General features: G+C 56.4%; 58 protein-coding genes (2 of these 58 only partly in view). 14 read left to right on the forward strand and 44 right to left on the reverse strand.

Going from position 1 to position 56305, the window contains the following annotated elements:
- Window positions 1–762, reverse strand: partial view of an elongation factor P maturation arginine rhamnosyltransferase EarP gene (gene earP / locus J3Q04_RS17020; RefSeq protein ID WP_434610414.1) — the 5' portion only. 372 nt of this gene lie to the left of the window's left edge; the window shows 762 of its 1134 coding nt (coding positions 1–762); it begins with the start codon at window positions 760–762; its stop codon lies beyond the left edge, outside the window.
- 121 nt (window positions 763–883) lie between these two features.
- Here earP and J3Q04_RS17025 point away from each other — a divergent pair, with 121 nt between their 5' ends.
- Window positions 884–1270 carry a cytochrome b/b6 domain-containing protein gene (locus tag J3Q04_RS17025; RefSeq protein ID WP_420764803.1) on the forward strand — a complete coding sequence of 129 codons (387 nt, stop codon included), beginning with the start codon at window positions 884–886 and terminating at the stop codon, window positions 1268–1270.
- A gap of 2 nt (window positions 1271–1272) precedes the next feature.
- Window positions 1273–1755: a GreA/GreB family elongation factor gene (locus tag J3Q04_RS17030; RefSeq protein ID WP_420764804.1), complete on the forward strand. Its 483-nt coding sequence runs from the start codon at window positions 1273–1275 to the stop codon at window positions 1753–1755.
- A gap of 6 nt (window positions 1756–1761) precedes the next feature.
- Here the strand turns inward: J3Q04_RS17030 and cysB are convergent, their stop codons facing one another.
- The 4 genes from cysB to J3Q04_RS17050 form a co-directional block, all read right to left on the reverse strand.
- Window positions 1762–2736, reverse strand: coding sequence for an HTH-type transcriptional regulator CysB (cysB, locus tag J3Q04_RS17035; RefSeq protein WP_003183769.1), 975 nt, complete (start codon window positions 2734–2736; stop codon window positions 1762–1764).
- Between the two features lie 110 nt (window positions 2737–2846).
- The gene (locus J3Q04_RS17040; protein ID WP_420764805.1) at window positions 2847–3347 is read right to left on the reverse strand and encodes a universal stress protein; all 501 of its coding nucleotides are present in this window, start codon (window positions 3345–3347) and stop codon (window positions 2847–2849) included.
- A 96-nt stretch (window positions 3348–3443) separates the two neighbouring features.
- Window positions 3444–4349: a 5'-nucleotidase gene (locus tag J3Q04_RS17045; protein ID WP_420764806.1), complete on the reverse strand. Its 906-nt coding sequence runs from the start codon at window positions 4347–4349 to the stop codon at window positions 3444–3446.
- An 18-nt stretch (window positions 4350–4367) separates the two neighbouring features.
- Window positions 4368–5333, reverse strand: coding sequence for a putative 2-dehydropantoate 2-reductase (locus J3Q04_RS17050; RefSeq protein WP_434610410.1), 966 nt, complete (start codon window positions 5331–5333; stop codon window positions 4368–4370).
- A 214-nt stretch (window positions 5334–5547) separates the two neighbouring features.
- Here J3Q04_RS17050 and J3Q04_RS17055 point away from each other — a divergent pair, with 214 nt between their 5' ends.
- The gene (locus J3Q04_RS17055; protein WP_420764808.1) at window positions 5548–6624 is read left to right on the forward strand and encodes a 3-deoxy-7-phosphoheptulonate synthase; all 1077 of its coding nucleotides are present in this window, start codon (window positions 5548–5550) and stop codon (window positions 6622–6624) included.
- 82 nt (window positions 6625–6706) lie between these two features.
- Here the strand turns inward: J3Q04_RS17055 and J3Q04_RS17060 are convergent, their stop codons facing one another.
- Window positions 6707–6988: a GNAT family N-acetyltransferase gene (locus J3Q04_RS17060; protein WP_420764809.1), complete on the reverse strand. Its 282-nt coding sequence runs from the start codon at window positions 6986–6988 to the stop codon at window positions 6707–6709.
- 635 nt (window positions 6989–7623) lie between these two features.
- On the opposite strand from J3Q04_RS17060, the gene oprI reads away from it, so the two are divergent.
- Window positions 7624–7875, forward strand: a complete 252-nt coding sequence (gene oprI / locus J3Q04_RS17065; protein WP_011335311.1) for an outer membrane lipoprotei OprI — start codon at window positions 7624–7626, stop codon at window positions 7873–7875.
- Between the two features lie 123 nt (window positions 7876–7998).
- Here oprI and J3Q04_RS17070 read toward each other — a convergent pair whose 3' ends face one another.
- The 3 genes from J3Q04_RS17070 to J3Q04_RS17080 all read right to left on the reverse strand — a co-directional run bounded on the left by J3Q04_RS17070 (window position 7999) and on the right by J3Q04_RS17080 (window position 10184).
- Window positions 7999–8970 carry a L,D-transpeptidase family protein gene (locus tag J3Q04_RS17070; protein WP_434563123.1) on the reverse strand — a complete coding sequence of 324 codons (972 nt, stop codon included), beginning with the start codon at window positions 8968–8970 and terminating at the stop codon, window positions 7999–8001.
- 258 nt (window positions 8971–9228) lie between these two features.
- Window positions 9229–9522: a hypothetical protein gene (locus J3Q04_RS17075; RefSeq protein WP_041020059.1), complete on the reverse strand. Its 294-nt coding sequence runs from the start codon at window positions 9520–9522 to the stop codon at window positions 9229–9231.
- Between the two features lie 56 nt (window positions 9523–9578).
- Window positions 9579–10184 carry an arylesterase gene (locus J3Q04_RS17080; RefSeq protein ID WP_434563121.1) on the reverse strand — a complete coding sequence of 202 codons (606 nt, stop codon included), beginning with the start codon at window positions 10182–10184 and terminating at the stop codon, window positions 9579–9581.
- Between the two features lie 10 nt (window positions 10185–10194).
- On the opposite strand from J3Q04_RS17080, the gene J3Q04_RS17085 reads away from it, so the two are divergent.
- The 4 genes from J3Q04_RS17085 (at window position 10195) to J3Q04_RS17100 (ending at window position 14922) form a co-directional block, all read left to right on the forward strand.
- A complete protein-coding gene (locus J3Q04_RS17085) occupies window positions 10195–10878 on the forward strand; it encodes an ABC transporter ATP-binding protein (protein WP_039588896.1) in 684 nt (227 codons plus the stop codon).
- Window positions 10878–13382, forward strand: a complete 2505-nt coding sequence (locus J3Q04_RS17090; protein ID WP_434610405.1) for an ABC transporter permease — start codon at window positions 10878–10880, stop codon at window positions 13380–13382. Before J3Q04_RS17085 ends, J3Q04_RS17090 begins: the two co-directional genes overlap by 1 nt.
- 34 nt (window positions 13383–13416) lie before the next feature.
- Window positions 13417–13914 (forward strand): transcription elongation factor GreB, encoded by a 498-nt coding sequence (gene greB, locus J3Q04_RS17095; RefSeq protein ID WP_420764813.1) that lies wholly within the window; start codon window positions 13417–13419, stop codon window positions 13912–13914.
- A gap of 144 nt (window positions 13915–14058) precedes the next feature.
- Window positions 14059–14922 (forward strand): hypothetical protein, encoded by an 864-nt coding sequence (locus tag J3Q04_RS17100; protein ID WP_434610404.1) that lies wholly within the window; start codon window positions 14059–14061, stop codon window positions 14920–14922.
- Here the strand turns inward: J3Q04_RS17100 and J3Q04_RS17105 are convergent.
- The 3 genes from J3Q04_RS17105 to J3Q04_RS17115 all read right to left on the reverse strand — a co-directional run bounded on the left by J3Q04_RS17105 (window position 14909) and on the right by J3Q04_RS17115 (window position 17420).
- Window positions 14909–15217 (reverse strand): class I SAM-dependent methyltransferase, encoded by a 309-nt coding sequence (locus J3Q04_RS17105; RefSeq protein ID WP_420764815.1) that lies wholly within the window; start codon window positions 15215–15217, stop codon window positions 14909–14911. The genes J3Q04_RS17100 and J3Q04_RS17105 overlap by 14 nt on opposite strands.
- Before the next feature lie 249 nt (window positions 15218–15466).
- Complete coding sequence (locus J3Q04_RS17110; RefSeq protein ID WP_434563116.1) at window positions 15467–15901, reverse strand: DoxX family protein; 435 nt, start codon at window positions 15899–15901, stop codon at window positions 15467–15469.
- A 97-nt stretch (window positions 15902–15998) separates the two neighbouring features.
- On the reverse strand, window positions 15999–17420 hold the full coding sequence (locus J3Q04_RS17115; RefSeq protein WP_420764817.1) for a transglycosylase SLT domain-containing protein: 1422 nt from the start codon (window positions 17418–17420) through the stop codon (window positions 15999–16001).
- Window positions 17421–17650: 230 nt separating this feature from the next.
- Between J3Q04_RS17115 and J3Q04_RS17120 the strand changes: the two genes are divergently transcribed.
- From J3Q04_RS17120 to J3Q04_RS17130, 3 genes are all read left to right on the forward strand, one after another.
- Entirely contained in the window at window positions 17651–18460 is an 810-nt protein-coding gene (locus J3Q04_RS17120) for a TatD family hydrolase (protein ID WP_434610401.1), read from the forward strand.
- 157 nt (window positions 18461–18617) lie between these two features.
- Window positions 18618–19835 (forward strand): methyl-accepting chemotaxis protein, encoded by a 1218-nt coding sequence (locus J3Q04_RS17125; protein ID WP_434610398.1) that lies wholly within the window; start codon window positions 18618–18620, stop codon window positions 19833–19835.
- A gap of 127 nt (window positions 19836–19962) precedes the next feature.
- Window positions 19963–20325, forward strand: a complete 363-nt coding sequence (locus J3Q04_RS17130) for a terminase (RefSeq protein WP_434610396.1) — start codon at window positions 19963–19965, stop codon at window positions 20323–20325.
- A gap of 14 nt (window positions 20326–20339) precedes the next feature.
- On the opposite strand, the gene J3Q04_RS17135 is transcribed toward J3Q04_RS17130, so the two are convergent.
- The 3 genes from J3Q04_RS17135 to J3Q04_RS17145 all read right to left on the reverse strand — a co-directional run bounded on the left by J3Q04_RS17135 (window position 20340) and on the right by J3Q04_RS17145 (window position 22437).
- A complete protein-coding gene (locus tag J3Q04_RS17135; RefSeq protein WP_420764821.1) occupies window positions 20340–21137 on the reverse strand; it encodes an acyl-CoA thioesterase in 798 nt (265 codons plus the stop codon).
- Window positions 21138–21282: 145 nt separating this feature from the next.
- Complete coding sequence (locus tag J3Q04_RS17140) at window positions 21283–22044, reverse strand: CHAD domain-containing protein (protein WP_434610394.1); 762 nt, start codon at window positions 22042–22044, stop codon at window positions 21283–21285.
- A gap of 102 nt (window positions 22045–22146) precedes the next feature.
- A complete protein-coding gene (locus J3Q04_RS17145) occupies window positions 22147–22437 on the reverse strand; it encodes a hypothetical protein (RefSeq protein ID WP_420764823.1) in 291 nt (96 codons plus the stop codon).
- 208 nt (window positions 22438–22645) lie between these two features.
- Between J3Q04_RS17145 and J3Q04_RS17150 the strand changes: the two genes are divergently transcribed.
- Complete coding sequence (locus J3Q04_RS17150; RefSeq protein ID WP_420764824.1) at window positions 22646–23683, forward strand: patatin-like phospholipase family protein; 1038 nt, start codon at window positions 22646–22648, stop codon at window positions 23681–23683.
- A 172-nt stretch (window positions 23684–23855) separates the two neighbouring features.
- On the opposite strand, the gene J3Q04_RS17155 is transcribed toward J3Q04_RS17150, so the two are convergent.
- From J3Q04_RS17155 to kdpF, 6 genes are all read right to left on the reverse strand, one after another.
- Window positions 23856–24560 carry a response regulator gene (locus J3Q04_RS17155; RefSeq protein ID WP_420764825.1) on the reverse strand — a complete coding sequence of 235 codons (705 nt, stop codon included), beginning with the start codon at window positions 24558–24560 and terminating at the stop codon, window positions 23856–23858.
- Between the two features lie 47 nt (window positions 24561–24607).
- Complete coding sequence (locus J3Q04_RS17160) at window positions 24608–27259, reverse strand: DUF4118 domain-containing protein (RefSeq protein WP_434610391.1); 2652 nt, start codon at window positions 27257–27259, stop codon at window positions 24608–24610.
- A gap of 131 nt (window positions 27260–27390) precedes the next feature.
- Window positions 27391–27936, reverse strand: coding sequence for a potassium-transporting ATPase subunit KdpC (kdpC, locus tag J3Q04_RS17165; RefSeq protein WP_434610389.1), 546 nt, complete (start codon window positions 27934–27936; stop codon window positions 27391–27393).
- Between the two features lie 33 nt (window positions 27937–27969).
- Window positions 27970–30024, reverse strand: a complete 2055-nt coding sequence (gene kdpB, locus J3Q04_RS17170; RefSeq protein WP_434610386.1) for a potassium-transporting ATPase subunit KdpB — start codon at window positions 30022–30024, stop codon at window positions 27970–27972.
- A gap of 9 nt (window positions 30025–30033) precedes the next feature.
- Complete coding sequence (gene kdpA / locus J3Q04_RS17175; RefSeq protein ID WP_434563099.1) at window positions 30034–31728, reverse strand: potassium-transporting ATPase subunit KdpA; 1695 nt, start codon at window positions 31726–31728, stop codon at window positions 30034–30036.
- Window positions 31729–31736: 8 nt separating this feature from the next.
- A complete protein-coding gene (gene kdpF, locus J3Q04_RS17180) occupies window positions 31737–31826 on the reverse strand; it encodes a K(+)-transporting ATPase subunit F (protein ID WP_032863112.1) in 90 nt (29 codons plus the stop codon).
- Window positions 31827–32230: 404 nt separating this feature from the next.
- On the opposite strand from kdpF, the gene eat reads away from it, so the two are divergent.
- Window positions 32231–33595 carry an ethanolamine permease gene (gene eat, locus J3Q04_RS17185; RefSeq protein ID WP_420767821.1) on the forward strand — a complete coding sequence of 455 codons (1365 nt, stop codon included), beginning with the start codon at window positions 32231–32233 and terminating at the stop codon, window positions 33593–33595.
- A gap of 119 nt (window positions 33596–33714) precedes the next feature.
- Window positions 33715–33882 carry a DUF2897 family protein gene (locus tag J3Q04_RS17190; RefSeq protein WP_003183831.1) on the forward strand — a complete coding sequence of 56 codons (168 nt, stop codon included), beginning with the start codon at window positions 33715–33717 and terminating at the stop codon, window positions 33880–33882.
- Between the two features lie 167 nt (window positions 33883–34049).
- Here J3Q04_RS17190 and J3Q04_RS17195 read toward each other — a convergent pair whose 3' ends face one another.
- The 23 genes from J3Q04_RS17195 to cmk all read right to left on the reverse strand — a co-directional run.
- Window positions 34050–34901, reverse strand: a complete 852-nt coding sequence (locus J3Q04_RS17195; protein WP_434563097.1) for an urea carboxylase-associated family protein — start codon at window positions 34899–34901, stop codon at window positions 34050–34052.
- A 16-nt stretch (window positions 34902–34917) separates the two neighbouring features.
- Window positions 34918–35571, reverse strand: coding sequence for a GntR family transcriptional regulator (locus J3Q04_RS17200; protein ID WP_434610382.1), 654 nt, complete (start codon window positions 35569–35571; stop codon window positions 34918–34920).
- A gap of 149 nt (window positions 35572–35720) precedes the next feature.
- Window positions 35721–36056, reverse strand: a complete 336-nt coding sequence (locus J3Q04_RS17205) for a ComEA family DNA-binding protein (RefSeq protein WP_420767818.1) — start codon at window positions 36054–36056, stop codon at window positions 35721–35723.
- Between the two features lie 112 nt (window positions 36057–36168).
- Window positions 36169–38163 carry a polysaccharide biosynthesis protein gene (locus tag J3Q04_RS17210; RefSeq protein ID WP_434610380.1) on the reverse strand — a complete coding sequence of 665 codons (1995 nt, stop codon included), beginning with the start codon at window positions 38161–38163 and terminating at the stop codon, window positions 36169–36171.
- A 106-nt stretch (window positions 38164–38269) separates the two neighbouring features.
- Window positions 38270–39286: an MraY family glycosyltransferase gene (locus J3Q04_RS17215; RefSeq protein WP_434610377.1), complete on the reverse strand. Its 1017-nt coding sequence runs from the start codon at window positions 39284–39286 to the stop codon at window positions 38270–38272.
- 19 nt (window positions 39287–39305) lie between these two features.
- A complete protein-coding gene (locus J3Q04_RS17220; RefSeq protein ID WP_434610375.1) occupies window positions 39306–40271 on the reverse strand; it encodes an NAD-dependent epimerase/dehydratase family protein in 966 nt (321 codons plus the stop codon).
- Entirely contained in the window at window positions 40268–41404 is a 1137-nt protein-coding gene (locus tag J3Q04_RS17225; RefSeq protein ID WP_434610373.1) for a glycosyltransferase family 4 protein, read from the reverse strand. The genes J3Q04_RS17220 and J3Q04_RS17225 overlap by 4 nt, the downstream gene beginning before the upstream one ends.
- 26 nt (window positions 41405–41430) lie before the next feature.
- Window positions 41431–42510 carry a glycosyltransferase family 4 protein gene (locus J3Q04_RS17230; RefSeq protein ID WP_434610371.1) on the reverse strand — a complete coding sequence of 360 codons (1080 nt, stop codon included), beginning with the start codon at window positions 42508–42510 and terminating at the stop codon, window positions 41431–41433.
- Between the two features lie 7 nt (window positions 42511–42517).
- On the reverse strand, window positions 42518–43645 hold the full coding sequence (locus tag J3Q04_RS17235) for an oligosaccharide repeat unit polymerase (protein ID WP_434610369.1): 1128 nt from the start codon (window positions 43643–43645) through the stop codon (window positions 42518–42520).
- Window positions 43646–43680: 35 nt separating this feature from the next.
- Window positions 43681–44589 (reverse strand): glycosyltransferase family 2 protein, encoded by a 909-nt coding sequence (locus J3Q04_RS17240; protein ID WP_434610367.1) that lies wholly within the window; start codon window positions 44587–44589, stop codon window positions 43681–43683.
- Window positions 44590–45861 (reverse strand): O-antigen translocase, encoded by a 1272-nt coding sequence (locus J3Q04_RS17245; protein WP_434610364.1) that lies wholly within the window; start codon window positions 45859–45861, stop codon window positions 44590–44592.
- The gene (locus tag J3Q04_RS17250; protein ID WP_434610362.1) at window positions 45861–46988 is read right to left on the reverse strand and encodes a DegT/DnrJ/EryC1/StrS family aminotransferase; all 1128 of its coding nucleotides are present in this window, start codon (window positions 46986–46988) and stop codon (window positions 45861–45863) included. Before J3Q04_RS17250 ends, J3Q04_RS17245 begins: the two co-directional genes overlap by 1 nt.
- Complete coding sequence (locus J3Q04_RS17255) at window positions 46985–47449, reverse strand: acyltransferase (RefSeq protein ID WP_434610360.1); 465 nt, start codon at window positions 47447–47449, stop codon at window positions 46985–46987. Before J3Q04_RS17255 ends, J3Q04_RS17250 begins: the two co-directional genes overlap by 4 nt.
- Entirely contained in the window at window positions 47442–47846 is a 405-nt protein-coding gene (locus tag J3Q04_RS17260) for a sugar 3,4-ketoisomerase (protein WP_434610358.1), read from the reverse strand. The genes J3Q04_RS17255 and J3Q04_RS17260 overlap by 8 nt, the downstream gene beginning before the upstream one ends.
- Window positions 47847–47909: 63 nt before the next feature.
- On the reverse strand, window positions 47910–48935 hold the full coding sequence (locus J3Q04_RS17265) for an NAD-dependent epimerase/dehydratase family protein (RefSeq protein ID WP_434610355.1): 1026 nt from the start codon (window positions 48933–48935) through the stop codon (window positions 47910–47912).
- A 51-nt stretch (window positions 48936–48986) separates the two neighbouring features.
- Window positions 48987–50264: a Vi polysaccharide biosynthesis UDP-N-acetylglucosamine C-6 dehydrogenase TviB gene (gene tviB / locus J3Q04_RS17270; RefSeq protein ID WP_434610353.1), complete on the reverse strand. Its 1278-nt coding sequence runs from the start codon at window positions 50262–50264 to the stop codon at window positions 48987–48989.
- A 36-nt stretch (window positions 50265–50300) separates the two neighbouring features.
- Window positions 50301–51194 carry a glucose-1-phosphate thymidylyltransferase RfbA gene (gene rfbA / locus J3Q04_RS17275; protein ID WP_434610351.1) on the reverse strand — a complete coding sequence of 298 codons (894 nt, stop codon included), beginning with the start codon at window positions 51192–51194 and terminating at the stop codon, window positions 50301–50303.
- A gap of 674 nt (window positions 51195–51868) precedes the next feature.
- Window positions 51869–52927, reverse strand: coding sequence for an LPS O-antigen chain length determinant protein WzzB (locus J3Q04_RS17280; RefSeq protein WP_434610349.1), 1059 nt, complete (start codon window positions 52925–52927; stop codon window positions 51869–51871).
- 187 nt (window positions 52928–53114) lie between these two features.
- Window positions 53115–53339: a LapA family protein gene (locus J3Q04_RS17285; RefSeq protein WP_434610347.1), complete on the reverse strand. Its 225-nt coding sequence runs from the start codon at window positions 53337–53339 to the stop codon at window positions 53115–53117.
- Between the two features lie 26 nt (window positions 53340–53365).
- Complete coding sequence (gene ihfB, locus J3Q04_RS17290) at window positions 53366–53662, reverse strand: integration host factor subunit beta (protein ID WP_420767791.1); 297 nt, start codon at window positions 53660–53662, stop codon at window positions 53366–53368.
- Window positions 53663–53807: 145 nt separating this feature from the next.
- The gene (locus J3Q04_RS17295; RefSeq protein ID WP_420767790.1) at window positions 53808–54086 is read right to left on the reverse strand and encodes a hypothetical protein; all 279 of its coding nucleotides are present in this window, start codon (window positions 54084–54086) and stop codon (window positions 53808–53810) included.
- 201 nt (window positions 54087–54287) lie between these two features.
- Window positions 54288–55979 carry a 30S ribosomal protein S1 gene (gene rpsA / locus J3Q04_RS17300; RefSeq protein WP_030141013.1) on the reverse strand — a complete coding sequence of 564 codons (1692 nt, stop codon included), beginning with the start codon at window positions 55977–55979 and terminating at the stop codon, window positions 54288–54290.
- 120 nt (window positions 55980–56099) lie between these two features.
- Window positions 56100–56305, reverse strand: partial view of a (d)CMP kinase gene (gene cmk, locus J3Q04_RS17305; RefSeq protein ID WP_030141014.1) — the final stretch only. It continues 484 nt past the right edge of the window; only the last 206 of its 690 coding nucleotides appear in the window; the start codon falls outside the window, past its right edge — the gene reads right to left on this strand; its stop codon occupies window positions 56100–56102.

Here is a 56305-nt window from a genome sequence, read left to right on the forward strand (position 1 = left end):
CCTAATAAAGGGCAGCACCTGCACCGTCAGGGCGCCGCGGCGATGCAGCGCGCCGGACTCCAAGCCATCCACGCCCAGCCAGCGCGCCACATCGCCCAGGACCCGACCTTCGGGAACCAATACATGGGATGCGCGCGCATCGGTCGCCATCGCCTCGAACCAGCTCGCCAGTCCGGCGTTCTCATAGGCGAACAGCGAGATCAGGCGCGCCCCGGGTTCCCGCACGACGCCCAATCCATGCAGGAAATTTCGCTGCGCCACGTCATCCTGTTGAAACAGCCGACGATGCTCCAGCAGGCCGGCCTCACGCAGCAAGCCCCCCGTTCCCTCTTGGAAACCAGGAAAAAAGAAATATTTCTGCACATGCTTGTACTTGACCGACGGCAGGCCATGGCAACCGATGACCCAGTCTTCGGCGCTCAAGTAGTCGAGGTTCATCCATAACGGCGTCACCTCGCGTTCGGCCATCGCGTCCATATAGGCACTGGGCAATTGGCAGGCGAAGGCTGCTATCACAACGTCCGCCGCGTCGGTGTCGCACCATTGCGTGGGCCAGTGTCGGACCTGTACACCCTGCTGCCATTGTTCACAAAGGCCGACGTCGATCTCGGGGCACAGCCGCTCGAAAGCACGCAGGTCATCGACCCAAAGCCGCACCGCGCATCGATGCTCGGCCACCAATTGCCGGGCCAGGCGCCACGTGACGCCGATGTCGCCAAAGTTATCCACGACGGTGCAAAAAATATCCCAGCGCACGGTCATTCCCGACTCCCTGTGGCAAAGCCTGATTGTCCCGCATTGGCCCCGTATTGCAGAAGGGCCGACGGCGATTAATCTTCATGCGACAATCAGCGCCTATCCATGCCCCTGCCAGGAAGCAGTCATGCCTGATCATCCCCCCGCCCCGCGCCTCACAGCCCTGCGATTGACCGTCAGTATTGCCCTGGGCCTGTGGCTGGGGTTTGTCGCCATCGTTCTGACGGGCTGGTTGCTGTCCAGGTTCCTGTTCGATGAACAACTGGCCCCGGTGGCCGCCGCGGTCCATCAACTGGCGCAACCGCCAGCGGTGCAACCGGCGCCCGAGCCGCCCACCCCGATGTTCGAGCAGTACCAGCAAAATCTGCAGAAGAACGAGCAGCGCCAGGCGTTGGAACAGGTGCGCAACAATCCTCGCAACCTGTCCAACCCCAAATGCCAGTTCTGGCTGCAACAGGACCAGAACGCGCCCAGCGAGAAAAGCCGCGCCAATGTCCTGCAATTTTGCGAGTGATCATGAACAAGCAGACCGTTCACCAATTGATCCTCGACAAGCTCAAGGTTGACCTCGACGTCGCCGAGCGAGCCGCGCAAACCGCTTATGAAACCGCGACGCACGAGGAAAACATCGCCGAAAACAAGTACGACACCCTTGGTCTCGAAGCGTCCTACCTTGCCGCGGGGCAGGCCAGGCGCGTAGAGGAAATCCGCCAGGCCCTCGCCCTCTGCCAGAACCTGGCGCTAAGGCCTTACGATGGGCAACGCGGCATCCAGGTCGGCACCTTGATCGGACTGGAAGATGAAGATGGCCGCCAACAGTGGCTGTTCCTGGGGCCGGATGCGGCGGGGCTGAAGGTGTCGCTGGTGGGTCAGCCGATCACCGTCATCACCCCTCGCTCGCCGCTGGGCCGAGGCCTGCTGGGCAAATTCGAAGGGGATGAAGTGGAGATCGTCGTGGCGGGCGCCCGGCAACAGTTCGCTGTCACCGAGGCGATTTAATCCAGCTTAGTGCACCGGCAATTCGACGCCGTCGAACAGCTCTTCGAGTTCCTGCTTGTTGTGGCACTGAATGGCCTTCGCCATCACCTCCCGAGTGAGGTGCGGCGCGAATTTCTCGATGAAATCGCACATGAAGCCACGCAGGAAGGTGCCACGACGGAAGCCGATCTTGGTCACGCTGGATTCGAACAGCTCGCTGGCATCCAACACCACCAGGTCATTGTCGAGCTTGGTATCGACGGCCATCTTCGCCACGATTCCCACACCCAGGCCGAGGCGTACATAAGTCTTGATTACGTCGGCGTCGGCGGCGGTGAACACCACCTTCGGCGTCAGGCCACGATGGCTGAAGGCTTCGTCGAGTTTCGAACGGCCGGTGAAGCCGAACACGTAGGTCACGATCGGGTATTCGGCCAAGGCCTCGAGGGTCAGCTTCGGCAGCTTGGTCAACGGATGGCCCTGGGGCACCACCACGCAGCGGTTCCAGCGATAGCACGGCATCATCACCAGGTCGCCGAACAACTCCAGGGCTTCGGTGGCGATGGCGAAGTCCACGGTGCCGTCGGCGGCCATTTCGGCGATCTGCATCGGCGAACCCTGGTGCATGTGCAGCGCCACGTCCGGATATTGCTTGATGAAATTGCTGATCACCGGCGGCAGCGCATAACGGGCCTGGGTGTGCGTGGTCGCGATGGACAGGGTGCCTTTCTTCTCGTTGGAAAATTCCTGGGCGATCTGCTTGATGCTTTCGACCTTGCGCAGGATCTCGCCAGCCGTGGTGATGATGCGCTCACCGGCCGGGGTGACACGGGTCAGGTGCTTGCCGCTGCGGGCGAAGACTTCGACGCCCAGTTCGTCTTCCAACAGGCGGATCTGCTTGCTGATGCCAGGTTGCGACGTGTAGAGGCTTTGGGCGGTAGCGGAAACGTTGAGGTCGTGGTGCGCCACTTCCCAGATGTAGCGCAATTGTTGAAGCTTCATATGTATCCCTCAAAGCAGTTGGATGCGACGGGCATCAGCGACGGCATATAACTATATGAATGGATGTATTAATAAATCTAGAACTTTTTATAAAAAGCCATCATTTAGCCTTAGGTCTCCCCGTGGCGCCGGCGCTGCACCAGCGGCACCAGGTAGACCGGCACCCGGGATAACTGCAATACCCGTGCGGCGGTCCTCCCCAAAGGGGTCTCGCCATTCGCCCCTTGGCAATGACTGCCTACGATCAACAAATCGACGGAGAGTTTCGCGGCCTGCTCGAGAATGACCTGGGAAGGATCACCCTGGAATACCCTCACCGACTTGATCAGCTTCAAGTCCTGCTGCCCCTCCCCCAGTTCCTCGCGAAAATTGTCGAGTACCCGCTGCTCGATATTGGCCATCACCGTATTCAGACCCTGGCGATGAAATTCGTTCAGCGCGTGCTCGTCGAGGTAGCTTTGCAACACCGACTCGGCGAACAGCCCCATCGGTTCCACCGCATGCACTACATACAACTCGGCTTCAAACGTCCGTGCCAACGCCAAGGCATGCTGCATCACATAAGGGGCATAAAGGCCCAGGTCTGTGGCGTACAGCATCGAACGAATCATGTGACCTCCTCGAATGCCTGAATGGCGGAGATTGATTCAGCTTAGCAGCGCCCCGACGAGTGCGACGTGCGGCGTGACGCTCCCCGCAACGGGTGGTCAGAGCTTCACTTCGTTACTGATGCCATGGGGCACGTGCCCGGTGGCGACCACTTCCCGGGCAAGCTCGCAATGTCCGGTCTGGTCGTCGAAAAACACGTCGGCGGCAAAAGCCTCGAGAAAGGCCGACTTGGTCAAGCCGCCCAGGAACAGCGACTCGTCGAGGCGGATATCCCATTCGCGCAACGTGCGAATGACCCGTTCGTGGGCCGGCGCCGAACGGGCCGTCACCAATGCCGTGCGGATCGGGCAAGCATCCTCGGGAAACTCGCGTTGCAGCGCATTGAGCGCCGCCAGGAAGCCCTTGAATGGCCCCCCTCGCAGCGGCTCGCGCGCGGCCTGGCGTTCACTGGCCTGGAAGGCTTCCAGGCCACCGCTCTGATAGACGCGTTCCGACTCGTCGGAAAACAGCACCGCATCACCGTCGAAAGCAATGCGCAATTCCTCGCTGGCGGCACGGCTGGCGCCGCCCGACAGAATTGTCGCGGCCGCAAATCCCGCGTCCAGGGCGCTGCGCACGTCTTCGGCATGGGTGGACAAAAACAGGTCGCAGCCGAAGGCCTTCAGATAAGGGTATGGACTGCGGCCGCCAACGAAGGCGGCGCGGGAAATCGCCAAGCCATAATGGTGGATCGAGTTGAATACCCGCAGGCCGGTATCGGCGCTGTTTCGCGAGACCAGGATGACTTCGACACGGGCGCGCCCAAGGTGCTCGTTGAGGTTGAGCAGTTTCTGCACCAGGGCGAAGGCGTCCCCCGGCTCCAGGACCTCGTCTTCATGCTCGATCTGGTATTGCCGATAGGCCTCGACGCCACTCGACAGATAGACCTTGTGGCTTTCGCGCAAATCGAACAAGGCCCGCGATGAAATCGCCAGCACCAGCTTGTCATCGATGTTATTTGCCATGTTGCCCCCTTTCGCCTGTCAACGGTTGCGGCGATCCAGGAACGCCAGCGCCTGATGCAACGCTTCGATCTTCGGCAGCTCGCAGCCTGCCGCCTTGGCCGCCGCCAATGGCCGGGCGTAGATTGCCTCCAGCTCCAGCGGCCGTTTATGGGCGTAATCGTGATACATGCTCGGCCAATAGTCGGGCATTTTTTCGGTCATCGTGAACAGATAATCCGCATACCCAGGCGCGATCTGATGGCCGCAGGCCTGCGCACCGCGTACCACCTCGCCCATGAGCGCCTGGATCAGCCCGCGACTGTGATCATTCGCCATCAACGGCGAGGTGCTGGCGCCCAGCAGCACCGACAGACCGTTATACGGTACGTTCCACACCAGCTTCTGCCAACGAGCCTGTTGCAGGTCGGGCATCGCCTGGGAGTCGATGCCGGCGCCACGGAACAGACCCGCCGCCTCTTCGACGATCGCCATGCGCTCAGCCTGGTCCTGGCAGGGACCACTGTGATAGCCGATGTTGACCGCACCGAGCGCCTGGTGAGCGATGACGCCCGGGCCGACACGATTCACGCAGATCAGGCACAGGCCACCCAACAGGTGCAGCGAATCGGGCAACAACGGCCGCAGATCGTCTTCGACATCGAGGCCGTTCTGCAGCAACAGGATTTTCGCCCCATCGGCCGCCGCCTGGATGATCGCCGGTGCCAGGTCGGCATTGCTGGTGGTCTTGGCGCCCACCAGCAGCCACTCGCAAGGCGGCATCTGCTCAGCCGAGCGGTACGCCTGGACCGGGTCGAGGCTCAGCGTGCCATGGACATCGCTGTCGATCCGCAGGCCGCCCTCGGCGACGGCGGCAAATTCGCTGCGCAACAAGAAGTGAACGTCGTGACCGGCCCGGGCCAGCATCACACCGTAAAACCCACCGATCGCCCCGGTGCCGATCATGCCGATCCTGCCGCTCCCGGGTCTAGCGCCTGCCTGCGTCATGCAACTCCCCCTCTCTGACAATCCCCGCGCATCATTACACAGGACCCACGCTTCGTGGCGAGGACCCTGCCCGCCGCAATTAAAGCGGCCCCTGCCCATTGTCGAGCCACCTCCGAACGCGCTAAGGTTCGGCTCCCCGACGCGCTTAACTTCGCTGTGCACCGCCGCGCGGGGATCGCTGGCGGCCGGCACCCGTGACCTGACGAGTAACACGATGGCTGATTTACCGATCAATGACCTAAACGTCGCCTCCAACGAGACCCTCATCACGCCTGACCAGCTCAAGCGCGATATCCCCCTGAGCGACGCTGCCCTGCGCACCGTGACCAAGGGCCGGGAAGTCATCCGCAACATTCTCGACGGCACCGACCATCGCCTGTTCGTGGTCATCGGGCCTTGCTCGATCCACGACATCAAGGCTGCCCACGAATACGCCGAGCGCCTGAAGGTACTCGCCGCGGAAGTTTCCGACACCTTGTACCTGGTGATGCGGGTGTATTTCGAGAAGCCTCGTACGACCGTTGGCTGGAAGGGCCTGATCAACGACCCGTACCTGGACGACTCCTTCAAGATCCAGGACGGCCTGCACATCGGTCGCCAATTGCTGCTGGACCTGGCCGAAATGGGCCTGCCCACCGCCACCGAAGCCCTGGACCCGATCTCTCCGCAATATTTGCAGGACCTGATCAGCTGGTCGGCCATCGGCGCACGCACCACCGAATCCCAGACCCACCGGGAAATGGCCTCCGGCCTGTCCTCGGCGGTCGGCTTCAAGAACGGCACCGACGGCGGCCTGACCGTGGCGATCAACGCCTTGCAGTCGGTTTCCAGCCCGCACCGTTTCCTGGGCATCAACCAGGAAGGTGGCGTCTCGATCGTCACCACCAAGGGCAACGCCTACGGCCACGTGGTATTGCGCGGCGGCAACGGCAAGCCGAACTATGATTCGGTCAGTGTCGCCCTGTGTGAGCAGGCGCTGGACAAGGCCAAGGTCAAGCCGAACATCATGGTCGATTGCAGCCACGCCAACTCCAACAAGGACCCGGCGCTGCAGCCGCTGGTGATGGAAAACGTTGCCAACCAGATCTTGGAAGGCAACCAATCAATCATCGGCCTGATGGTGGAAAGTCATTTGAACTGGGGCTGCCAGGCGATCCCGAAAGACCTCGCCGATTTGCAGTACGGCGTCTCCATCACCGACGCCTGCATCGACTGGGGCACGACCGAGAAAACCTTGCGCAGCATGCACGCCAAGCTCAAGGACGTGCTGCCAAAGCGTCAGCGCAGCTGATCGATCGCTTCGACAGATAAAAACCAGCATAAAAAAACGCCGGGCTTTTCAGCCCGGCGTTTTTTTGGGGAACCGTTGGGTGTCAGAGCTTCGCCGCGTGCCGCTGGTGACGTTCCATGTATCGCTCCACATAGGAGCAGGACGGGATCACCGTGTAGCCCATTTCCTCGGCGTACTGCAGGGCCGCTTCAGTCAGCTTCGCCGCGATTCCCCTGCCACGCAACGCGTTGGGCACGAACGTGCGATAGATATCCAGGGTCTGCTTGCCCAGGTCCATGTAGGTCAGATAGGCACGATGACCGTCCACAATGGTCTCGAACTGATGACCAGCCTGGTCATGGTGGATGGTAACCGCCTCGCTCATCACTACTCCTCGCGGGTCTGAATGCCGACCCCTACCTTACCGATGTTTTTCCGGCGAAGGAACATCTACGCCACCCCGTGCCTGCTTGGTCACCGAGCGCAAAAAATCAATCGCTCAAACCCGAGCACGTCGTGAATAGTAGGCACCAATGACGCAAATGCTCAAGGCACGCCTGTCACTGAAGGGATAAACCCCGGCGGGTTTATCGATTGAGCGTCACGCTCACCCTGTAGTCGATCAAGGCGCAATAGCTGAACATCGCCAGTTGTTGAGTCTTGAGACGAGCGCCGATTGTTAAAGTCACCGCCGTTACCAATAAAAGATGTGCCGGCGGTTGCGCAAAAAATGAGCAAAAGTCTAGGAGAATCAATAAACAGCGACTTTAGCGCTCTGCAATGAGTTGGTCTGCCCAGCGGAACTTTTCTTCACCGCCGCGCTCCATTCCGGAGGTTGGGCTGTGCGTTTTTTAAACAGCACTCAGAAAAGTTGCTTGAAAAAGAATCACCGCCTACAATTTTTTTGCTTCTTGCGCTACGTCAGTTTACTTACTACAAGTAATGAGTAGTATGTACGCCGGCTAACTCCTCACTCTGGGGAGACAGTCATTAAATAGAAAGTCCTTGAAGGGGAACACGATGAACAACGTTCTGAAATTCTCTGCTCTGGCCCTGGCCGCAGTTCTGGCTACCGGTTGCAGCAGCGCATCGAAAGAAACCGAAGCCCGTCTGACTGCTACCGAAGACGCAGCAGCTCGCGCCCAAGCTCGTGCAGACGAAGCCTACCGTAAAGCTGATGAAGCTCTGGCTGCTGCTCAAAAAGCACAACAGACTGCTGACGAAGCTAACGAGCGTGCTCTGCGCATGCTGGAAAAAGCTAGCCGCAAGTAATAGTCCTTCGGGATTGTTATCGAGCCGACCTGTTACTGGGTCGGCTTTTTTATTGCCCTGAGTTTTTGCAAGGCAAAAAAAACCGCCGAGGTCGCAAGAAGTCGGCGGTTTGCTTCAGGACAGTTACTGGGGCATGTCGACCGGGGCGCTCGAGACCATCGGGGCCGATGCACTTGGCACTGCGATTTCCACCGGCAGGCCATCTTCGGCAGCTACCACGTCACGCACCACGTCCCAGTTCATGCGCAAGTTGCTGGTGATGTCCTCACGCTTGAGCATCGCATTGATGACCGCGGTGTGCTTGTCCACCACGGACGGGTTGCCCTTGTCGTCCAGGGGCGTATGGGCTTCCAGGTAAACCTTGCCGCCACTGAGGCCCAACTTGTACGGATCGTTGATGATTCGTACCGAAGTGCCCACCGGCACCATGCCGGCCATCTCCAGGACGTTGTTGTTGAACATACGGAAACAGCCGTGGCTGGTACGCATGCCAATGCCAAACTTCTTGTTCGATCCATGGATCAGGTAGCCCGGCGTACCCAGGGTGAACTTGAACGGGCCCAATGGATTGTCAGGACCGGCCGGCACGACATTCGGCAGCGGGTCGCCATCAGCGGCGTGTTCGGCCTTGATCGAGGCCGGAGGCGTCCAGGTCGGGTTAGGCGTCTTGGCGATGATGCTGGTGCGCGCAATGGGCGAACCCCAACCTTCGCGGCCAATCCCCAGTGGGAACGTATAGACCACGTTCCGGCCCTTGGGGAAATAGTAGAGGCGATATTCGGCGAGGTTGATCACGATGCCTTCGCGCGGGCCCGGAGGAAGAATGAAACGGGTCGGCAGGACAATCTCGGTGCCAGCACCCGGCAACCACGGATCGACCCCGGGGTTGGCCGCCACCATCTCGGTATAGCCCAAGTCATAGGTGGTGCCCAGGTCAGCGAAGGTATCTTCGTATTTAGCCTTGATGACCTGCACCTGGCCGACGATGTCTTCGCCCGGTGGGGGCAGGGGCAACTCCAACGCAGCAACGGGACCAGCCATACACAGGGCGGCAAGAGACAGGCAGCGGGCGACGGCAGGCAAGCGCGGCAACATCCGGGAAATCCTTCGCAGATCGAACAAGGGGTATCGAAACGGCGATTGTACACTGCCCCCCGTTATTTCGGGGAGAGCGAGGCCAGAGTGTCCGATGCGCAGCATTGTTTCAAAAGCTCACGAAGTTGCGGTCGGCACAAATCTGTGGGGGAGCGAGCCTGCTCGCGATAGCGTTCTACCTGTGCGCATTGAATGAATGTGCCTGCGTCATCGCGAGCAGGCTAGCTCCCACCAATGTCATATTGGAAATCAGGGAGACTACAACTCGAACCGCAACTCCGGCCAGATTGGCGAGGTGCCGCGTTTCTGCGACTCCAGGATCGCCCGGCACAAGGAACACAGGCGGTGATCCTGGAAAATCCTGCGATCGACCCCGGACCAACGTGGCTGGGCCGGCAACAGGCTGCCGCACAGGGTCCGGTCGGCCGATCCGCCCAGTTCCAACTGCCGGGTCACCAGGTGCACCCGTACTTCCTGGCAGGCGAACAGATCCAACTGCTCGTCAGGCTCGATCAGTTGGTAGGCAAACAGGGACCAGGCGGGACGCGGCATCGGGGGCTCCAAATCGGGGGCGCCACATTAGCCGAAACACCGCCTGTAGAAAAGCGTCAAAGCAGCGGTTTCAGCGTCGGCCAGACATTTTCCAGCAACTTGCCCTGAGCCGCGACGGACGGGTGCAACCCGTCGCCTTGCATCATCCCTGGGACACCTCCCACATCCTTGAGAAAAAACGGCACCAGCGGCACCTTCTTCTCCTCGGCCAAGGTGGTGTAGACCTTCGCGAAAGCCTCGGTGTAGCGCCGCCCATAGTTGGGCGGCAACTGCATGCCCAGCAAGATCACCTTCGCACCGCTGGCGCGAGAGCTCTCGATCATCGCTGCAAGGTTTTGTTGCAATTGTGTTGGCGGCTGTCCGCGCAGCCCATCGTTGCCTCCCAACTCCAGAACCACCACCTCCGGCTTATGGGCCGCAAGCAGCGTCGGCAGGCGCGCCAGGCCACCTGCACTGGTGTCGCCACTGATCGAGGCATTGACCACTTTATCGTCGAAACCCTCGGCCTTGAGCCGTTGTTCTAGCAACGACACCCAGCCTTGCCGGGTATCCAGGCCGAAAGCCGCGCTGATACTATCGCCAACGATCAGGACTGTACCCGCCGCTGCGTTCTGGACCATGCACATCAAGGCCAGGCCGGCACTCAAAAACCACACACGCATCGGATTCTCCATGGGCTCAAGCATTCTCACCGCGACGGACCTTAGCAAAGTGGTTCCCAGCGCGGAAGGTGAACTGACCATCCTGCACGAACTCAGCCTGGAACTGAACAAGGGCGACAGCCTGGCCATCGTCGGCGCGTCCGGTTCCGGCAAGTCGACGCTGCTCGGCCTGCTGGCCGGGCTCGACCTGCCCAGCAAGGGCGAAGTGACCCTCGCCGGCCAAGCCCTCAGCGCATTGGACGAGGATCAGCGGGCACGGGTTCGCGCCGAACATGTCGGCTTCGTCTTCCAGTCTTTCCAGCTGCTCGACAGCCTCAACGCGCTGGAGAACGTTATGCTGCCGCTGGAACTGGACGGCCGCAAGGACGCCCGGGAGCGCGCCACGCAACTGCTGCAACGGGTCGGGCTCGGCCAGCGGTTGACTCACTCGCCACGCCAGCTCTCCGGCGGCGAACAACAGCGCGTTGCGATCGCCCGCGCCTTTGCCGCCGAACCCGACGTTCTGTTTGCCGACGAGCCTACCGGCAACCTCGACAGCCACACTGGTGAACGCATCAGCGACCTGCTGTTCGAGCTGAACAAGGAACGCGGTACGACCCTGGTGCTGGTCACCCACGACGAACGCCTGGCCCATCGCTGCCGGCGCCTGATCCGACTTGAAGCCGGCCAGATGGTCGCGCCCCTGGAGCCTTGATGGCACGCTTGCCCCTGCTGCGCCTGTTCAGTCTTGCCATTCGCCAGTTGCTGCGCGACGCCCGCGCCGGCGAGCTGCGCGTGCTGTTCTTCGCCTTGCTGGTGGCCGTGGCGGCAAGCACCGCCATCGGCTACTTCGGCGCCCGGCTCAACGGCGCGATGATGATGCGCGCCACCGAGTTCCTCGGCGCCGACCTGCTGCTCGAAGGCAGCTCCCCCGCCCGCCCGGAACAGATTCGCAGCGGCTCCGAACTGGGCCTGGAACATGCCCGCGTGGTGGAGTTTTCCAGTGTCGTTGCCACCGACAACGGTATCCAGCTGTCCAGCGTCAAGGCAGCCGATGACATCTACCCCTTGCGCGGCGAACTGAAGAGCGCCCCCGCGCCCCTTGCACAGGAGGAAACGGGCGGACGTCCAGCCCCGGGTGAGGCCTGGGTGGAGGCGCGGCTGCTGACCGCCCTGGACCTGAAGATCGGTGACAGCATCGATGTCGGCAACAAGACCCTTCGCCTGAGCCGGGTGCTGACCTACGAACCGGATCGCGCCGGCAACTTCTACAGCCTTACACCGCGAGTCATGATCAATCTCAAGGATCTGGACGCCACAGGCGTGGTGCAACCGGGCAGCCGCGTCAGCTATCGCGACCTGTGGCGAGGCCCGGCCCCGGCACTGCAAACCTACCGCGACCTGGTCAAGCCAGGCCTGGAACCCAACCAGCGTCTGCAGGATGCCCGCGATGGCAACCGGCAGATCGGAGGCGCCCTGGGCAAGGCCGAGCGCTACCTGAACATGGCCAGCCTGGTGGCGGTGCTGCTGTCCGGCGTGGCCGTCGCCCTCTCCGCCAACCGCTTCGCCACCCGGCGCTTCGACGCCAGCGCGCTGTTGCGTTGTCTCGGCCTGTCGCGCCGGGAAGCCATGGTGCTGTTCAGCCTGCAATTGACGGTGCTGGGCCTGCTGGCCAGTATCAGCGGCGCCCTCCTTGGCTGGATCGCCCAACTGGGGCTGTTCGCCTTGCTGCATGACCTGTTGCCGACCACCGTGCCGCCAGGCGGCCTGTTGCCGGCGATCGCGGGGATCGGCACCGGGCTGGTGGCGCTGGCGGGGTTCGCCTTGCCGCCGTTGGCCGCACTGGGCCGGGTCCCGCCGCTGCGCGTACTGCGCCGGGACATGCTGCCGATCCCCTCCAGTACCTGGGTGGTCTACGGCGCCGCATTGGGTGCCCTTGGGCTGATCATGTGGCGCCTGAGCCTGGACCTGGTGCTCACGTTTGCCCTGCTCGGTGGCGGCGTGATTGCCGCGCTGGTCCTTGGTGGCCTGCTGCTGCTGGCATTGCAGAGCCTGCGTCGGATGCTGGCCCGCGCCTCGCTGCCCTGGCGCCTGGGGCTCGGCCAGTTGCTGCGCCACCCGCTGGCTGCGGCGGGCCAGGCCCTGGCATTCGGCCTGATCCTATTGTCGATGGCATTGATTGCGTTGCTGCGCGGCGAGTTGTTGGATACCTGGCAAAACCAGCTGCCCAAGAACGCTCCGAACTATTTCGCCCTGAACATCCTGCCCAACGACAAACAGGCGTTCGCCGACAAGCTGATGGAACTGTCCGCGCAGTCGGCCCCGCTGTATCCCGTGGTACCGGGGCGGCTCATCAGCATCAACGGCGAGCCGGCCAAGGAATTCGTGACCAAAGACTCGGCGGGCGACCGCGCGCTGCAGCGCGACCTGAGCCTGACCTGGGCCGCGGATCTGCCTGCGGGCAATGTGGTGACCGCCGGAAACTGGTGGCCTCAACAGCCACCGGACGATATTCCAGGAGTGTCGGTGGAAGGCAAGGTGGCCGAAAACCTCAAGATCAAGCTGGGCGACCGCCTGGTGTTCAATGTCGGGGGTCTCAACCGGGAGGCGAAGGTCACCAGCCTGCGGGAAATCAATTGGGACAATTTCCAGCCAAACTTCTTCATGATTTTCCAGCCTGGCACCTTGAAGGATCTTCCGGCCACCTACCTCACCAGCTTCTATCTGGCAGCCGGTCACGACCAGCAGATTGTCGACCTGTCACGGGCGTTCCCCGCCGTGACGATCCTGCAGGTGGAAGCCCTGCTCGAACAACTGCGCAGCATCCTCGCCCAGGTGACGCTGGCCGTGGAATATGTGCTGCTGTTCGTGCTCGCGGCGGGGATGGCCGTGCTGTTCTCAGGCTTGCAAGCCACGCTCGATGAAAGGATTCGCCAAGGCGCATTGCTACGCGCCCTCGGTGCCGAGCGGCCACTGCTGACCAAGGCCCGGCGCATCGAGTTCGGTTTGCTGGGCGCGGTCAGCGGCTTGCTGGCCGCCCTGGGCTCGGAGTTGGTGAGCCTGGTGCTTTACCGGTACGCATTCGACCTGCCATGGCATCCGCATCCATGGCTGCTGGTGCTGCCATTGGTGGGCGCTTTGCTGATCGGTGCAGCGGGCGTATTTGGTACCCGCCGAGCGCTCAACGCCAGCCCGCTGACAGTGTTGCGCGAGGGTTGATAGACTTCCGGCTTCGCTATCACAAGAAGTTGCCATGAGTCGCTATCGCCCTCCCCGCACCGCCGGCACCGCGCTGATCACCCCCGAAGGTGAGGCGCGGATGCGCGCTGAACTCCACGAACTCTGGCACGTGCGCCGTCCCCAGGTGACCCAATCGGTCAGCGAGGCGGCGGCCCAGGGCGATCGTTCGGAAAACGCCGAATACACTTACGGCAAGAAGATGCTGCGGGAAATCGACAGTCGCGTGCGCTTCCTCACCAAGCGCCTCGAAGCGCTCAAGGTCGTCAGTGAAAAGCCCAGCGACCCCAACAAGGTTTATTTCGGCGCCTGGGTCACCGTGGAAGATGAAGAAGGCAACGAGTCCCGCTATCGCATCGTCGGGCCCGATGAGCTGGATTTGAAACAGAACCTGATCAGCATCGACTCGCCGCTGGCCCGGGCATTGATCGGCAAGGCCCTGGATGCCGAAGCCCGAGTCCAAACGCCTGCCGGCGAGCAACTTATATATATAACCCACATCGAATACCTGTAAAAACCAAAGAAAATTAATCCGCGGACATATCGCAGCACAACGACAAGCAACTTGTTATTTGACATCAACAGGTTCATCCGGGAAATTGAAAGTGCGCCGAGAGCGCACTTTTTTATTATCTGTACATATTCAAGGATGAATAACATGGACCCGAACTTCAGTGATCGATGGATGAACCACACACCGCAAATTTATAAACTTCGCATCGATGAACTAATTCTCCCCGGCACCCATGATTCAGGCTCTGACAGAGAAGCGCCGAAGATGCAGTTTCCGTTTGAAATCACCCAAGACGTTCCAATCCGCGATCAGATCAACCGTGGGTTTCGCGTACTCGACCTGCGCGTTGAGCTGTTCGCCGACCAGCCTGCCGGGCACCCGCGTCGCTTCCAGCTTTATCACCTGACCTCGTCGGGCCGTACCGTGGCCGGTGATGTCCTTGACGTGCTCAACGCGTTTTATGCGAACCCAGCCCGAGGGAAGGAAATCATCATTTTGAACTTTCATCAGTTCAAGAATTTTACCGATGCGGCACATAACGAACTTCACGACCTGATTGACCAGACGATCGGACATCGACTGATCCACTACGCTCGGAGCTATATGACAATACAGGAACTATGGCAACGCATGCCAGGAAAGAATATCGTCATTTCCTATAACAGGCGTGGCGGGGATGGCTACTGGCCCGGGGTCGAGCACCAATGGTCCGACGAGAACTATATAAGCACTTCAACGCTGAAAAAATTCATGGACGATGCCAGTTCACAGCCTAAAAGGCCCTACGCGCTTCGCTCCATCCAATGCGCGAAATATACAGGCTTCTTCGTCCCGGATGATTTCAGCGACAAAGTTGACGAATGGTTCGCGTCCCAAGACATCAATAGCTATATCCAACGCTTTCACATCATCAATACCGACTGGTCGACGCGAAGCAGCATTGTGCTCAACTGCATGCACGCCAACCAGTTCCGGGGCCTGGCCAAAGGGGACCTTAACGGCGGGTGATCAGTCCCTGCCTGGCCACACGGGTCAGCTGCCGGATCGTTTCGGCAGCGTCCGCCCGGGTGGGGGACTGGATCACGGCGAGGTCGAAGCTGTCATTGGCAAAACGCGCCAGGGACTCGCCGTCTTCGACAAATTGGATCAGGAAGGCAGCAGGCCCATGGTTGCGTCGCGGCCAGCCGTCCAGATAACGCAGCAGCGTTGGCTGGTGGGTACCGCCCAGGAGAATTTTCGGATTGCGTTGGAGAAGGTTCGCCGTGATTGGCGCAAGACGTACGAGGGGGCTGGATGCGTTCATTGTGTCGTGTCTCTGCCTCAAAAGTCTGCATGGCAGGTGAGAGGCAACACCGAACCAGCGCTTTAGCGGTATTTCGAAGCCCTGTTGTCCTGGCTTCTATCGGTGACCGGAAGTCACCTGGCGCCCCGCAAGTAGCTGTTTAAATCGGCGCATGAGCGGCATCCTAGAGAAGCTGACCGGCCAGTGTCAAGAATCGACGAGCACAAAAAAGGCCCGTACTGGACGGGCCTCGACGATTCAAGCAAGGGGTCAGCGGGCGATGGCGTTGTCGGCGGAAAGCTTGCCAGCACCTTCAATCAGCACGGCGATGCTACCCGCCAGCAGGGCCAGGCCAAACTCGTAGCCATTGTTGGCCATGAACAGACCATTGCCGATATGCACCGAGAAAATCGCCACCAGCGACAGAATCGCCAGACCCAGCGCCGCAGGGCGCGCCAGAAGGCCGATGATCAGCGCCAGGCCGGCAAAGAACTCGGTACCGCCCGCTAACGTCGCCATCAAGTAACCGGGAGCCAGGCCAATGCTTTCCATCCACTGCGCCGTCCCCGCCAAACCATAACCGCCAAACAGACCGAACAGCTTTTGCCCACCGTGGGCAGTGAAGATGATACCGACGACGATGCGCAGGACAGTCAGGCCGTAGCCAGCACGGGAGAACAGTACTTTGTTGATGAGAGTGCTCATGGATCATTCCTTGGTGATGTGTGGTTGGACGCCATATTAATCGAATAACCTTATCTAACTAGCGCAAAAACTCCGCCATAACGATCAGGTTATTTGATTATTTTCGCAGGACCACCTTTCGTTCCTGGGACTCCAGCGACTCTCGCTCCCGGTCAAACGCCAGATAGTATTTGTTCACACTATTAACGTAGCTGACTGCGCCCATCCCCACCTGCTCCATGGCGATGCGCTCCACCTGGAAAAACCACTGGTTCGGGTTCAATCCCCGTCGCCGGGCCTCGGCGCGCATCCCTTGCACCCGCTCGGGTCCCATGTTGTAGGCCGCCAGGACGAACGCCATGCGCTCTCGCTCGTTGAGTTTGGGGCTGGCGAAAAACTTGCGGCGGATCATGGCCAGGTACTTGGCGCCAGCCTGCACATTACCATCGAGGTTGCGGATGTCATTGACCCCGACCCGCTGGGCCGCGGACGGAGTGATCTGCATCAGGCCCGTCGGGCCGCTGCCGCTGCGCGCGTTGGGTTGCAGGGCCGACTCCTTGAAGGCCAGGGCCGCCAGGTTGAGCCAGTCCATGCCTTGAGCCTGGGCGTGCTTTTGCAGCACCGGCCGCAGCTTCTCCAGGCGCTGGCGATTGGCCCGGGCCAACGGATAATGGACCTGGTACAAGCGACGGTAGATCCGCAGAAACGCAGCGTCCTCGTTTGACGGTGCCTTGTAGGTGACGAGGAATCGATCGATGCTCGCCCGCAGCATCGCGGCGTCACGACGGACGAACCAGAACTCATCGCTCGGCTCGCCGATGAGCAATTGGCGGTCGAAGCGCAGCTTGGGCAAGATCTTGCCCCAACGTTCGGCAATCGGCTGTTCGACAATGGTCAGGTGGAAGATCCCGCCCTGGACCATTTCCAGTACATCCTCCACCGCCAGGGTGGGATCGACCCATTCGATTTTCACCGCCGGCAACTTGAGCAACGCAAGCTTCTGATTGATCTGGCTGACGGCATCCCCCGCCGCGCTGCCAGTGGGCAGGGCCAGGGTCTTGCCAGACAATTGTTCGACGCGGGTATATCGCTTCTCCCCCTTGATGCCCACCAACAGCCACGGCACGTCGCTGCGGATCGGATCACTGGCGCTGACCGCCTGGCCCGGTTGCGGCTCAAGCAGTTCGCCGGGAGCGACCAGGTCGCCCTCGCCACGTTGCAACGCGCCAAGCAGTTGATCCTTGGCCTTGGGAATGATCTTGAGGGTAATTTCCTGGCCGTCCCGGGCATGTCCGTTGAGGTATTGCTCGAACGCCCGCAACCGGTGATATTCGACGCCAATGGGCTGTCCCTGGACTTCGCCGGAACTGTTGCGGCTCTGATTGACCAGGACTTTCAGCACCCGGCTGTCCCGGATCTGCGCCAGGTCCCGGACGGTTCCCGGCGCCACGGCTTGCAGCGGTCCGGGCAGCCGCGCTTCGGCCGGCATCGGCAAAAACAGCGAACAACACAGCACAAGCAATACCTGGGGACGTGCCATCCACTCTCCGGAAGGACAGTGCCGAGCCATCCCAGGGAACGGGACCGACTGGCAAAACAGAGCACCTTGGGGCGCTGAAAAGTGCGAAAGACTGGCACAGCGATGGCATTCGCACCACCCCAACCGGTCTCGTGGCCTCAACAGACAGCCGCAACTCGTTGTAGTTCTTGGCTTTTTTTATAAATCTACAGCTCTGATATGCTTTGCGGCCTTTGGGCCGAGGTAGCACCATGCAACTCATCGATATCGGCGTCAACCTGACCAACCCCAGTTTTGCCGACAAACACCAGGCCGTGCTCGAGCGCGCTTATGAAGCGGGCGTCTGCCAACTGGTCTTGACCGGTACCAGCATCGAAGGCAGCGAGCAGGCCCTTGAACTCTGCCAGCACCTCGACGAAGAGGGGCAACGGCTGTTTTCCACTGCCGGCATCCATCCCCACAGCGCCAGCGACTGGACGACCGACAGCGCACGACACCTGAAGGATCTGCTCAAGCAAGACCGCGTCCGCGCGGTGGGGGAATGCGGATTGGATTTCAACCGGGACTTCTCGCCCCGCCCACAGCAGGAAAAGGTCCTGGAAGAACACCTGGCCCTTGCGATGGAGTTGCAATTGCCGGTGTTTCTCCACGAGCGCGACGCCGACCAGCGTCTGCTGGAAATTCTACAAGGCTTTCGTGACCGATTGCCCGCCGCGGTGGTGCATTGTTTTACGGGCGAGCAAAAAGCGCTGTTCCGCTACCTCGATCTGGACCTGCACATCGGAATCACCGGGTGGATCTGCGATGAGCGCCGGGGCACCCACCTGCATCCATTGATGCGGGAAATCCCACGCGGTCGGCTCATGCTCGAAAGCGACGCCCCGTATTTACTGCCGCGTACCCTGCGGCCCAAGCCCAAGAACGGTCGCAACGAGCCGGCGTATCTGACGGACGTCCTTCGCGAAGTTGCCCTGCACCGCGGTGAAACCCAGGAAGACCTGGCAGCCCACACCACCGCCTGCGCCCGGGCGTTTTTTGGGTTGCCGAACCTTTCCGAATGAGCCGAAAGGCCCTGGGGAGCGAGCAAGCTCGCTCCCCAGGGCTCTTGGTCAAGGGCTCTTTAGCATCTGTTGACGCACATCAAAACCCCGCCCCCTGGATAGCAGCAGAATACTGGCACCTTGCCGAAACTGTTTCCGCTATCAGAGAAGACCTACCATGGGTGCCTGGCTTAGCAATATCTCGCTTAAATACAAATTCTGGGCGGTCAATGCGGTCGCATTCGCCACAACCTTGCTGTTGGTGCTCTATGCCATGCATTTGGAACAGCAGGTCCGAGGGGTGAGCCTGGGTCTGGTCTTTGCCGAACGCTTCAGCCAATACGCCGTGGCGGTGATGGTGTTGATGCTGGCAATGCTGGGTGCCTCGCAACTGTTGATCCGCTTCCTGCTCAGTCAGCTCGACACGTTGAAAGACGTGATGCTGCACGTGGAAAAAACCGGTGACCTTTCTGCCCGCGTGCCCTTGGCCTGCCGCGACGAGGTGGGCCAGATGGCCGCCGCGTTCAACGCGATGCAGGCGGGTTACCAACGGGTGGTCGACACCGTCGCCAGCACCGCGCGGCAGTTGGACAACGGGGCCGCTCGGCTGGCGTCGAGCATGAACGAGGTGCGCCACGGCATGCTCGGCCAACAGAGCGAGACCGACCAGGCCGCCACGGCGATCAACGAGATGTCCGCGACGGTTTATCACATCGCCCAGCATGCTGGCGCCACCCGTGATCTGTCGAAAACCACCGACACCCTCGCCGGCAACGGCCGCGAGGTGGTCAGCCGTGTCCAGCAATCGATTACCGGCCTGTCCACCGGCGTGCAGCAGACAGCCGAGATGATCCAGCGCCTGGCCGAAGACAGCCAGAAAATCAACGGCGTGGTCGGTGTGATCCACAGCATCGCCGAGCAAACCAACCTGCTGGCCCTGAACGCCGCCATCGAAGCGGCGCGGGCCGGTGACATGGGTCGAGGCTTTGCGGTGGTGGCCGATGAGGTCCGCAACCTCGCCCGGCGGGTCCAAACCTCTACGGACGAGATCACCACGATGGTGTCGGCGCTGCAGGCGGTCACCCGGGATGCGGTGGAGTTCATGCAGGAAAGTTCGCACAAGGCCGATGACTGCGTACAGCAGGCTTGCGCAGCCGGCGAGGCGTTGGCGCAGATCACCGAGGCGGTGGCAAAGATGCGCGAGAGCAATACCCAGATCGCCGTCGCGGCCGAGCAACAAAGCCACGTCGCCGAGGAGATGAACAGAGCGGTGCTGGGTATTCGCGACGTAACCGAAGACACCGTGCGCCAGACGGTGGACTCCGCCGCCACCAGTGCTGAACTGGCGACGCTGGCGGGGCAATTGAACAAGGCGATTGGGCAGTTGAAGCTTTGAACCCCTCGTCCAGAAGGCTTATGGCTATCGCCACCTATCGCCACGATAGCCAACCGCGATTCGCCGCCCCGCCCGGCCCGACCTATCCTTCGTTTATTCGGTTTAAACGGACTCAAGGAACAGCATCATGGGCAAACGTCACCCCAACCTTCCGGCCTGGCAATGGCGCGCCTACCCTGACAATCATCGCCACCCGACCAACCTGGTCCTGCACCTGATCGCGGTGCCGTTGTTCATCGTCGCGTTTTTGCTGATTGTCTGCGGTGTGTTCAGCCTGAGCCTGGGGGATGTCGCCATCGGTGTGATCGGCTTGCTTGCCGCACTCGGACTGCAACGCCATGGCCATAGCCTGGAGACACAAGCGTCGGAGCCTTTCAGTGATCGCAAGGACGCGATGTCGCGCCTGCTGGTGGAACAATTCCTGACCTTCCCACGATTTTTTCTAAGCGGTGGATGGTGGCGCGCCTGGCGGGAGCGCCACCGCCGCTGAATCGCCGAAACGTCTCAGCCGAAAATGGTCACTGTCTGCCGGCTCATGGCGATCAGCCGCCCATCGGCACTCCAGAATTTCGCCGCGACATGGCCATAGCCATCCTGGGCGTGTTCGATCTCAGCCAAATACTGGCACCAATCCAACGTCGTGAGTTCCAGCAACGGCTGGACGAACTCGATCGTCCAGGTCAGCGTACTGCCCGGGGCCATCTGGGTGAGGTGCGGTAACAGCGCCGGTGGCCAGGCATCCACAAGCGCCAGGATATGCCCTTCGTCCAGGGGTTGTTCCTTCACATCGCCGCGCAAACGTACCCAACCGCCCATGCTCCGGGATTTATTGCCGGTGAATGGCAGCCCGCCCACGCTCCAGCGCATCGCCAAGTGGCGCATGAACTCAGGAGTAGCGCCCTTGATGTAGGGCAACTCCTGGCATTGCTCGACATCCTTGAATTCAGGCGCGGGGTCAGCCTGCACCGACACGGTTGAAGATCGCGACGCGCCAAAGCTGCCTTGCACCACGGTCACCACTTCACCGTTCTGTACCGCACGCCCCAAGACCTGGCTGACCGCCTTGCCTTCACGCAACACCTGCACTTGAAAACTGACGGGGACGTCGGGCGCGACGGGGCCGACAAAGGTGATCGCCAACGAACGCACCGGGCGATCCGCCGGGACCTGGGCCCTCATCGCCTCGTATTGCAGCGCCGCCACCAGCCCGCCAAAACTGGCCCGTCCCTGGCCCCATTCAGGAGGGATCACAACGGCGCCTGGCTGATGGCGCACGGCATCGATCAAATCGGAGAAGCGCATGTCGACCTCGAGAGCAGCGGAAAAAGATGAAGGAATCTTAACCAGCGCGGGCAAGCGACACAGCGCTCATACCGGCCAAAGAGACTGACAGAAAAGCCGTGGGGCTTGAATCCACCCCGGATGGCCACAGAGGTTTTGGGTAGCCTCAGGATTTATCGAAACAACTGGCGATGAGTTTATCCAGCACGCGGTCGGACTTGGCCTCGGCCTTTTCCATGGTGATTCGCCAGACCGGCACACAGGCTTGCAAATCGGCTTCATGCTCGGCCCGCGCCAGCCATTGCCAGCAATCATGCCAATCCCCCAGGGCGCCTTGGGCAGCCTTCAGCCGTGGCATGGCCGTTTCCGGCAAGCGATCGAGTTCAGGATAGGCCTCGATGGCGTAGCGCACGCGCTTGATCAACAGGCGCAACCGGTGACGGTCATGGGCGGGGTCGCGCAAGGCTTCGCCGAGTTTTTTCCATTGCTTGTCGAGGCGTTTTTCGATGCGCTTGCGCAGCCCGGCAAGCAGGCCCTGGCGCTGGGCAGCGCGGATGAAGCGTGGGAACGCGTCGAGAATCATCAGCAGCTGCGCCAATTCCGGGCTGCTGGCCACGGCGGGATAGGCTTCGGCCATTTGCACCTGGCGCCGCTGCGCCGCGTCGGTCTTGCCGTGCTTTTGCAGATACGCCGCCAGCACCTCGCGGTCGCGCAAGGGCGTAGTCAGGGTTCCTACTGCCGACGCGGCCGTTTCCAGCTGTTCGACACCGGGCAATCCACGCAACGGACGAAGCAGGCTGCGCAACCGACGGACCGTGGTTCGCAGGTCATGCAGTGCTTCGCTGTCGGTTTGGGCATTCAAGCGGGCCTGGCAGGCCAACAGGCGGACTTCCAGGCCCAGTATCCGGGCCACCAGCCGATCAATCATCGGGCGTACTCCGTACGCAGCTTCGAGTTTCGAGCTACAGGCCGCAAGGGAAAACAGTTTCGCTTCCACTTACAGCTTGCAGCTTGTAGCTCGCCGCTGTGTTTATCGTCCTGCGCGGGATTCGCGAATGTAGAAGCGGGCCTTCTCGGCTTTTTGAGTGCAGCCTTCGAAGGCTTCGAATTGCTGCTGGGTCTTGGCGCCGGTCAGCAGCGACAGGGCCTTGGAGTAGCTGACCGTACCGGCAAAACCTTCGGCCTTGGCCAGGTCCAGTTCGCGCCAGGCGCTGTCGAGTTGGCTGCCACAACTGTCGCGGTACGCGGTCTTGCCGGCACAACCGGCCAGGGCCAGAACCATCAGGGATGCCACCAGGGGCAGGCAGATCCGGGCTTTCATCGATAACACCTCAAGTCAGTTCAACAGTCGTGCTGGTAAGACGGTTTCGCCGGGAAAAAGTGCCTCGGCGCCACCGCTATATTCAAGTGTGGACGAGAATACGCAAATGCCGTCGCGGCGTGTCAAAAAACGACACCTGCGCCACAACGATTTGAGCCGGGCCGTCGATGAGTGCATTGTTGACGTCTGTTCGATAAGAGGCCGGCTCATGACAAAACGTGTCGCATTGGTATTGGGCTCGGGCGGCGCCCGGGGCTATGCCCATATCGGAGTGATCGAGGAAATCGAACGGCGCGGCTATGACATTGCCTGCATCGCCGGCTGCTCCATGGGCGCCGTCGTGGGCGGAATCTACGCCGCCGGCAAGCTCGAGGATTACCGCAACTGGATCGAAAGCCTCGACTACCTGGATGTGCTGAGGCTGGTGGACGTCAGCTTTCGTCTCGGGGCGATTCGCGGAGAAAAAGTCTTCGGGCAAATCCGCAAAATTGTCGGCGAACTCAACATCGAAGACCTGCGCATTCCTTATACGGCTGTCGCCACCGACCTGACCAACCAGCAGGAAATCTGGTTCCAGGAAGGTTGCCTGCACCAGGCGATGCGCGCCTCGGCGGCCATTCCCAGCCTGTTCACCCCGGTGATGCAAGGCAACCGCATGCTGGTGGACGGCGGGCTGCTCAACCCGCTGCCGATCGTGCCAGTGGTGTCGAGCCATTGCGACCTGATCATTGCGGTCAACCTCAACGCCACCAACCAGAAGCAATATCGGCTGCCAGTGATCCAGCGCCCCGCCGCGTTCCGGCGTCGCTTCGATACCCTGGTCAGCTCCCTGGGCTCACGGCTGCCATTTCGCCGCAAACAGGCCGAGCAGCTGTTGCTGCTGGAGCAGGAAGCGCTGAAGGCCGAGGCCGCCGATATCAACCCGTGGATCGAATCCGCCGAGCCGGAAGGCCAGCAACCGGCCGCCGCGCCAGAGAGCGACGGTGCGCCAAGATCCGCCACCGGCTCGTTCATCATCGATAACGTCGGGCCCGCGTCCTTGCTGGATTTGATCAACCAGAGTTTCGAAGTGATGCAGACCTCCCTGGCCCAGTACAAAATCGCCGGTTACCCGCCGGACGTGCTGATCAACGTGCCGAAACGGGTGTGCCGGTTCTTCGAGTTCTACAAGGCGCCGGAACTGATCGCGTTGGGGCGGGAGATCGCCCGGGATACGTTGGATCGGTATGAGAGTGAGCAGAATTGAAGGATCGCAGAGCTCCCGTGGCGAGGGAGCTTGCTCCCGCTGGGCAGCGAAGCGGCCCCGAAAACTTCAGATATGATTTTTGCCTGACACACCCCATGCTCAGGTTTTTAGGGCTGCTTCGCAGCCCAGCGGGAGCAAGCTCCCTCGCCACGACAGCGCTTGGCCTTAGATCTCAACGGTGATCAAGCCCACCCTCCAACAACCGATACCCCACCCCCGCTTCAGTCACGATAAACCGAGGCCGGGTCGGGTCGTCGGCCAGTTTCTGGCGCAGGTGACCGACCACGATGCGCAGGTAGTGGCTGTCCTCAACGTGGGTCGGGCCCCAGATGTCCTTGAGCAGTTGTTGCTGGGTGATGACCCGCCCCGGATGTCGCGCCAGTTGCGCCAGCACCGCGTACTCCTTGCGGGTCAGGGCCACTTCGGCGCCGTTCAGCAGGACCCGGCGATACGCCAGGTCCACCGTCAGCGGGCCGAACGTCAGCGCCGCCGGCGGTGCCTCGCCTGGCGGCGCCTGGCGCAGCAACGCACGCACGCGGGCAAGGAATTCCTGGATGCCAAAAGGCTTGGTCACGTAGTCATTGGCGCCGTTGTCCAGCGCCTCGACTTTCTGCGCCTCGCTGGCCCGCACCGAGAGGACCAGCACCGGCACCGCCGACCACTGGCGAAACTCTCGCAACACTTGCTGGCCGTCCATGTCCGGCAGGCCCAGGTCGAGCACCAACAGGTCAGGTTTGTTCAACGCCGCCTGGGCCAGGCCCTCGGCTCCCGTCTCGGCTTCGAGCACCTTGTAGCCTTGCGAGGCCAGGCTGATGCGCAGGAATTTGCGGATCTGCGGTTCGTCATCGATGACCAAAAGGGTCGCGCTCTGGCTCATGGGGTCCATTCATCCAATCAAGTGGCGAGAGCATAACGCAGCGCCGGTCAGGCTTCATCGTCCATGCCTGGTTGTGCCTGCAAGGGCAGGTGCAAAGTGATGCAGGTGCCACGGCCGTCGAGGCCGTCGCCGACGCTGATCCGCCCACCGTGGGCACCGACCATGCCCTGGCAGATCGCCAATCCGAGCCCGGTGCCCTGCCCGCCTCGATCACCGCGCGCAGCGGTGTAGAACATGTCGAAGATCTTTTCCCGCTCTTGCTCGGGAATGCCCGGCCCTTCATCCGCCACGGCGAACAGGATTTCGTCGGCCGTCGCCTCGGCGTTGAGCAGCAGCCGTCCATGGGCCGGAGAAAACCGCGCGGCGTTCTCCAGCACATTGACCAGGGCCTGTTCGATCAGCGCGGCGTGGACATACAGCAACGGCAAGCCGACCGGCACCTGGACATCGACCGCCAACGGCGCCAGCACGGCCCGCAGACGGTTCAACGCACTGGCGACGATGTCGGCGGGTGACACCCAATCGCGCGCCAGCTTCAGCGCGCCATGGCCGAGCCGGGTCATGTCGAGCAGATTCTGGATATAACGGTCCAGGCGCTCGGCCTCGTCGCGGGTGCCTTCCAGCAGCTCGCGACGGTCCTGCAGCGGGATCGCCTCGCCCAGCGCCAACAGGCTGTCGATGCTGCCGCGCATGGACGTCAGCGGTGTGCGCAGATCATGGGAGACAGACGCGAGCAAGGCACTGCGCAACTGTTCGGTTTCGCCGTGCAAGCGCGCTGCTTCCAGATCCTGTGCCAGTTGCGCCCGGGCCAGCGCCTGGGCCAGCGGCTGGCTGAGGGCCGCCAACAAGCGTCGACGATGGCCGCTCAACGGCTTGCCGTCTTTCGGGCAGACGCCCAGCAGGCCCAGCGGAGCGCCCTCGCTGGACAAGGGCCACCACCACCAGCGCCCGGACGGCAACGTCGCGGTGCCGGCACCGGCCGGTTGGTCGTGTTGCCAGGACCAGTCGGCGGCAGCGCGCTCGGCCTCGGTGAAGGTCAACGGCTCGGCGGTCTCGACCTTCCAACCATGCCCGCCGTCGCGGTTGAGCAGGCACAGCTGCAAATCGTCCTCGCTGTCGAGGTGTTGCACGGCGGCGCTGATCACGGCCTGGCGATCCGTGGCGGCAGTCAGCTTGCGCGACAGGTCGAGCTGTTCACCGGTTTCCTGCTGGGTGTCGCGCAGCGCTTGTAGTTGACGGCGCTGGCGGGCCGCGAGATTGCCCGTCAGGGCGGCCATCAGTAGGAAAAATGCCAGCGTCAGCACGTCCTCTTCGCGCTGGATCGTCAGGGAAAAATTGGGCGGGATAAACAGAAAATCGTAGGCCAGGAATGACAGCGCCGCACAGGCCAGGGCCGGGCCGAGGCTGCTGCGCACCGCCACCAGCAACACCGCCATCAGAAACACCAGGGAAATATTCGGCAGCGCCAGCAACCCTGAGATTCCCCAGGCCAAGGCACTGGCCGCCCCTGTCGCCGCGAGCGCCAGGGCATAGTCGAAACCGGTGGCGAGGGTGCTCGGGGCCAGGCGCGTGGGCGGTGGCGATTCATCGCTGTCCAACACGTTGATTTCCAGGCCACGGGCGTTGCGCAAAAGGCGTGAGGCCAGGCCACCGCCAAACCATCGCCGCCGCAGACGCCGGCGGGACTGCCCTACCAACAGCAACGTGGCGCGGCGTTGCATGGCGTGCTGGATCAACGTCCGCGCGACCTCCCCGGCGCGCAGCGACACCACTTCCCCACCCAGGCGCTCGGCCAATTGCTGGGCGTTCTGCAGGCGTTGGCGGGACGACTCGTCCCGCGCCCCGCCGTTATCCACATGCACCACGCTCCACGGTAGATGCCGGCGCTGGGCGACGCGGCTGGCGTGGCGCACCAACCGTTCGGCCTGCAAGTCGCCGTCTACGCCCACCAGCAACCGGCCGCGCACCGCCGGCGCGGCCTGGCCCAGTTGCCGATAGCCTTGCGCCAGATCGTCGTCCACTTGCGCCGCCGCGGTCTGCATGGCCAGCTCGCGCAGCGCGGTAAGATTGGTCTGGGTAAAAAACGCATCGATGGCTGCCCGCGCCTGCTCCGGCACATAAACCTTGCCGTCGCGCAGGCGCTCCAGCAGCTCGCGCGGCGGCAAGTCGATCAGCAGCAACTCGTCGGCTTCCTGCAACACCCAGTCCGGCAACGTCTCGCGCACCTGCACGCCGGTGATGCCCCGCACCTGATCGTTGAGACTTTCCAAATGCTGGACATTCACCGTGGTGTAGACATCGATGCCTGCCGCCAATAACTCCTGGATGTCTTGCCAGCGCTTGGCATGCCGGCTGCCGGGCGCGTTGCTGTGGGCCAGTTCATCCACCAACACCAGGCTCGGGCGAGACGACAAAAGGCCGTCGAGGTCCATTTCCTCGAGCACCACGCCGCGATATTCCGAACGCACCAGCGGCTGCTGCTGCAGGCCATTCAACAGCGCTTCGGTCTCGGCGCGCCCGTGGGTCTCGACCACGCCGGCGACGACGTTCGTGCCTTGGCGCAGCCGGGCGTGAGCCGCTTGCAGCATGGCGTAGGTCTTGCCCACGCCCGGCGCGGCGCCGAGGAAAACCTTGAGGCGGCCACGGTCGTGGCGGGGCAGATTGGCTAGCAGTGCATCGGCGCGGCCGGAGTCGCTCATGCTATGTCTCTTGTTTCAGGGATGGAATTTAGCCTCTGTGGGAGCGAGCTTGCTCGCGATGGCGGTCGTTCAGCCGTCACTGTCATTGACTGACCCACCGCTATCGCGAGCAAGCTCGCTCCCACAGGTTTCTACAGTTTTTCCAGGGCCATGTTCAGCGCCAGCACATTTACCACCGGCGGTCCCACCAACGGCTGCTCGATGTTTTCATTGAGCAACTGCTGCAACCTCGACACTGGCACATTCCTGGCCGCCGCGACACGCGTCAGTTGATAGGCAATCGCGGCCGGAGGCAAGTGCGGGTCCAACCCGCTGCCGGAAGTGCTCAGCAGCGCCAGGGGCACCGGTCCCTGGCCGGGCACTTGCAGCTTCTGGGCGCCATCGATCACCCGCGTGGCCAGTGCCGGGTTGCTCGGCGAAAAGTTGCTCGCGCCACTGGCCACCGTCGCAAACGCGCCAGCCGAGGGCCGTGGGTGAAACCACCCATCGCCGACGAAATCCTGGGCGATCAGCCGGGAGCCACGGACCTTGCCGTCGGCATCATGGACCAGGCTGCCGTTGGCCTGGTCCGGGAAAGCGATTTGCGCCACGCCGGTGACGATGAGTGGGTAAGCGATGCCGGTGATCAAGGTCATCAGCAGCAACAGGCTCAAGGCCGGGCGAATCAAGGTGACCATTGCTAAATCCTCAGTTGATGGATGTCTTCAGGCTCAAACCAACCCCAATCCCGTCAGCAATAGATCGATCGCCTTGATCCCCACGAACGGCACCGCGATCCCGCCCAGGCCGTAGATCAGCAGGTTGCGGCGCAGCAAGGCCGCCGCGCTCGCGGCTTGCACTCGCACGCCGCGCAGGGCCAGGGGGATCAACACGACGATGATCAGGGCGTTGAAGACGATGGCCGACAGGATCGCGCTTTGCGGGCTCTGCAAATGCATGACGTTCAATACGCCGAGCTGCGGATAGATGGAGGCGAACAGCGCCGGCAGGATGGCGAAGTACTTGGCGATGTCATTGGCGATGGAAAACGTGGTGAGCGCGCCCCGGGTCACCAGCAGTTCCTTGCCGATCTGCACCACGTCCAGCAACTTGGTCGGATCGCTGTCGAGGTCGACCATGTTGGCCGCCTCGCGCGCGGCCTGGGTGCCGTCGTTCATCGCCATGCCTACATCGGCCTGGGCCAGGGCCGGAGCGTCGTTGGCACCGTCGCCACACATGGCGACGAGTCGACCATCGTTCTGCTCATGGCGAATGCGCGCCAGTTTTTTCTCCGGCGTGGCCTCGGCCAGCACATCATCCACGCCGGCTTCGGCGGCAATCGCGGCAGCGGTCAGCGGGTTGTCGCCCGTGACCATCACGGTGCGGATCCCCAGTTTGCGCAGCTCGGCAAAGCGCTCGCGGATGCCGGGCTTGACCACGTCCTTGAGGTGAATGGCGCCGAGCAATTTTCCGTCCACGCAGACCAGCAACGGCGTGCCGCCGCTCTGGGCGATCTTGTCGACTTCCCGGCCCAATGCGGTGGGCAGTCCATCACGGGGCAAGCCAATGAAAGTCAGCAGCGAATCCACCGCGCCCTTGCGATACACGCGCCCCTGATAATCCACGCCGGACAAGCGTGTTTCGGCACTGAATGGCACGGCTGTCAGCAACTGCGCGGCGGGTTCAGCCTGAGGATGCAACCCACGCAGGTATTCGACGATGGACTTGCCCTCGGCCGTATCGTCGGCCAACGAGGCGAACAACGCGCCTTCGGCCAGCTCCTTGGCGCTTACGCCCGGGGCGGCATAGACCGCTGCGCAACGACGGTTACCAAACGTGATGGTGCCGGTCTTGTCCAGCATCAACACGTGCACATCCCCCGCTGCCTCCACGGCGCGGCCGGACTTGGCGATGACGTTCAGGCGTACCAGGCGGTCCATCCCGGCGATGCCGATGGCCGACAGCAAGCCGCCGATAGTGGTGGGGATCAACGTCACCAACAGCGCCACCAGGAACACCAGCGGCAGGCTGCCGTTGGCGAAATGGGCGAACGGCTGCAACGTCACTACCACCAGCAGGAAGATCAGCGTCAGACCAATCAGCAAGATATCCAGCGCCACTTCGTTCGGGGTTTTCTGGCGTTTGGCGCCTTCCACCAGGGCGATCATGCGATCCAGGGTGGATTCGCCGGGATTGCTGGTGATGCGCACCAACAACCAATCGGACACCAGCCGCGTATTGCCGGTAACCGCCGAGCGATCCCCGCCCGATTCGCGAATGACCGGCGCCGACTCCCCGGTGATCGCCGCTTCATTGACCGCCGCGATGCCTTCGATCACTTCGCCGTCGCCGGGGATCATCTCCCCCGCAGCAACGCGAACGACATCCCCTTTGCGCAGGCGTGTGGCGGGGATCACCTCGAAACCGTCCGCCGTCTGGCGGCGGGCACTCAAGCCTTCACTGCCAGCCTTGAGGCTGTCGGCGCGAGCCTTGCCGCGCCCTTCGGCCAAGGCTTCGGCGAAGTTGGCGAACAACACGGTGAACCACAGCCACAGGGCAATCTGCGCGGCTACGAAAGTCGGCACGGTGCTGTCGGGAACCAGGCACAGCACGGTGGTGAGGACCGCGGTGAGTTCCACCACCAGCATCACCGGCGCACGGTGCAACTGGCGTGGATCAAGCTTGACGAAAGCTTGCACCAACGCAGGCCGCCACAGCGCCGACAGATTGGTTTTCGGTTGCTCCGGCGCCTTGGCGACGACGGTCTTGCTCATCGGCATGTTCATCTCAAATCCTCAGAAACCCAGGCTCAGGTGTTCGGCGATCGGGCCCAGGGCCAGGGTTGGCAGGAAGGTCAGGCCGCCGACCAACAGGATGGTCACGGTCAGCAACGTTACGAACAGCGGGCCGTGGGTGGGAAAGCTGTTCTGGCCGACAGGGGCGGGCTTTTTCATCGCCAGGCTACCGGCCAACGCCAGCACCGGCAGGATGTAGCCGAAACGGCCAATCAACATGCCCAGGCCCAGCATCAGATTGTGAAACGGCGTGTTGGCGCCAAAACCGGCGAAAGCAGAACCGTTGTTGGCCCCCGCCGAGGTGTAGGCATAGAGCAATTGGCTGAAACCGTGGGCGCCAGGGTTGCTCACCGCCGCCGCAGGGCCGGGCAGGCTTGCGGCAATAGCGCCGAGCACCAGCACGCTCACGGGCATCACCAGCAGCGTTACCACCAGCAATTGCACTTCCCGGGCACCGAGCTTCTTGCCCAGGTATTCGGGCGTGCGACCAATCATCAACCCGGCGAGGAACACCGCAATCAGCACATTCAGCAACATCCCGTAGAGCCCGGCCCCGACGCCGCCGAAGACCACCTCGCCGACCATCATGTTCATCAGCGCCACCATGCCGCTGAGGGGGTTGAGGCTGTCGTGCATGGCGTTGACCGAGCCGTTGGACGCCGCCGTGGTCGTCACTGACCAAAGCACCGTGGCAGTGGTGCCGAAGCGCGCCTCCTTGCCTTCCAGCGGCGCGGCTTGCTCAACCGCGGCGTTGTCGAGGGCTGGATTGGGTTGGGACTCGGCCCACAGCGACGTCGCGCCGCCGATCAGGAACAGCGCAAGCATGCAGGCGATGATCGCCCGGCTCTGGCGCAGGTCCTTGACGTAGTGGCCGAAGGTGAACACCAGCGCCGCCGGAATCAGGATGATCGACGCGACTTCGAACAGATTGGTCCAGGCCGTCGGGTTCTCGAACGGGTGCGCCGAGTTGACGCCGAAGAAACCGCCGCCATTGGTGCCCAATTGCTTGATTGCAATCTGGCTGGCCGCCGGCCCGAGCGGGATCACTTGATCCACGCCCTGCATCGTCACGCCATGTATGTAATGCGCGAAGGTCTGCGGCACGCCCTGCCACACCAGAAACAGCGCCAGTACCAGGCACAGCGGCAACAATCCGTAGAGCGTGGCGCGGGTCAGGTCGACCCAGAAATTGCCGAGCGTCGTGGCGGACTTGCGCCCGATCCCACGACACAACGCCACCAGCACAGCCAGGCCAGTGGCGGCGCTGACGAAGTTCTGCACCGTCAGGCCGATCATCTGGCTCAAATAACTGAGGGACGCCTCACCACTATAGGACTGCCAGTTGGTGTTGGTCATGAAACTGACCGCCGTGTTGAAGGCCTGGGTCCATTCCATGCCGGGCAGGTTTTCGGTGTTGAGTGGCAAATGCCCTTGCAACAACAGAACCGCGAACAGCAAAGCGAAACCCGCCAGGTTGAAGGCGAGCAAGGCCAAGGTGTACTTCTGCCAACTCTGCTCGGTGGTCGGATCGACACCGGCCACCTTGTAACAACACCTCTCCACCGGCCCAAACACCGGTGAAAGCCAGGTGCGCTGGCCTTCCATCACCCGATAGTAGAACCGCCCCAGGAACGGTGCCGGAATCAGCACCAGCGCAAAAAAGCCAAGGATCAGCCCGTAGTCATAGCCGTGCATAACCGCTCCTAACCCCGGTCCGCGCGCAACAGCGCAACCAACAGATAAATGAACAGCGCCACTGCCAACAGCAGCGACACCCCGTCCAGAACACTCATGGGATTTCTCCGTGGTACGGCGTCGTGCCGTGTGTGGAGAGATTGTCGGTAGGGAGGGTGTAAAGGTGCGAGATCGAGGGTTGGGTGGGGGGATAAAGAAATTGTAAAAATCGGCTTCATGGTTGCCCGGGCGGGCCTCATCGCGAGCAAGCTCTCTCCCGTATTGCTCGGGTTGGGAACAAAAATTCGGACCCACTGAAGATCCCCCTGTGGGAGCGAGCTTGCTCGCGATGAGGCCTACCCAGGCACCAGCGCTCCGAACTGGGGCACAAACCCAGCCTATCCAGCCGCGAACATCCCCGATACGACACCATTTTCTCCATTACGACCGCCTGAACCATACTGGCACGCCCACTGCACTGCCCTCCCCCAGCGCTTTTGCTACTTATCGAGGGGAGCCACCAATGAACACACAACTCAAACCCACGCTTGGCACCCTGCATTTATGGGGTATCGCCGTCGGCCTGGTGATTTCCGGCGAGTACTTCGGCTGGAGCTACGGCTGGGGCGTGGCCGGCACGCTGGGCTTTCTGGTGACATCGTTCATGGTTGCGGCCATGTACACCTGCTTCATTTTCAGTTTCACCGAACTGACCACCGCCATCCCCCATGCCGGCGGACCGTTCGCCTACAGCCGTCGGGCCTTTGGCGAGAAAGGCGGCTTGATCGCTGGGCTGGCAACCTTGATCGAATTCGTCTTCGCTCCACCCGCCATCGCGCTCGCCATCGGCGCCTACCTGAACGTGCAATTCCCGGCGCTCGATCCGAAACACGCCGCCGTCGGTGCCTATATCGTATTCATGGGCCTGAACATCCTCGGGGTGAAATTGGCGGCGACCTTCGAACTGGTCGTCTGCGTACTCGCGGTCGCCGAGCTGCTGGTGTTCATGGGCGTGGTCGCGCCAGCGTTCAGCTTCAGCAGTTTCGCCCTGAACGGCTGGGCCGGTTCCGACGTGTTCGGCGCACCGGCCATCGCCGGGATGTTCGCGGCGATCCCCTTCGCGATCTGGTTTTTCCTCGCCATCGAAGGCGCGGCCATGGCCGCCGAAGAAGCCAAGGACCCAAAACGCACGATTCCCAAGGCCTACATCAGCGGCATCCTGACCCTGGTAGTGCTGGCCATGGGCGTGATGTTCTTCGCCGGTGGCGTCGGTGATTGGCGCACCCTCTCCAACATCAACGACCCGCTGCCCCAAGCCATGAAAACCGTGGTCGGCGAAAGCTCCGGCTGGTTGCACATGCTCGTCTGGATCGGCCTGTTCGGCCTGGTGGCGAGCTTCCACGGCATCATCCTCGGCTACTCCCGCCAATTCTTCGCCCTGGCCCGCGCCGGCTACCTGCCCGCCTCCCTCGCCAAACTGTCGCGTTTCCAGACCCCGCACCGCGCCATAATCGCCGGCGGCGTGATCGGCATCGCCGCCATCTACAGCGACGGCCTGATCAACCTCGGCGGCATGACCCTCACCGCCGCGATGATCACCATGGCCGTGTTCGGCGCCATCGTCATGTACATCATGAGCATGCTCAGCCTGTTCAAACTGCGCAAAACCGAGCCCAACCTGGAACGCACCTTCCGCGCGCCGGGCTATCCGATCGTGCCCGGCATCGCCTTGGCCCTGGCGGTGGTGTGCCTGGTGGCAATGGCCTGGTTCAACGCCCTGATCGGGTTGATCTTCCTCGGCTTCATGGCGGTGGGCTTCGTGTATTTCGTGCTGACCGCACAGTTGCGTGCCGATGCCCCGGCTGATGCGATGTTGACCGGGCTATAAGGTGTACCCGGCATAACCGGCGTAGTATGGAACCACTGCGAACCGTCTTCGCTCATAAGTGGTAGAGGCAATGGCCAGCGAAATTTTCGCCCGGCCACTGCCCCCTCAAGGAGAGCCCTATGCCCTGGTATGCCTGGTTAATCCTGATCGTCGCCATCGGCTCGATCGTGGGTGGTCTGATGATGCTGCGCGACACCGCCAACAAGGTCGAGCTGACGGACGAACAGCGCAAACGTGTTGCCGAGCGCAATGCCGAGATGGATGCGAAAGAAGCGAAGGATCGCTGACCCGCTTTTCGTGGCGAGGGAGCTTGCTCCCGCTGGGGCGCGAAGCGCCCCCAACCCCTGCTGACCCGGTGTGTCAGTTCTATCGTGTTCAACGCATCTGGGGCCGCTCCGTAGCCCAGCGGGAGCAAGCTCCCTCGCCACAAGAGCCGCTCGCGCCGTTGCGGTATTTAGTTCTCCCAATCCGCCTTGGCAATATGCAACCCATGCAGCCCTTTGTAAGCCGCCCGCTCCGGCTGACTCCAGCCCTGCAGCAACGAATCCTCCAACCGATAAATCTCCACTCCCAGCGGACGACAAACGCTTAAAGGATCCTGCGCCTCCGGCCCCCACATCGCCAGCGACAGATCCCCACCAGGGCAAGTCGACAGCGCACACAACAAATCAATCTCGGCAAAGAACTCCAAGTAATCGCCCTTCTGCGCCGGACAGGCTTTCATGAAATACATGTCGTCATGATTCAGCCCGGTGCACTGGAAAATATTCAGCACATCGTGGACATCAAACTCGGTCAAACCATGGGGCAACACCGCACGCGTCAGGTTCGAGTGGCAGTGATGATGGAAATCTTCGCCGGTCAGCATCTTGTTCACGTACGGGTCACATCGCGTCCCCAGCAAATCATGCAAACGCCCGCCGTGTTCGTCGATACCGTAGTTGGCCAAGCTGTCATCGGTGATCGTTACCAAAGGCCGCAGAAATGGCAGGTTCGACCACAACCGATCATAGGTGCTGACATGAGCGCCCTGCAGCTGCCGCGTCCGCGCCGCCCACAACCGTTCACGTGGATCGTGGGCGTTCCAGACGTTGAAATCCCCGACTTGCGGACCGACCGGGGTTGTCACGCGAAAGACATGACCGGCCGGCACATGCCAGGCGCGGCCGGTGCGGATTGGGACTTCGAACTGCTCGATCAGGGTGCGTTTGTTCTGCTGGGTGCGGATGCGGTCGTAGAAGGGTTTGTCCACTTGGAGGGCAGAGCCTTTGCTGACCTGGTAGGCGGCTGGGTAGTCTTTGTACATGGCGCAGGTCCTCTGATCAGTGAGGGTTGGCGGGAGTCAGCAGATGCAGAAGCAACTGCTCGGAATCGTCGAGGTAAAGGCTCAACTCGTCGTGGGCAGCAGGCTTATCACCTTCCGCGAGCCAGTCATGGATCTGTCGGTCACGGGCAAGCCACGGCGCCTGAAAGCGCGCTTCGTCGGGAGCGGAACAAAACACCAAGCGTAGTTGCGCGACCACGTTGGTAAAAAACTCATCGAACAACGGACTGCGCATCAGTCCCACGATGTGCTGATGAAAGGCCAGACTGTGGGTGCCCACCGCTCGCCAATCTTCGCGATCCCGAGCCAGCTCAGCGGCCTCCAGGGCTTCGAGCATGTGGTCGGCTTGATATTCGCTCAGTGGATTGCTGCTCAGAATGGCCCGCAGCTCCAGGGTACGGCGGACCTTGAACAAATCCCGCACATCATCGACACCCAACCTGCGAACCGTTACCCCTTTGTTACGCACGTAACGGGCAAGGCCTTCCTGGCCGAGGCGGTGTAACGCTTCGCGGATAGTGTTGCGAGATGCGTTGTAGGCGCAGACCAGGTTGTTTTCCACCAGCGCCGTGCCTGGGATGAGGCGACCGCCGATGATGTCGGCGCGAAGTTCGAGGGTGATTTGGTCGGCTAGGGAAAGGGGGCTGGTCATTGGTGGGGCCTTGGATTGTTGAACAATCGGTTGGCGTTAACTAATCAGTATTTGTGCCAACAACGATAAAGCTTCGCCGATCAACCAAGAAGCACATCCGTTGAATGGCAAAAAGGCCAGTCATTCGACTGGCCTCCCTTAAACAACCCTCAATTCACCTCCAGCTTGTCACGATTCCTATCGAGAATCGCCTTGCCGATGCCCTTGACTTCAAGCAGTTCGTCCACCGACGAAAAAGGCCCATTGCTCTCCCGATAGGCAACAATCGCCTCAGCCTTGCCCTTGCCTATCCCTGAGAGCTCGCGCTGCAAAGTTGCGGCATCCGCCCCGTTCAAATCCACCTTGGCGCCTTGCGTTCTCGCTGGCTGCTCCACCGTCTGCGGCGAAGCAACCGACTCCGGCTTGACCGTTGGAGCCGCAATAACAGCAATCGAGGCGCTGGTGAGGAAGGCAAAAATCAGCGAGTAGAAATAGCCTGTACGCATAGGTGACGCTCCATGACATCGTTGAGAGAAGCAGCTTTTCCGAAGCTGCTTCTCAAACTTAGGCGATGGTGGTGTGCTGTCAAAAATGTGTACGTTACGAGGTGTGTAACAATCAAGGCTCAAGGTGACGCTGCTGGTAGATCCAGTCGACGATTTCGCCGTCCGGGGCGTAGCCGCTGACGGTGTCGCGAAGCAACTGGCGAACTCGGGCGTAATCATCTTCTTCGATGGCGGTCAGCAAGTCTGCCAGCCTTAGCTTGAGGACATCCCAAGGCAGGAAGTCTTCATTGGCGCTCATGATCATTGGATGCTGGGTCGCGACCACGTTGTCGCCTATCAGCAGCTCCTCATAAAGCTTCTCGCCGGGGCGCAGGCCGGTGAACTTGATCGCGATATCACCGTGAGGATTCTTTTCAGAGCGAACGCTCAGTCCGGACAAGTGAATCATCTTCTCAGCCAGCTCGACAATCTTCACCGGCTCGCCCATGTCCAGCACGAACACATCCCCTCCCAAGCCCATGGATCCTGCTTGGATCACAAGTTGCGCGGCCTCTGGAATGGTCATGAAGTAACGCGTGATCTTTGGGTGGGTAACGGTCAACGGCCCGCCGGATTTGATCTGTTTATGGAACAGCGGAATAACCGATCCGGATGAGCCCAATACGTTACCGAAGCGGACCATGGTAAAGCGTGTCTTGTTAACCCGGGACACATTGGCCTGATCACCGAACAGCACCGGGGCCAACTCGCGACTCAACGCCTGCAGCGTCAGCTCAGCGAGCCGCTTCGTGCTGCCCATTACATTGGTCGGGCGTACGGCCTTGTCGGTCGAGATCAGGACAAAGTTCGATACACCCGCCTGCAATGCAGCCTGCGCGGTATTCAGTGTCCCGATTACATTGTTCAAGACACCTTCGGCGATGTTGTGCTCAACCATGGGCACATGCTTATAGGCCGCTGCATGGTAGACCGTGTCAACATTCCAGGTCTTCATCACATCAAGCAGTTTCTCTTGGTTGCGAACCGACCCCAAGATCGGCAACAGGCGAACAGACAGAGATTCCCGAGCGATTCGCGGTTCCAGTTCGGACAAAATGCTGTAGAGATTGAATTCGCTGTGCTCGAAAAGCAGCAGCGTAGTGGGTTTCAATGCCAAAATCTGCCGACAGAGCTCAGAACCGATCGAACCGCCCGCGCCGGTGACCAGAACAGCTTGGCCGGTGATGCAATGCTCAAGCAAATCTGGTTGAGCGGGCACTGCATCACGTCCTAGAAGGTCCGCGATATCCACTTCCTGGATGTCGTCCACCTTGACTCGGCCGCTGGCCAGGTCCATGAAGCCCGGGACGCTGCGTACGTGCAGTGGGAAACCTTCAAGCAGGGTCAGGATTTCTCGACGACGACCACGTGACGAAGAAGGAATGGCGAGCAGTATTTCCTGGGCGCCAGTCGCATCGATCATTTTTTGAATGTGGTTTGGTTGATAGACCTGGAGCCCTGCGATGACCCGATCGGCGATGCTGTTGTCATCGTCTATGAACGCAACGGGCCGCATCACCCGTCCCATACGCAGCGCGGCGACGAGCTGGTTGCCTGCCGCGCCGGCGCCATAGATAGCGACTTTGGGTAGGCCATCGTCACGGTTGGTAAAGGGTACGTGTTGCGCCGCGGTAAACCAGTCCCCAAGGAAGTATTGCCGCATCATTAGGCGCAAACCGCCAATCATAATCAGGCTCAACCACCAATAATTAAAAATGATAGAACGTGGCACCACAGTTTTATGGTTGCTGTACCAATACACCACAAGCGCGAGCAGCAAAGCAGAAAGGCTCACTGCTTTGCATATTGCAATCAACGCGTCATTACCAAAATAACGCATGACAGCGCGATACAAGCCGAAGCGGATGAAGATAGGGATGGCTATCGCCGGAGCAGATGCGAAAAGCCAGAGATGCGTAGCTATCGGACTGACTAAAGCGTCGGCGCCGAGTCTTACGACAAAAGCCAACCAGAGCGCAACACACACCAGGACAATATCAGCAGCGACTTGAATGGCTCGCTTATAATGCCTAGGCAACCCCAACAACGCCGCTCTTAATTTATCCATAAGTCCTTCATACACCTTCGCCCGCTCCCAAACTACTCACCTGATGCATACTATATATTACGTGCCAGCGAATTTCCGATGCGCAAAAATTAACTTTACGCCGAAATCATATCTTTTCAAGCTCACCAGCATGAAAGCGAACAGCTAGTAGCACTAATGGTACGTAAGCCACCGTCAGCGCCAACGCACCGTCTACGTTCAAAAGTACGACCGCCGCAGCTAGGGGCAACAACCAAAACATGTTGATCAGCGCCACCGCCAATGTTACTGGCAGATGTCGGCCATAATGACGCGAAGCGAACTGATACGCATGACTCCGATGAGCTTCGTACACCTTATCACCGCGTACCATGCGTCGTGCTAAAGTGACAGTTGCATCAACAATGAACACACCTAGCAAGATCAACCACACCCAAAACAAATTAGGTGACACCCAAGCTGCATCTAGCGCCAACAATCCTAAGATTATCCCTAGGAACCCGCTCCCCGCATCGCCCATAAAAATGCGCGCCGGAGGGAAATTCCAGCACAGAAAACCTGCCGTCGCCGTTGCGAGCGTCAATGGAGTCATGGCCAAGAACTCAAAGCCACCTAACCAATAGATCAAGCTGGCCCCGAGGCAAGCGCAAATTGCCTCAACGCTAGCGATACCATCGATTCCGTCCATAAAGTTGTAGAGGTTAAGCATCCAAACGAGATATAGGACGGCAAAAGCATTACCTAGCCATGCCCATCCAATATTCATTCCAAACAAAATGATATCCGGCATCCCGCCTAGCCAAAATATCGAAAAAAGAGCAGCAGTAAAGTGACCTAATAAACGCCAACGGGCCGCTATATGCCCATGATCGTCAAGGAAGCCAAGAACAGCTATGCCCGCTCCTGCGCCGACAAAACACCAAACTGATGTCCAATTTAAAAAGCCCATAGCTGCAAGTATAGGTAACGCCAATAAAAAAATTACTACAATCGCAGCCCCTCCCCCTCGCGGCGTTGGAACGGAGTGGGAGCTGCGCGCATTGGGTATATCGATGATACTTCGAGAAACAGCATAACGCCGTAGCATCCAAGTAAGGAGAACTGCCAGGACAAAAACCGAGAAAAGAAAAGTCAAATTAGTCATTCAATAGAATCCAACGTAGTCAGTGTCGTTTACCTGCGATGTAACTACTCCCTGCTTGACGCAGCGCCTCAATAGTTGAAACGGGAGGAATCCATCCAAGCAAATTTTGCGCCTTTCGAGAATCAATAACCAGGGAGCCACAAAGTTGGTAGTAGACGGCCCGCCTCCCAAATAATGAAGCCAGGGTACTAAGCACTATATCTGGAACCGGATATAAATATGTTCTGCGCCCCATACCTTCCGCTATAGAATTTATTATCTCTTTAGTCGACAGCGAATGCGTATCGGCAACCAAAAATAGTTCATTAGCAGCTAAAGGATGCTCCAAACATAGAAAGATAAAATCGACAAGATTTTCCAGCGAAATCATAGTTCGGCAATTTTTTGAAGCAGCAAATGGCAACGGTAAACGTGACGACACCAACTTTAACAATTTACGAAAATTACCAGGGGCGTGTCCCGCATAAACCAAAGGTGGTCGTATGATTACCAATTCCATTTCGGTCCCCGCTACTAAATCCCGCAACGCCTGCTCTGCTTCCATTTTTGAAATTGCATAATCTGCAGCAGGACGGGGTGGTGAAAGTTCATTAAAAGGCTCAGACCCCGTTATCGCGCCGTTAACGCCTATAGAGCTAACAAAGATAAACCTCTTAACTCCCGCTAAAATGCACTGCTCAGCGAAATTAACTGTCGCACCAACATTGACTTTTCGAAACTCTAGAAGTGGTTCTAAAGAAGCATCGTTTAGAACATGCGCCCGACCGGCCAAATGTATTGCAACCTTAGTTCCCTCTAGCGGTAATGGATGCGCAAAAGCCCCGTACTCCGGTACTACTATCTGAGTTATACCGGAACTGGAAGCAGTGTGACGCCGAACCAATAGCGTCAAATCGTATTTACAGCTTGCATATAGCCGCTCTACTAATGCGCGTCCAACGAAGCCAGTTGATCCAGTAATGACAAGCTTGTCTTTCACGCTCATGACTCACTTTGCGAAACTATTTTTTTGTAAATATCCATATGCATACCGACAACTTTTTCAATAGCAAATTCACATTCAGCAAGTCGCCGCCCCGTTCTTCCCATACTCAGCCTGAGCTCTTCATCTAAAACAAGCTTTTCAATGGCACTTGCCAATGCGTACGAATTTTTCACCGGTACAAGTAGCCCCGTCTGCCCAGATATAATGGCGTCTCTACATCCGGGCACGTCCGTAGTGATGACCGCTCTCGCGCATGCAGCAGCTTCGATAAGCACCTTAGGCAGGCCCTCACGATATGACGGCAAAACTATGATATGGGAGAGCGAGAATATATCTGCCATATCGGAGCGGTATCCTAAAACTCGCACACTACCTTCGTCGCTTATCTCACTCACCTCAGCTCTAGTGAGGCTCGATGGATTCCCCTCATCTATATCACCTACTAATTGAAAAATAACATCAGGTAGTTTTATTTTCAGAAATCGTGCAGCCTCCACAAACTCATAAATCCCTTTATCTTTTATAAATCTGCCAGCAAATGTTACCGTCACCTTCCCAGGGGGCTCAGCTGTGATCGGATAAGACTCGAGCAGTACACCAGACCCATTTATCAAAACTGTCGCCTGAGGGCTTATGCCAGTGGCTTTAATAATCAGCTCTCGATCACATGAATTCTGGAAAATAACATGTGTATTCTTAGTTTTCAGCGCAAAACGATACATCGCGCTGATGAGGAAGGTGAGGAGTTTCGAACGGGCGTCACTCCCGATATAGATCGATCCCAATCCGGCAATAGCAGAGACCACCCCTCCTACGGGCGAAAACCTGGCAGCAATACCACCGTATATGATTGGTTTAGCAGTGACCAAATGTAGAACGCTGGGCCGAAGCCTCCACAACAAGATTGTCAATCCCACTAGCGCATAGAACTCCCGGAGGGGGTTTACACTGCCTCGAGTCAAAAAAAGATGGTGATAGCCAAAGCCGAGTTCTATGATCCGCTTTGAAAGTGGACTTTTGATACTCGCAATATGAACGTCATAGCCAGCCTCTTTTGCAGCCTTTGCGATAGGTAATCGATGCGACAAAAAATATTTCGGATCGTTGACAACCATCAGCAACACTCGTCTCATCGTGCCCATCCTGCTTAAAAAATTTCTTATAGATCAGCGTTTTTTTTGTCCACCGCAGATCTCAATATATTTAATAAAATCGGAGCCTGCGCTTGCAAAGAATAGTTATCAAGCACGGCTTTTCTGCCGGCTGCACCTAGGCTAGCCCGCAACTCTGAATCCGTTAGAAGCGTTTCCAATAACTGGCTCCACTCCGGTATATCCCGCGCCAAATACCCCCCCCCGCTTGCCTCAACTATTTCAACATTTGCGCCGACAGCGGAAGCTATTACAGGTACACCACAAGCCATATATTGGATTAATTTATAGCCACATTTGCCTTTTTCCCAAGGCCCATCTTTCAGAGGCATGATACCCACAGACATTCTGCATATCAGCTCCGCTTCAGTTTCTTCACTCCAAGGCAACACAGCAACATCCACACCTGGCAGTTGAGCAGCAATATCACTACTAGCTCCCACCAACACAACCTGAGCATTTAATATACGGCAGGCATGAGCCAATGCCTCGCAAATATCTATTATGTATTTTTGTGTTGATGGAGAACCTATCCAACCGATAACTAACCGCCTATCGCTAATACTTGCCGCTGGATAACGCTCACTATCGACCACCGTCGGAATTATAACAACTTTAGAAGCACCAGCCACTCCGGCACGTGCTCCCAGATATCTGTTACCGACAACTACACAATTCGCACCTCGCATTACAGCGTCTATTTTTTTACTCAATAGCAAACGCACCCAGAAAAAACGCGACCTGTCATAATTATGAAAAACCGCATCGTCATAATCCACCACATATGGAACACTTAAAAAAAACTTTTCGATAAACATCGGAATATAGGGAAATAACTCTTTTTCTATCCAAACAAGATCATAATCTTTTCGTCGAAAAATATTGGCCGCTCGCCTAAAATAGCACTTAGTTAACGCCCAAACCGAGCGATTACCAGTACCATATAGCAACTCGAGATAAGCATCATCGAAAAGGCTTTCAACCGAGACCTTTACTCCTTCACTTTCCAAACCCGGGACATATTGCAGAGTTCGGAGCCTGCTGCTGGCGCCTGATCGACTGTATTTAGGAAGCAGAAGAATTTTCATAGACCAGTTACGCCCTTACAATGTTCGTTCGATATGTTATATTTCCGCCAGATAAGAATCGGCCAGCAAACACAGGAAAAAGCGCCACAACCAAATATAGATATGTAGTTAATGAAAATTGCCAAGCGTAGAACATCATTACTAACGCGTACATATAGCAGCTTAGCAAAGCTAAAAAGTATCCGGGGCTACGTGTTGCTAGTACTCGAAGCACCGCAAATACTAGCCCGCACCCGGTCATACTCAACACAACCGCTATAAGCCCACCATAGAGATACGGAGCCGACGCATAAGTTAACACATTAAAATCCGATTCACCGAAACCTAAATCTATGTCAACACAAGAATAGAGTCCCAAACTAAAAACTGTTATTAATTTACCGTACACGAGAGATGCACATCCTGAGAGCTCGCGCCCCTCAATCCATTGTGACAGTGCGGTAACCGCATAGCCAAAATATGAAAAAATAAAATCATATGGGTTCTCACCGCCCGTTTTACCGGTGCCTACAGCAACTGCGATTAGTAAGAAAATTAAAATCGCCAGAAAAACTAGAAGCCCCTTAAGCTTAACCCAACCTATATCAACCGCCATATAAGAGACAGCCACAAATAAAAATAAAATGGTTGTTCTCTCTGCCATACTTAAGGCAGAGATAAGATATATTATCGCCGCCAAAATACAGTATAGCGCCCTTCGCTGCTGCGTATAGTAAAGCGCAAGGCAAAGAGCAAAAAGTGAGAAATGCTGTGCACCATAGGATGGTTGCCCTTCCCAAGTGTTTGCGATTCGCAAATTTAATAGCACCTGGTCTTGTGCACCCAGAATACCGAATCTATAAATTTTATAAACGGAAAGTACCAAACCAATAATTGCAAGCCCCCAATACAACCGGACAACCAATGTGTAAGGTTTATTAACTTTCCCCCCTCGCTTCGACAGTCCTACCAAGGTAAACGACGCCAAGGTAACCGTATACGAAACAGAAAAACATAAAACCCCTAAGAGATATACATTATGCCCCCAACCCCAATTTTCGTCTAAAACAAATAAATTCACAGAAAACATCAGCATCGTTAAAAAAACGACAACGAACAGAGGCGATACGATAAGATATTTTAATGAGTACTTCATGACACCTCCTAGGTGTCTAAGCCAATATAGCCTAACTACAATAGCCGCCGATATATTTTACTGGCGATAATTTTTATTAAAAATGGAAGAACAAAAATTTTAGCACTTACCGATGACAATTTTAAAATTTCCTTTACTGTGTCATAGTTAGCTGCTCGCAGCGAACTCAGTAGATAACCCGCCAATGCTTTACCCTCAGCCTTTGCTTTTAATTTTGAGGGAGCGAGTGATACAATCACCTGCTTTACCATAACAAACTGGCGTGTTATGTTTTTAAAATTATTATGTCCGTGTTGACGATACCCAACAACGTGGAAGTCTGGCCTAAAAATAAAATCAATCCCATTTTTTGGATATCGCGTTAATAGCTTGATAAACATCGAATAATCATCCAGCATGATTTCAGGATCCCATCCTCCAACCTCTACTAAACTTTTTAGTCTAAAAATACAAGACTGGAGCAAAATCGGAGAGGGATAATCTAGAAACATAGCTTTCAGTCTGCGCGTCTCCTCCAACATCAGGAATTTCTCTTGACGCTCTCCATAGAGGCCTTTGCGCTCACTTCTATCTTCATAAAAAATCTCACCGCCCCCAATACAAAAAGCACAATCAGGATGCGATCTTAGCTCCTCTATACAGCTTTGAATGCCGGATGGTTTCGGAATATCATCAGAGGCCACCAAATAAAAATATTCAGTATTAGCCAGCCGTAGACCGAGATTTAACGACGATACTAGACCGCTGTTTGATTTCCGAATTAAAACTATATCAAGCCTCTTCGCATTACTTATAAAGTTCTCAACTAATCTGTCGGTTCCATCTGTGGAACCGTCATCAATAACAATAATTTTTCTTCCTGGAACATTTACTGCTAAAGCAGCTTGCACGCAATCGAGGATATAGTTTCTATGATTATAAGATGGAATTATTATAGTTAACATTTAATCGATAACCTCAGTGTGCCCAGCGTTTTTCAAGCGATGCGACATACAGCACCCCATGATTAGCCAATAAGCTGCATAGTTAGCTGCATGAGCAATAGCCACACCTTGTAACCCATACAGGTTCGTAAAATAAAATGTCAAAACTACAAAAGAAGCAGCGAAGAAAACTTCAGTTATGATGAAGGTCTTATACATCGCCTTTCCAAGCATCAAATACGCTAAAATCCAACTACCAATTTTTAACGTATCGCCAAACATTTGCCAGCCAAACAAATCGCGCATAGGATAAAACTGACTAGTAAACAACAGCTGAATTACCAAGTCCCGGAGTAAATAGATAGCTAGTCCACAGAAGGCCGCAATTGGCAAGATCACTTTATAGCCGCGACGAATTTCATAAATGATCGCGTCCGCCTCCTTAAGCTCGGAAAAGCGAGGCAAATAATAAACGCTCAGGGTGGTAGTAATGAACATTAGATAAGCGGCACTTAATCGCCAGACCGCCTCCCAATAACCCGCGGATTCCCAGCCGAGCGTATGTCCAAGATGGGCACGAATAAATATATGGCTCAGCGGAACACAAGCAGCAGAGGTTAGTGCCATTGCCGTAAACTTAAGAAGATTGACAGCTATTTTTTTATTGACACCACCAAAAATGTCCCCAACATGAAACCAGGGTGCCTTAAACACAATAATAAAGGTAACAATACAACTAAGTGATTGATATATGGCGAGCGCCACTAAAGCACCATATAACCCCAACCTCATCGCCATTATTGTCGTTATAACTAGCGCAAAAATGCTGCCACAAACGTTTGCAGTAACAAAGCGGAATATATCTTTTCGACCGTTTAATATAGCTAGCAACAATGCGTTAGTGACAAAAAAAATCAACGAAATGGAAAACCATATAAATACGCTACCATAGTCGCTGCGCTTCAAGAACCAGAGCGCCAATTCTTTGTTAAAAAGAGCAACTATCAATCCAACAGCCAACGCGCCGCAAATAGATATGGTGCCCGCCGTCCTCCAGACTGACCGCTGCAGCACTACGTCTTCGTGATATTCGGCAGTATATTTAGTTACTCCGGTATTAATTGCACCGCTAGCAAATGTTGTAATCATCTGGACCGCATTTTGAAACTGCCCTAATGAAGCATAGCCCGACGGCCCAACATATACCGCTAACACTTTATTTATGCATAAAAGTGTTAGCATTTTAACTGAGACTGCCAGCCCGTTCAGCAAGCCAGTTTTAAGAAAGGTCATTATTTACTTAAACCCATGAATTCATTGCAAGCTTTTATAACCAACTCTACTTCCGAGCTATTCATCGTTGGACTTATGGGTAGGCTGAGTACCTCATTGTGGATAGCCTCCGTTATTGGAAACTCTAAATGATTCCACTCGGCGTAGGCTTTCTGTTTATGGGGGGGGATGGGATAGTGGATTAATGTTTGCACTTGGCGGTCCAATAAATGCTGTTGAAGCGCAGCTCGGTTACTACTACGAACAACGAACAAATGCCACACATGGCTATTGCAGGATAATGCCGAACACTGCCCTATAAAAGGAAGCTCTATGGCATCATTCTTTATTTCGTTCATGTAACGCTCGGCAATTTCGCGACGAGCACCTATGTTAATTTCAAGATACCTTAACTTAACTCTTAGGATGGCGGCTTGCAACTCATCGAGTCGGCTATTTACACCTTTATAAGTGTGCTTATACTTAATTTTCGAGCCATAATTTCCGAGAGCTCGGACGACCTCAGCAAGTTCATTGTCATTAGTGGTAATCGCTCCGGCATCACCCATAGCCCCCAAATTTTTTCCAGGATAGAAGCTGAAAGCAGACGCATCTCCCCAGTTCCCTGCTTTGCGTTCTTTTTTTTGAGCTCCATGCGCCTGGGCAGAGTCCTCAAGCACCAAAAGTCCGTGCATTGCAGCAAACGCTGTAATGCAGTCAATATCACAGAGTTGACCATACAGATGGACGCCCAAAATTACACGCGTTCGTTTGGATAGATATTTTTCAAGATTCTGGGCGGATAGATTATATGTTCTTCTATCTGGCTCAACTAATATTGGCTTAAGATTATTCTCAGTTATCGCCAAAATGCTAGCAATATAGGTATTGGCAGGAACTATAACCTCATCGCCATCTTGAATTTTACCTAACGCCTTCCAAGCTCGCAGCGTGAGAATTAGCGCGTCCAAACCATTTGCTACGCCGATACAGTGCTCAGTTCCGCAGTAAGCCGAAAATTCGCTCTCAAACTTAGTAACTTCGACACCTGAAATATACCAGCCGGAATCAATAACTCGGGTACAGGCCTCAATCAACTCTTCTCGAAAAAGTTCGTTATTTTGTTTCAGATCAAGGAATTTAATCATTTATTCAAAAACCTAATTATTTTCGCTGGGTTGCCGACTACCACAGCGTACTCTGGTACATCTTCGGTCACCACGGCTCCAGCTCCGATCATTGAATAACTCCCAATGGTCAACCCCGGCAAGATAGTAGCATTAGCACCGATGCTTGCCCCCTTCTTTAGGGTCGTTGTGGCGAATTTCTCGGGGTACTGCTTTGACCGCGGGAACGCATCGTTTGTAAAGGTAGCATTCGGGCCTATGAATACGTCGTCCTCTACGCGCATTCCAGCCCATAAAAAAACACCGGACTTCAATGTCACCCTATTTCCCACCTCAACATCGCTTTCAATTAATGTATGCGCGCATATATTACAATCGTTTCCTATCTTAGCGCCCTCCATAATTACAGAATATTGCCAGACCCTTGTATTTTCTCCAACAAGGGACGACTTCACATCTGAGAGGGGGTGAATTTTAGCCATTATTCACTCGTTCCAAAAAATACGTGTAGTCGCGAATATAATCGCTCTCATCATAAGGTTCGCTAGCCAATACTAAAAGAACGCATTGTTCACTAAAGTCATGCATTTCGCGCCATATGTTTCCTTCTATGAGGATTCCCTTGGTTGGACAATCCAACCAAACCTCTTCTCGACTGGCCCCATCATCGAGTATCATACGACAGCGACCAGCAATACATATGGCAACTTGCTGCAATTGCTTGTGAGCGTGGTAACCTCTACTTACGCCCTTAGCAGTATGGTAAATATAGTAGACTCGCTTAATGTCAAAAGGAACGAACTTCCCTTGTTCTATAGAAACTAGGCTTCCACGATCATCGCCTAAAATTTGAAAATCTATCCACTTGATCAGGCTCATTATTTTCTCCGCCTGTTTGGGTAGCTCATGACTTCGCCGCCCTCTTATATTATAAACGCCAAACTACTTTAGAAACTTTATATACCATGGCATGGCTTCAGCGATACCATCCCTCAAATTAAACGACGGTGAATAGCCCAGCAGAGTCTTAATTTTATCTATATTTGCTTGCGAATGAAGTACATCTCCAGCGCGAAACTCCCTATAAACCGGACTTTTATCATAAATAATATTATACTTACACAGCTCTTTTTTTATTATAGAAAAAAGAGAGTTTAAATCTGTGCGCGCACTCATCGCTACATTGTATACTTCATTAATCGCTTCTTTACTTGTAGCCGAAGCCGCCAGCAGATTAGCTTGAACCGTATTATCAATAAAGCAAAAATCCCGACTTGTTGTGCCGTCGCCGTTAATAAAAATATCTTCATTCCTTATCATCGATGCAATCCACTTTGGGATTACCGCAGCATAGGCTCCTGAAGGATCTTGTCGCTTACCAAAAACATTGAAATAACGCAGACCAATAGAATTGAAGCTATAGTTTCTAGCAAATACATTAGCGTAGAGCTCATTGACGTATTTTGTTACGGCATAAGGGGAAAGGGGGTTACCAATTGTGTCTTCAATTTTTGGAAGCCCTGGGTGATCGCCATAAGTAGAACTACTAGCCGCGTACACAAAATTTTTGACCTCTGCCTCCTTGGCCGCGACTAACATGTTCAAAAAACCGTCAATGTTAGTTGCGTTAGTGGTGACAGGGTCATTGAGTGATCTAGGTACAGAACCTAGTGCCGCCTGATGCAAGACATAGTCGACCCCAATACAAGATTTTTGGCAGTCAGCCAAAACACGGATATCGCCCTCAATTAAATCGAAACGCTCCCACTGTTCTGTGCTTACGGAGGTCCGTACCTCATTCAAATTAGCCTGATGCCCCGTCGCAAAATTATCGAGCCCTACCACGCGTTGATTCAGCGTCAAAAGTTCCTGTAACAAATTGGAGCCAATGAATCCTGCGACCCCTGTTATGAGCCAGGCCCGTGGCCTCTGCATCAACTCTATACGAAGATTTTCGTAGCTTGTCATAAACGTGCAGTCCTAAAATATTCAGTGCCCAGTACCCAACCACCGAACCAGTCAAAGTCTTAGATCAGAATGCTCTTTGTCGAATAAATATTTTAAATCATACAATATGTGGTTAGGTTTGCCGTATTTACGAATGGCGGAGCTACCCATCGCTTTAAACTCATCATGTGCGACGGCGAGAATAATGCTGTCGTATTTATTAGCAACAAGCTCACGGACGGGTTCGAGGCCATACTCCGTTTTCGCCTCTTCTGGATTCACCCAAGGATCATATATATCAATTGCGATATTGTATTCGGCTAACTCTTTGACGATGTCGACCACTCGAGTATTTCTCAAATCAGGGCAATTTTCTTTAAATGTTAATCCCATTATGAGTATTCGAGCGCCATCAACTTGTATTCTTCGCCTTAGCATAGCCTTTACTAGTTGCGCAACGACATATGCTCCCATCCCGTCATTCAACCTCCGCCCAGCAAGTATAATTTCTGGATGATAACCTACGGCTTGAGCTTTATGGGTTAGATAATAGGGATCGACGCCAATACAATGCCCCCCTACCAACCCCGGTCGGAACGGAAGGAAATTCCACTTTGTTCCTGCTGCCAGTAATACTGCCTCCGTATCTATATTCATTTTATTAAATATAATCGCAAGCTCGTTAATTAATGCTATATTAAGATCCCGCTGGGTATTTTCGATAACTTTTGCTGCTTCGGCAACTTTTATACTGCTGGCCTTATGTGTTCCCGCAATAATTATTTCACGGTAAAGCGAATCGACCAGCTCGGCGACTTCTGGGGTAGAGCCTGACGTTACTTTTTTTATCGTGGTTACGCGATGAGTTTTGTCGCCGGGATTAATACGCTCAGGGCTGTATCCCGCAAAAAAATCCACATTGAATTTTAGGCCCGAAACACGTTCCAATACAGGAACGCAATCCTCTTCTGTGGCACCTGGATAAACAGTAGATTCATAAATCACCAGATCTCCTTTCTTCAGCGCTTTCCCAATAGTTTCGGAAGCTTTGATTAGAGGTGAAAGATCAGGCTGATTATGTTTATCTATTGGCGTGGGTACAGTTACTATATATGTGTTGCACAACTTAAGTGATTCATGATCGGCGCTATAACGACAGAATTTTGCATTCTGCAGCTCCTCACTACTAACTTCCATAGTAGCATCGTAGCCCGCGCACAAGGCATCTATACGGGGTTGATGTATATCAAACCCAACAACTGACCGATATTTTCCAAACTCCACGGCAAGAGGGAGCCCAACATAACCAAGTCCAACTATCGCGAGTTTAATATCTTCAAGTGTACGCATAAAAATGCCTTTTAAATTAAATAGGTCTCGGACGATTCATAGATGGCGTTTCTCTTCAAGAATTCGCTGGAGGTATTTTCCATACCCGGTTTTTTTAAACTTCTCGGCTTGCTCTGCCAGCCTATTATAAGAAATCCATCCATTGTTAAACGAAATCTCCTCAAGACAAGCAATTTTCAGACCTTGACGTTGTTCTAGTGTGTGAACAAAGTGACTGGCCTCAAGTAGGGACTCATGCGTACCCGTATCAAGCCAAGCAAAACCGCGGCCTAGAACCTCTACAGTGAGATGATTATCTTTCAGATAAGCGCGATTAACATCTGTTATTTCTAGCTCACCTCTTTCAGAGGGTTTAATACTTTTAGCAATATCTATAACACTATTATCATAAAAATATATCCCAGTAACCGCATAGTTAGATTTCGGCTTTAGAGGCTTTTCTTCTATATTCAAGGCTTTACCGGCTTTATCAAATTCCACTACACCGAAACGATGGGGATCGGAAACATGATAACCAAACACCGTAGCCCCTTCTTTTCTTTGCATCGCCGAATTAAGGTTATCTGAAAAATGTTGACCGTAAAAAATATTATCTCCAAGGATAAGGCAACACGGATCGCTACCAATAAAATCTTCTCCTATTAAAAAAGCTTGTGCGAGTCCATCTGGACTTGGCTGCTCGGCATAGTTAAGTTGGATTCCGTATTGACTCCCGTCGCCCAGCAGCTTCCGAAAACAAGGAAGATCGTCTGGAGTGGAGATAACCAGAATTTCACGCATTCCTGCTAGCATTAATACAGAGAGCGGATAATAGATCATCGGCTTGTCAAATATCGGAAGCATCTGTTTCGACACGCCTAAGGTTATGGGGTGCAGACGAGTCCCCGAGCCACCAGCCAGGACGATTCCTTTACGTGTACAAGCTCTCATTTCCTTTCCTTTCCTTTTTGCGGGCGACCTTAACAGCTAACACTTCATCTTAACTCTACGTCGCCACGCGGCTTTATGCTTTAATGACCTCTCCGTTTAGTTTCCAACTAAGCCCGAAGTCTTCCAGCACCACAAATATTATTTTTCCGCTATTATAACGAACCTCAGCTGGAAAAGTAATAAGCCAAGCAGCTGGCCGCACCGCGCAGCCGTAACGCCTGGATGGACTGATCTTATCACGCCTTCACCGCCGAGTTTATCGCTAGCGTCGGGTGCCCCTTGCAAGAGCCCAGGCTAGCATGTCAAGCAAACGCCCCTTTCGCGAATTACCCTTGGGAGACCACCCTCCACCTGATTCGCTCCCCGTGAACGGCTGAAAAAACCACAGCGCTTTGCCATCCTTCTTTTTGAGGATAGCGCAGCTGCGAATAGATAGTACCTTTATCGTGACTGATTTAATAATTTACGAAGAGAAGTATTATAGGAACGACTGAAGGTAGGGCAACCAACTTAGATTAGCCCGTACTATTTAAACCAATTTATATTCAAATGATCGAAGATCATCTATATCACAAGAACGAGCAAACATACGCTGTAAACTAAAAAAATTAGCAACAAGCATTATTGGTAATCTTTTTTTCAGTATGCGCAACACAAAAAAGGTAATAGTGCAATTAATCCTGGATGACAGGCTCGCTATTTTTTGTGCCAAGAGAGTATATAATTAGTGCTATCAGGCAGCCGAACACTAAACCAATAGTTATACCAAGCACCAGAATTAATATCTTATATGGCTTGATGGGGCTTTCGGGCACCTCAACACTACCATCCTGCCGATAAACCGAAATAAGCTCAGGATCAACATTCAACTTACGATAAAAGTTATACCGCATCTGCAACGTCCGCAGATCTTCTATAAACGCGTCATCTGAGGTTCTGGACTCCAACGTTTTGATCTCAGCAGCCAAAGCTTTGCTACCACGCTGATAATCCATCTTGCTACCGGTATCAACGGTAATATCCACCGCAGCAGAAGAGTTAACAGTCGGCGTAGTCAATCCAATCGCCTCGGCAATTTTCAACGCTTCCCGCAATTGCTGAATCCTGTCCTCACGTATCCGCTGAGCAGTCTCGCGCAAGCTGACAATACGCTGCTCCAGATTGCGCGCTCTCACCGAAGCTTCAGTCGTCACGTTCTTGACGAGCTCTGCCTCGGCAGCCTCACTGGCGTGGGCTACGTAAGCCTTGGCCCACTCGGTAGCCTTCACCGGGTCGCCGATTTGCACAGTGACGGAGAAACGATCTGGCGTATCCTTCCCAGGCCCTTTGACGACCAGCTGTCGAGAGAACCGCTCGTACAAACGATCAAGAGCTCCCTCTCGCTGCGACTCATCAAGCGAAGGAAGATAAACCTCATTAAAAAAAGTCTGACGAAGCGACTCACCCTGCAAGTTACGAGCAAATACATCGTAAACATGCTTGATGGTATAAGTTTCCAGCTCCGTACTTTTCCCACGCCCATAGTTCAGCTCAGCGATCTCATTCTGAGTCGGCGGCATGATAAAAAGCTTTGCTTCATAGACAGGTTTGCTGAGGAACGCGTAAGCAGCAGCGCCAGCAGTGACCAGAAGAGTAATGGCGAGGATCAGCCATTTTTGAGCCCAAAGCCCGCGAGCGAGGGCGATCAGGTCGATTTCATCGTCGTCGCGCGTTGCAATACGATTATCTTGCATGGATAGCCTCGCTCCCTTTTTTTAGCTTTGCGCTTGCAGACACACGGGTCGCATTAAAAGGTAAGGCGGGCAAGTCCCCGACGGACACAGCGGTCTTTTTATTAAACTTAAACAAATGCAACATACCCAAAGTCAGAAATTTGCGGCAGTGATCCTTACTACGAGACTACTGGGCTCACACATCCATTTATTTCAGCCGCCGACCTCTCCCGGCGATCCACGCCAATAGGGGGCCAATCATCATTCCAGAGAGGAACGCGAGCAACACAAAAACCGAAACAGGAAGTTGCGGTGCCGACCATCCCAGGAACAACAGCGCGACAGGCTGATTGTTTTCAAGCACGAACAGTACGATAGCCGAAGCCACGAGCACCGCAAGTACGACAAGCGCAAGGCGCTTAAAGTTCCGCATGGAGACCTCTTTTTTTTGGGGTCGATTCAGACCTCGTCACCCTCTTCCTCGTTCACCCGGTCTCGGAGCTCCTTGCCCGGCTTGAAATGAGGTACGAATTTTCCATCGAGGCTGACAGATTGACCTGTTTTTGGGTTGCGACCCACACGAGGGGCGCGGTAGTGCAGGGAGAAACTGCCGAACCCGCGGATTTCGATACGATCTCCGGTCGCCAGGCATTGGGACATTTGTTCAAGCATGGTCTTGATGGCCAGCTCTACATCCTTGGATGAGAGCAGCCCTTGATGGGTGACAATTCGTTCGATCAACTCCGACTTCGTCATGTTTTTCCCTTCTTTTTCAAGCAGCTAGGAAAATCGCTTCAAAGGTTTTAGCATGCCCGGAGGAATTTGAACAGCCCAACTCTTGACATATCTTCAGAGCCCCCTGATCGCCCCTTTTTGGCGCAGACTGAAAACAATTTGCAGGTTAGCGGCACATGACCAGCATGGTGCGAGTCAGGTAACCCGCCGGATTGAAGCCAAAGGGGTATTGATCCTGGTCTTTTGCATCATCGGATCGAGTGATCACCTTGTAGCCTGCCCCCTTGCACTCCTTGGCTGCGCGCTTATGGCACTTCTCCCAGCCGGAGCCCAGCCCTGAGCAATCGATCTCGATACCGCTGACACCTCGCACGGCGTGGGTCTTGGCGCTCGTGGCGCAGCCTGCCAGCAGCAGAACAACCAACATCAGAAAGAGCTTATTCATTCAGATCCTTCGTTAGAGGGACGCATCCCTGTCCCGAATTGTTCCAGCTGTGTCATAGAAGAGACACCCATGCTGGCCGTTTGGTTTCGCAACGCTTCGAGAGGAACGCCTGGGACAACCCTACAATGCCTTGGCAAACCAGAAATCGCAGGCACAAAAAAGGGCGACCGAAGTCGCCCTTTTTTTATGGTCTGACAGAACTCAGTTCTGTTTTTCCATCTGTGCACGCAGCAGGTCGCCCAGAGTGGTAGGACCAGCAGCAATGTCAGTAGCTGGCTTGTCGCGCAGGCTCTGGATTGCTTCTTTCTCTTCAGCGTCGTCTTTCGACTTGATGGAGAGCTGGATTACGCGGCTCTTGCGGTCAACGCTGATGATCTTGGCTTCTACTTCTTCGCCTTCCTTCAGGACGTTGCGCGCGTCTTCAACGCGGTCACGGCTGATTTCGGAGGCTTTCAGAGTCGCTTCGATATCGTCGGCCAGGGTGATGATAGCGCCTTTGGCGTCAACTTCTTTCACGATGCCCTTAACGATTGCGCCTTTGTCGTTCTCTTGAACGTACTCGGAGAACGGATCGCTTTCCAGTTGCTTGATACCCAGGGAGATGCGCTCGCGCTCTGGGTCAACCGACAGGATAACGGTGTCCAGCTCGTCGCCCTTCTTGAAACGGCGTACGGCTTCTTCGCCCACTTCGTTCCAGGAGATGTCGGACAGGTGAACCAGGCCGTCGATGCCGCCGTCCAGACCAATGAAGATACCGAAATCGGTGATCGACTTGATGGTGCCGGAGATTTTATCGCCCTTGTTGAACTGGCCAGAGAAGTCTTCCCATGGGTTGGACTTGCACTGCTTGATGCCGAGGGAGATACGACGACGCTCTTCGTCGATGTCCAGAACCATGACTTCCACTTCGTCGCCGACTTGTACGACTTTCGAAGGGTGGATGTTCTTGTTGGTCCAGTCCATTTCGGAAACGTGTACCAGGCCTTCAACGCCTTCTTCCAGCTCAGCGAAGCAGCCGTAGTCGGTGAGGTTGGTAACACGGGCGGTGACGCGGGTGCCTTCTGGGTAACGGGCTTTGATAGCGACCCATGGATCTTCACCCAATTGCTTGAGGCCCAGGGAAACACGATTGCGCTCGCGATCGTACTTCAGAACCTTGACATCGATCTCGTCGCCAACGTTGACGATTTCCGAAGGATGCTTGATACGCTTCCAGGCCATGTCGGTGATGTGCAGCAGGCCATCGACGCCACCCAGATCGACGAATGCGCCGTAATCGGTGAGGTTTTTGACGATACCCTTGACCTGCTGGCCTTCCTGCAGCGATTCCAGCAGAGCTTCACGCTCGGCGGAGTTCTCGGCTTCCAGGACACTGCGACGGGAAACGACAACGTTGTTGCGCTTCTGGTCCAGCTTGATGACCTTGAATTCCAGCTCTTTGCCTTCCAGGTGCGTGGTGTCGCGCACTGGACGAACGTCAACCAGGGAACCTGGCAGGAACGCACGGATGCCGTTAACGTCGACAGTGAAGCCGCCTTTAACCTTACCGTTGATAACGCCCTTGACCACTTCCTCAGCTGCGAAGGCCGCTTCCAGAACGATCCAGCATTCAGCACGCTTGGCTTTTTCACGGGACAGCTTGGTTTCACCGAAGCCATCTTCAACCGAATCCAACGCCACGTGAACTTCGTCACCAACGTTGATATTCAGTTCGCCAGCGTCGTTGTAGAACTGCTCAAGCGGGATCAGCGCTTCAGACTTCAGACCAGCGTGAACGGTTACCCAGCGAGCCTGGTAATCGATATCAACGATAACGCCGGTGATGATGGAGCCTGCCTGAAGGTTCAGGGTTTTCAAGCTTTCTTCAAAGAGTTCCGCAAAGCTTTCGCTCATTTTAATTCCTGTTGATTAGGGCGAAGTAAACGCCCATCTCCACACCCCAGACGATGTGGGTTAGTTTCATATATAAGAAGCACCGCAGGACTATGACTGGTCCCCTGCGGAGCTTCCTGGTCACCCGGCGATATCGCGAAGCGCGATTTCACTCATGATGCGTTGCAACACCTGATCGATGGACAACTCCGTGGAATCCAGCTGTATCGCATCGGCCGCCGGCTTTAGCGGGGCCACTGCGCGCTGGGTGTCACGCTCGTCGCGTGCACGGATCTCATCTAGCAGACTCGACAGACTAACATCCTCGCCTTTGCCCTTCAACTGCA

This window comes from Pseudomonas sp. D4-21 (genome assembly GCF_051132125.1).
Taxonomy (GTDB): domain Bacteria; phylum Pseudomonadota; class Gammaproteobacteria; order Pseudomonadales; family Pseudomonadaceae; genus Aquipseudomonas.

Bases quoted from the DNA above. Each gene is read 5' to 3' on its own strand.
- J3Q04_RS17025 (WP_420764803.1), top strand. From the start codon at position 884: ATGCCTGATCATCCCCCCGCCCCGCGCCTCACAGCCCTGCGATTGACC.
- J3Q04_RS17030 (WP_420764804.1), top strand. From the start codon at position 1,273: ATGAACAAGCAGACCGTTCACCAATTGATCCTCGACAAGCTCAAGGTT.
- cysB (WP_003183769.1), bottom strand. From the start codon at position 2,736: ATGAAGCTTCAACAATTGCGCTACATCTGGGAAGTGGCGCACCACGAC.
- J3Q04_RS17040 (WP_420764805.1), bottom strand. From the start codon at position 3,347: ATGATTCGTTCGATGCTGTACGCCACAGACCTGGGCCTTTATGCCCCT.
- J3Q04_RS17045 (WP_420764806.1), bottom strand. From the start codon at position 4,349: ATGGCAAATAACATCGATGACAAGCTGGTGCTGGCGATTTCATCGCGG.
- J3Q04_RS17050 (WP_434610410.1), bottom strand. From the start codon at position 5,333: ATGACGCAGGCAGGCGCTAGACCCGGGAGCGGCAGGATCGGCATGATC.
- J3Q04_RS17055 (WP_420764808.1), top strand. From the start codon at position 5,548: ATGGCTGATTTACCGATCAATGACCTAAACGTCGCCTCCAACGAGACC.
- J3Q04_RS17060 (WP_420764809.1), bottom strand. From the start codon at position 6,988: ATGAGCGAGGCGGTTACCATCCACCATGACCAGGCTGGTCATCAGTTC.
- oprI (WP_011335311.1), top strand. From the start codon at position 7,624: ATGAACAACGTTCTGAAATTCTCTGCTCTGGCCCTGGCCGCAGTTCTG.
- J3Q04_RS17070 (WP_434563123.1), bottom strand. From the start codon at position 8,970: ATGTTGCCGCGCTTGCCTGCCGTCGCCCGCTGCCTGTCTCTTGCCGCC.
- J3Q04_RS17075 (WP_041020059.1), bottom strand. From the start codon at position 9,522: ATGCCGCGTCCCGCCTGGTCCCTGTTTGCCTACCAACTGATCGAGCCT.
- J3Q04_RS17080 (WP_434563121.1), bottom strand. From the start codon at position 10,184: ATGCGTGTGTGGTTTTTGAGTGCCGGCCTGGCCTTGATGTGCATGGTC.
- J3Q04_RS17085 (WP_039588896.1), top strand. From the start codon at position 10,195: ATGGGCTCAAGCATTCTCACCGCGACGGACCTTAGCAAAGTGGTTCCC.
- J3Q04_RS17090 (WP_434610405.1), top strand. From the start codon at position 10,878: ATGGCACGCTTGCCCCTGCTGCGCCTGTTCAGTCTTGCCATTCGCCAG.
- greB (WP_420764813.1), top strand. From the start codon at position 13,417: ATGAGTCGCTATCGCCCTCCCCGCACCGCCGGCACCGCGCTGATCACC.
- J3Q04_RS17100 (WP_434610404.1), top strand. From the start codon at position 14,059: ATGGACCCGAACTTCAGTGATCGATGGATGAACCACACACCGCAAATT.
- J3Q04_RS17105 (WP_420764815.1), bottom strand. From the start codon at position 15,217: ATGAACGCATCCAGCCCCCTCGTACGTCTTGCGCCAATCACGGCGAAC.
- J3Q04_RS17110 (WP_434563116.1), bottom strand. From the start codon at position 15,901: ATGAGCACTCTCATCAACAAAGTACTGTTCTCCCGTGCTGGCTACGGC.
- J3Q04_RS17115 (WP_420764817.1), bottom strand. From the start codon at position 17,420: ATGGCACGTCCCCAGGTATTGCTTGTGCTGTGTTGTTCGCTGTTTTTG.
- J3Q04_RS17120 (WP_434610401.1), top strand. From the start codon at position 17,651: ATGCAACTCATCGATATCGGCGTCAACCTGACCAACCCCAGTTTTGCC.
- J3Q04_RS17125 (WP_434610398.1), top strand. From the start codon at position 18,618: ATGGGTGCCTGGCTTAGCAATATCTCGCTTAAATACAAATTCTGGGCG.
- J3Q04_RS17130 (WP_434610396.1), top strand. From the start codon at position 19,963: ATGGGCAAACGTCACCCCAACCTTCCGGCCTGGCAATGGCGCGCCTAC.
- J3Q04_RS17135 (WP_420764821.1), bottom strand. From the start codon at position 21,137: ATGCGCTTCTCCGATTTGATCGATGCCGTGCGCCATCAGCCAGGCGCC.
- J3Q04_RS17140 (WP_434610394.1), bottom strand. From the start codon at position 22,044: ATGATTGATCGGCTGGTGGCCCGGATACTGGGCCTGGAAGTCCGCCTG.
- J3Q04_RS17145 (WP_420764823.1), bottom strand. From the start codon at position 22,437: ATGAAAGCCCGGATCTGCCTGCCCCTGGTGGCATCCCTGATGGTTCTG.
- J3Q04_RS17150 (WP_420764824.1), top strand. From the start codon at position 22,646: ATGACAAAACGTGTCGCATTGGTATTGGGCTCGGGCGGCGCCCGGGGC.
- J3Q04_RS17155 (WP_420764825.1), bottom strand. From the start codon at position 24,560: ATGAGCCAGAGCGCGACCCTTTTGGTCATCGATGACGAACCGCAGATC.
- J3Q04_RS17160 (WP_434610391.1), bottom strand. From the start codon at position 27,259: ATGAGCGACTCCGGCCGCGCCGATGCACTGCTAGCCAATCTGCCCCGC.
- kdpC (WP_434610389.1), bottom strand. From the start codon at position 27,936: ATGGTCACCTTGATTCGCCCGGCCTTGAGCCTGTTGCTGCTGATGACC.
- kdpB (WP_434610386.1), bottom strand. From the start codon at position 30,024: ATGAACATGCCGATGAGCAAGACCGTCGTCGCCAAGGCGCCGGAGCAA.
- kdpA (WP_434563099.1), bottom strand. From the start codon at position 31,728: ATGCACGGCTATGACTACGGGCTGATCCTTGGCTTTTTTGCGCTGGTG.
- kdpF (WP_032863112.1), bottom strand. From the start codon at position 31,826: ATGAGTGTTCTGGACGGGGTGTCGCTGCTGTTGGCAGTGGCGCTGTTC.
- eat (WP_420767821.1), top strand. From the start codon at position 32,231: ATGAACACACAACTCAAACCCACGCTTGGCACCCTGCATTTATGGGGT.
- J3Q04_RS17190 (WP_003183831.1), top strand. From the start codon at position 33,715: ATGCCCTGGTATGCCTGGTTAATCCTGATCGTCGCCATCGGCTCGATC.
- J3Q04_RS17195 (WP_434563097.1), bottom strand. From the start codon at position 34,901: ATGTACAAAGACTACCCAGCCGCCTACCAGGTCAGCAAAGGCTCTGCC.
- J3Q04_RS17200 (WP_434610382.1), bottom strand. From the start codon at position 35,571: ATGACCAGCCCCCTTTCCCTAGCCGACCAAATCACCCTCGAACTTCGC.
- J3Q04_RS17205 (WP_420767818.1), bottom strand. From the start codon at position 36,056: ATGCGTACAGGCTATTTCTACTCGCTGATTTTTGCCTTCCTCACCAGC.
- J3Q04_RS17210 (WP_434610380.1), bottom strand. From the start codon at position 38,163: ATGGATAAATTAAGAGCGGCGTTGTTGGGGTTGCCTAGGCATTATAAG.
- J3Q04_RS17215 (WP_434610377.1), bottom strand. From the start codon at position 39,286: ATGACTAATTTGACTTTTCTTTTCTCGGTTTTTGTCCTGGCAGTTCTC.
- J3Q04_RS17220 (WP_434610375.1), bottom strand. From the start codon at position 40,271: ATGAGCGTGAAAGACAAGCTTGTCATTACTGGATCAACTGGCTTCGTT.
- J3Q04_RS17225 (WP_434610373.1), bottom strand. From the start codon at position 41,404: ATGAGACGAGTGTTGCTGATGGTTGTCAACGATCCGAAATATTTTTTG.
- J3Q04_RS17230 (WP_434610371.1), bottom strand. From the start codon at position 42,510: ATGAAAATTCTTCTGCTTCCTAAATACAGTCGATCAGGCGCCAGCAGC.
- J3Q04_RS17235 (WP_434610369.1), bottom strand. From the start codon at position 43,645: ATGAAGTACTCATTAAAATATCTTATCGTATCGCCTCTGTTCGTTGTC.
- J3Q04_RS17240 (WP_434610367.1), bottom strand. From the start codon at position 44,589: ATGTTAACTATAATAATTCCATCTTATAATCATAGAAACTATATCCTC.
- J3Q04_RS17245 (WP_434610364.1), bottom strand. From the start codon at position 45,861: ATGACCTTTCTTAAAACTGGCTTGCTGAACGGGCTGGCAGTCTCAGTT.
- J3Q04_RS17250 (WP_434610362.1), bottom strand. From the start codon at position 46,988: ATGATTAAATTCCTTGATCTGAAACAAAATAACGAACTTTTTCGAGAA.
- J3Q04_RS17255 (WP_434610360.1), bottom strand. From the start codon at position 47,449: ATGGCTAAAATTCACCCCCTCTCAGATGTGAAGTCGTCCCTTGTTGGA.
- J3Q04_RS17260 (WP_434610358.1), bottom strand. From the start codon at position 47,846: ATGAGCCTGATCAAGTGGATAGATTTTCAAATTTTAGGCGATGATCGT.
- J3Q04_RS17265 (WP_434610355.1), bottom strand. From the start codon at position 48,935: ATGACAAGCTACGAAAATCTTCGTATAGAGTTGATGCAGAGGCCACGG.
- tviB (WP_434610353.1), bottom strand. From the start codon at position 50,264: ATGCGTACACTTGAAGATATTAAACTCGCGATAGTTGGACTTGGTTAT.
- rfbA (WP_434610351.1), bottom strand. From the start codon at position 51,194: ATGAGAGCTTGTACACGTAAAGGAATCGTCCTGGCTGGTGGCTCGGGG.
- J3Q04_RS17280 (WP_434610349.1), bottom strand. From the start codon at position 52,927: ATGCAAGATAATCGTATTGCAACGCGCGACGACGATGAAATCGACCTG.
- J3Q04_RS17285 (WP_434610347.1), bottom strand. From the start codon at position 53,339: ATGCGGAACTTTAAGCGCCTTGCGCTTGTCGTACTTGCGGTGCTCGTG.
- ihfB (WP_420767791.1), bottom strand. From the start codon at position 53,662: ATGACGAAGTCGGAGTTGATCGAACGAATTGTCACCCATCAAGGGCTG.
- J3Q04_RS17295 (WP_420767790.1), bottom strand. From the start codon at position 54,086: ATGAATAAGCTCTTTCTGATGTTGGTTGTTCTGCTGCTGGCAGGCTGC.
- rpsA (WP_030141013.1), bottom strand. From the start codon at position 55,979: ATGAGCGAAAGCTTTGCGGAACTCTTTGAAGAAAGCTTGAAAACCCTG.